Origin of the sequence: Campylobacter sp. S4:11, assembly GCF_024723695.1 — a bacterium.
GTDB classification, from domain to species: domain Bacteria; phylum Campylobacterota; class Campylobacteria; order Campylobacterales; family Campylobacteraceae; genus Campylobacter_D; species Campylobacter_D jejuni_C.
Map to the genome: position 1 here is coordinate 1 of NZ_JANQDC010000006.1, position 57,671 is coordinate 57,671.

Sequence of the window (57,671 nt, forward strand, 5' to 3'; positions counted from 1 at the left end):
ACAATAAACACAGCTAAAGCTGTAAGATAAAATTTTATGATAATAACAATGGATAGCAACGAACCTACAAAAATAGAAAGCGTAATACTATCTCCCATTTAAACTCCTGTATTATAAAGCACATTATAAGCTTTATCTTTAAAATCAAGTTTAGTGATAAAATCTTTACTATAAAGTTTAAAATCCAAACCATAAGGAGTAAATTTTTGATAATCTTGATAATCTTGATTGTAAAGATAGTATTGTTTAGTTTTTGGGGATTGTAGGATGTCTTTAAAGGTTATTTCAACAAAAGTATCTTGTACTACATCATTATACCTATAAGTTCCCATTTGATATAAAGAACCTTCTATACTAAAACTCTTTTCATTAAAATCCCAAGCCCCAACAGGTTGTCCTAGCTTGATAAAATTTCCATCATCATCAAATTCGTGTCCTTGATCTAAAAAATCAAAGCTATCATAAACATAAACAAGCATTTCATCAACGCGGTATGATATCTTTTCTCTATCTCCTTGAATTTCTTTTTTAATGCTTAATTTTGAAGGAACAAAATTAAAAGAAAATTTACCACTACAAGCATAAAGAGATAGATCTTGCATGAGTTCATCATAAGTTTGCTCTAAAGTCTCATATGTATTATAAGTAAGTCCAAATGGCGATGTCGCAAAAATAAATTTATCAAGTCTAGCATAAGAAAAATCTACCTTAAATTTCTCTGCAATATTTATACCTAAATTTTGCCAAATTTGTCTGAAAAACTCATCATCACCCATACCTATATATTGACAATTTAAAGTATCGAGCTCATAGGGCTTACAGTCTAAAATGCGTTTATAATCTTTTGAAATTTCATCATTTTCTTTAATGATGATATAAGATTCTTCATTTTTATCGCTTCGATTTTCTTTTATATCGATAGCAAAATCAAATTTATATTCTCCTTGAGGTAATTTTTTTAATGTCAAAATATTATGAGTTTTTTGTAAGATTATTTCTATTTGCTTTGTAAAATTTTGAGTGTATATGTCTTCTTTTGTATGAAATTTTTTACTTAGTCTTTTTATTATAGGAAAATGAGAATAAAACTTATCCCAATCTAGCGTAGTGTAAAATTTAATAGAACGCTTTTCTTCTCTTACTTCATTTGTTTTATTATCTACATGGCGTGAAAAACGCTCTGAATTTTGCCTTAGTTTTTTCATCTTTTGAGTTTGTGTGTTGTTTGGATAAGGAGTGTAGTGTAAAATAAGGGGTTCTATACCTTTACTTTGTAAGAAAATTTGTATTTCTTTTAGTCTTTGTTCTGCTTGGGGATTATTAGGTTTATTTTGTTTTACGGGGAGATAATAATTTTGTATTGTATCTATCTTAGGGCTATTTTGCCACAATACTTGAAGCTGATAACTAACAGCCCAACCTAGTGTTGCTATTTCATTATTGCTTTTTTGATAGTATTTAAATTCATTATAACAACACTCTAATTCTGTAGGTAAAACTGTTTCATCATATTGTAAAGTGCTAAAATTTATATCATCAACATAAGTTTGGTTTTTTAAAAATTTATTCATTAATACAACCTGTTAAAATAAGATTTTATCAAAAAAGTTTTTCATTTTTTATTTTATTTATTGCCTTATTATTTTAAAACTTTATTAATAATAATTTTTATTTAATCAGTAAATTAATTTAATACACTCTAGTATATTTATAAAGTTTCATATATTTGGTTTGTTTTTCATGCATTATCAACCTCTTTCTTTTATTTTTTCTTATATTCATCAATGCCATCACAACCTAATGTTCTTCCATATTTAGTAAATATACCTGTATCTAGCCAACCATATGTATAATAACTTTTATATAAAATATTTGTTGCAGTTTCATAATATTGATATTCTACTTTTTGTATCCTTAACCCTATATTGCTCTCAACAAATTTTACTCTTACAACATTGTTTTTACCTTTAACTCTATCATAAATCTCTTGATTATAAATCACTTCTCTATTTTTTAAGTTCCCACACAAACTCTCAAATTCTTTAAAACTACTTTGCCATTCAAGAGGCACAAAAGAGCATCCAAACCAAAGAAGCATAAATAATGGATAAGGTAAAAATAAATAAAACTTTTTAATTTTTTTATCAATATTAAAAAGTTTAAAAACAAGATAAAAAACAAGCTTTAAAAATAAATACACCCATATAGTAGAAAGTATAAATAAGCTAGTCCATCCAAAGAAAAGGAAAGGAAAAAAAGTTAAAAGAGTTAAATAAGTGATATTATAAAAAGTTAAGATAACAAGAAAAAGATAAAACAAAGCTTGTTTTATCTTTCTAAAGAATTGTTTTTTAAATTATTTGATTTTTTTATTGTTAAAATAAAGATGAAGTTTCATGTGTTATTAATCCTATTGTGATTTTACGTCTTTGTTTTATTCTAAGTTTAATATTACATCTATTTGATCTAACTTATTAAGGTTTTTATTTGACAAATTTTGAAAAGGTATAAAAAACATCCATATTTATAAATTATTACAAAATATTTCACAAAAATCATTATTTTACAAAACTATAATTAAATATATAATTTACAAAAAAACCAACAATAAAAACAAGTATTAAACTCATTTTATAACTTGTATACATCCAAAATTACTATTTTTTTATAAGACATAATACAATGGAGTTTTATAATTTAAAACTCTATTTTCTTATAGCTTTTATTTTACCAATATAATTATTCTTATAGGTACCATTCTCATTTTGCTTTAGAGACAATTCTTTATATAGTAATCTTTATCTAAATTTGGGTAAATATTTCTAAGTTTTTTAATTCTAAAGTAATTTTTAAATCATGATGTTTATAAAAAATATAATTTTTTTACTCTACTGATTTATGTTTCATTTCAAAATATAACCATATCCTCTTAATTTAGGAAATCCTTCTATATCTCTAAATAGAATTTATTTACACAAATACTCCTTAGTTAGTTTTATCAATCAATATTCCTTGGTTAAATAAGAGATAGTAGTTTTTATTAGTCAAGAAAGCACAAAATACACTTGAACTTATACGCCATTAAAATTATCACTTTTGTATTTTTTTACTTAATTAACTTGCATTTTTTGCAAATTCAAAATAATACTAAAAAGTATAATAAAAAATTTAAAATTCTTCATTTTACATCTTATGGTTATTCTACAAATTCGCCCTTAGTATTGATAAATTTTATTTCTTGATTTATCAACACTTTAGCTATATTGTTTTCAAAATTCCAAATTTTGTCAAATTGTGGTTCGATAATTTCACCTTTTTCGCTAATAAATCCATATTTATCATTAAATCTAATTTTTACAAAACCATTATTAAATTTTTCATCAATATAATCAAATTTTGGCTCTAAAATAGTACGCAAATTATTATCTAAAAGTCCTATTTTATTATCGAGAACTATTTTATAATAGTTTTTACCAAACTCTTTAAATTCTTCAAATTTAGGTAAAATAAGCCAATTTAAATCCTTATCATAATACCTATTTTGTTGTTTATAGAGGCAATAATAAAATTCTTATATTCTTGTATAAAATCAAAAGATAAATTGGAAGCAACTTTGTTATCTTTCATATTAAAATTTGATATTTACCCTCTTTTTCAACGAGCCAGTATTTATCTGCTAATGTCAAAATATTATTAAAATAATTTTCATAAGCAAAATTGATTTCAAATAAAACATTAGCTTTTTCATCCAAAAAAACCATATCGAGTGCCTTGTTTAAATTTAAAAGGATAATCATCGGTATTTATATAATCAAATTTTGGTTCTAAAATAGTTTTACCTTTTTCATTAATAATACCTATTTTATCTTTTATGCTAATTTTATAAAGCTTATTAGAAAATTTATAAATTGCATCATATTGTGGCTTGATAATAAGTTTACCTTGCATATCCATAATACCATAATATAAGCCATTAGAGATGATAAATCCTATATCTTTATCAAAATATTTTATTAAATAGTTTTGAGGCTTAACAATCCATTTTCTATAATTATCCATAATTCCAAATTTACATTTTTTTCCACTACAAAAAACTTTTGTCCTTTATCTGTGGATACATCTTTATTCACCTCTTTTATTTTTCCAAGTTTGGAATCAGAAGTCGCAAGTGGTTCGATATAAAAAATACTATCAAAATCAAAAGGTAAAACTAAATCACCCTTTGTATTAATAAGTCCAAATTTTTTATTTTTATCAAGTTTGACTTGCGCAAAACCATACTTAAAAGGAGTGACTGTCTCAAATTTAGCCGGGATAACAAACTCTCCTTTTTTATTAATATAACCTACTTTATTTTTATCACTAGCAAAACCAAGATTATTTGAAAAACAAGGTGATATATAATCAAATTTTATAGGTACGATAAGTTGTGCATTTTCATTGATAACTCCATATTTTCCATTTAAGCTGATTCTTTGAGTATTATTATCACAACCATCGATTTTGTCAAATTTTGGATCTAAAATAAAACGATGATTTTTTATATCAAATATGCCTTGTTTGCCTTGTAAAAATACTTGCAAAAGATTGTCGTTAAAAGTATATATATATCATCAAATTTCGGTTCTAATATAAACTGTTTGCTTTTTATATCAAACAATCCTTGTTTTTCTCCAATTGTTACCTGTAAAATATCATTTTGTTATAAGATGATACCTTGTCAAATTTAGGTTCTATAATTATTTGCGTTTCTTTATCAACTAAGCCTATTTTTGAATCTTTTTCCACCATAAATATCTTTTGATTATAACTTTTTTGTATACTATCAAATTGTGGCTCTAAAATCTTACCACTAAAACTTACAATGCCATATTTTTCATTTTTACTAATAAGAATGATATTTTCAAGTTGTTCTATTTTATCAAATTCGGGTTCTATAAAAAAATCCCCTTTTTGTATTAATAAGTCCAAATTTGCCATTTAATCTCACCTCGGCAAATCCATTTGTAAAATCGGATACAAAATTAAATTTAGGCTCTACAAATATTTTGCCTTTTTCATCAACAAAACCCCATTTATCTTTTAGATTAACAGCAGCATGACCATCAAAAAAAACGAACTACAAAATCAAATTTAGGTTCAACTACCATTTTGCCATTTTCATCAATAAAACAACTTTTACCATCAATAACAATCCATTTAAGTTTTTCTTTGTTTGTTGAAATTACATAATCTGCTTTTACACTATGCCACTTATCGCAAAGTGTAAATTTGGGCTCTAAAATCGTTTTTCCATCTAAAGCAATCAAACCGAATTTTTCATCTTTTTTAACCAAGAAAACACTATCACTAAAATAGCTTATATCATCAAATTGTGGTTTTATAATAAAATTTCCATCTTTATTAATAAGACCATATTTTCCATCTTGTACAACCCTTGCAACTCCATTTTTAAAATCTAGAGCTAAATCAAATTGTGGCTCAATTTTAATTACGCCATTTTGATCTTTAAAGCCAAAATGACTGTTATCAATAAATACTTTCCATCCATCCTCTTCATAAAAAATAGGAGTTTTAGCACTATAATTTTTATTTAAAACATAGATTCCACACGCATTTAAAATAATGATAAAAAAAGAGCAGCTAGAATTTGATTTTTTTCATTTTATTCCTTCATAGGCAACACTAATTAAGAAAAGCAAAATTCCAATGATTAAATTAATACTAAAGTATAGGATAAAATTTCTAGTTTCTGGTGTGCGCTCTCCATATTTATTAGTAAATTCATTTGATTTGAAACAATATAAAATCACAAACACGATTATAGGAATAATCAAAATGTATAAAAGCTGCCACCATCCACTAAATCCTATATCATGCAATCTTCTTGCACCTATGGCAAACATAGGCAACAAACTTGCGAGCGAAAAAATATGATCAATGATTGGCAACCACCAAAAAAACGCCAAAGCCACACAAAGACTAACGAGGGTTTGCATGAGCATCGCAGCCCAATAATCACCCCTATTAGTTCGCGTCTTAAAGTCAGTAGCTTGTTTCCAAAAATTCAAATAAAGTTCAAACATTTTAAAATCCTTTTATAAATTTAATAAATAATTCAAAACAAACTGAACAAATTCATCACTATCATTAGGACATACAATTAAATCATAATTTTACCAAAAATATTTAATTCTATGTTTAACTTAAAAATCATTCTATACAAAAAATATAGGATAAATCAAAGCTTTATTATTTAAATTTGCTAAAATATCATTTGTATTTGACTCAAGTCAACCTTTACATTTTTGAGCTATCACATCCATAGCTTCTTGTGAGAGAACAAAATTTGTGTGATAAAGCAAGCAACTACCCATATCAAGTACTTTTAGCACAAGTTTTTTGTTATTAGCATCTTTTGGATTATGTCTTGTATTAGCTAGATCATAAATTTCATACACCATATCTTTACTAAGCTTGTTAATATCAAGTTCTATGATATTTTCTTCAAATTTCATAGGATCTTGGGTAAATTCTTCTTTGTTTTCTTTTTTTACAAAGCTTTTTTTCTTACTAAAAGATTTTAGCTCATTTTCCCTTGCTTCTTCTAGGGTATAAATTTCATTTAAACTAAAACTTAAGTCATTGTCGTTGTTTTTATATCTTAGCAAAAAGGCAAAGGCTTCATCCTTGCTTTCTTTAAAAAGCGCTTCAACTTTCTCTACTTGAGCTTCAAAGATAATCATATCAAAAGTAGAATAAAAGTCTAAAACCACAGCCTTAGCATATCTTTTACCACTTTTACTCATCATTGATTTAAAATCTTCAATCTTTCCTACAACCAAAAGCTCACCCTCTCCTTTGAGTGTTTCAAAGTCCATGCTTTTAAAATACTCTATACCTTCTATTTGACTTGCAAATTTATCTAAAGGATGACCTGATACATAAATTCCTAAGATTTCTTTTTCATAGCCTAGTTTTTCCATTAGTTCAAATTCTATTTTACTATCATGAAGTCCTACTTTGATATCTGCAGCTATTTCTTCTTCTCCAAAAAGCGAAGCAGTAGAGTTTCTTTTAACTTCAGCGATTTTTCTACTTGTTTCTGAAATAAGCTCAAGATTATCCACCAAGCATTTTCTAGTATAGCCAAACTCATCAAAAGCACCTGATTTAGCTAAATTTTCTATAGTTTTTTTATTAATCTTAGTAGGATCAATCGAACTTATAAAATCATCAAAATCACTAAAACCTTCTTCCTTACGAATTGCCATGATATTTTCTATTGCAGGAATTCCCACACTCTTAATCGCTCCAAGTCCATAAATAATAGCCTCAGAACCATCTTCAAGCTTAGTTGCACTAAATTCTCTTTGAGCTTTATTGATATTTGGCGGCAAAAGCTTAATATTCATTCTTTTCATCTCTTCAATGTATTTTGCAACCTTGTCTACATTACTTTCTTCACTTGTTAAAAGTGCAGCCATAAACTCACTAGGATAATAAGTCTTTAAATACGCTGTTTGAAAGGTTATAAGCGCATAGGCAGCCGAGTGAGATTTATTAAAACCATACTCGGCAAATTTCAAAATAAGTTCAAACAAATCATCAGCTTTTTTCTCATCATAACCTTGCTTTTTAGCTCCTTCTAAATACTCTGCTTTAAGATTATCCAAAATTTCTCTTTTTTTCTTACCCATAGCACGGCGCACATTATCAGCCCCGCCCAAAGAAAAACCACCGATTTTTTGCACTATTTGCATAACTTGTTCTTGATAAACTATAACCCCATAAGTGTTTTCAAGTATAGGTTTTAAGTCTTCAAAGGCATAAGTTGCAGCCTTTCTACCATGTTTGATATCGATAAAATCATCCACCATTCCACTATCAAGTGGTCCTGGTCTATATAAAGCTAAAACCGCAATTAAATCTTCAAATCTTTCAGGCTTCAACCTAGCATTCAAACTTTGCATACCACCTGATTCTATTTGGAAAATACCCAAGGTATTACCACTTTGTATGGTTTTATAAACCTTAGGATCGTTCATATCAATCTTTTCCCAAATTACATCTTTACCATAGCGTTTTTTCACTAGCTTAATCGCATTATCAATTACTGTAAGAGTTTTTAAACCCAAAAAGTCAAATTTGATTAAATCCACATCTTCAAGATATTCTTTAGAATACTGCGTTACCAAATGACGCTCATCATTTTTGCTTTGTCTAAAAAGTGGAGCTTTATTCCACAAAGCTTCATTAGATATCACAACTCCGGCTGCGTGCATACCTGCATTTCTATTTAAACCCTCTAATGCCTTGGCAAAGTCCCAAACTTGACGTCCTTTTGGATGAGAATTTACAAATTCAGCGATTTTTGGTTCTTGCTCATAAGCTTTTTCTAAAGTGATTTTTAGCTCTTCAGGAACTAATTTTGCCAAAGCATCTGCATCAGGTATGCTCATATCACAAACCCTAGCTACATCACGGATTACTCCCTTTGCTAAAAGCTTACCAAAGGTAATAACTTGCGCAACCTTTTCAGCTCCGTATTTATCAATAACATAATCAATCACTTCCCCTCTTCTATCTTGACAAAAATCCACGTCAATATCGGGCATTGATACACGCTCAGGATTTAAAAATCTCTCAAAAAGAAGATTATAAGGTATAGGATCTAAATCTGTAATTTTCAAACAATACGAAACCAAACTCCCCGCAGCACTCCCACGCCCTGGTCCAACTGGTATATCTTTTTCCTTGGCTGCGGCGATAAAATCATGAACGATTAGCATATAACCTGAAAATTTCATATTTTTAATAATACTAATTTCCAAATCAAGCCTATCTTTATACTCTTGATGTTTGCTCTCATCGATAAATTGAAGTCTTTCTTCTAAGCCCTTTTTACAAAGATATTCAAAAACTATATCATCATTATCAAAGCTAAATTCTTGATCTTCTTGACTTAAACTTAAGCCATATTTTTTTGCATATTCACGGGTAAATTTAAAATTTGGTGGGGTAGGATCGCCTAGTTTTAATTCTAAATTACATTTATTAGCTATTTCTTGAGTATTTTCAATAGCTTCAGGAATATCAGCAAAAAGTTCACTCATTTGCTCTGGTGTTTTTACATAAAACTCATGCACTTCATGTCTTAAACGCCCTGGATCATCAAGCTTAACCCCCATAGCTATACACATAAACACTTCATGTGCAGCCGCTCTTTCTTTAAAAGTATAGTGCGTATCATTCGTTGCGATGATTTTTATATCAAGCTCTTTAGCAAGTTTGATGATAGAATCATCGATAAATTTTTGATCATCAATACCATGACGCATAATCTCAAGGTAAAAATCATCTCCAAAAACCTTTTTATACCAAAGCGCAGCTTCTTTTGCACCTTCATAACCTTTTGCACCAAATTTTAAATTTCTTTCATTTTTGGTATTTAAATGCCAATTAACCTCACCTTGCAAACACGCAGACGAGCAAATCAAACCCTCGCTATGTGCTTCTAATAGCTTTTTATTAATCCTTGGGTAATAATACAAACCATGTATATAGCTTTGCGAGCTTAAATACATCAAATTTTTATAGCCAATTTCGTTTTTAGCAAATAAACAAATATGAAAGCGTTGTCTTGAGCTTTTATCACTTAAATCATCGTGATTATGCAAATACGCTTCAAGCCCTATGATAGGTTTAATCCCCTCAGCTCTCATTGTTTTATAAAAATCAATAGCCCCAAACATATTTCCATGATCAGTCATAGCAACACTTGTTGCACCTTGAGCTTTTAGCGTTTTAGCAAGCTCTTTGAGTTTATTTGCTCCATCAAGTAAAGAATATTCTGTGTGTAAATGTAAATGTGTAAATTGGCTCATATTTTCCCTTGTATTTTTTTATTATTATAAAAAAAAACCTTAAATTTAAAACTTACAAGCATAAAAAATGTATAATAGCTTACTTTCAAAAAAGGAGTAAAAAATGGAAGTAAAAATTTATTATTGTAATCTTTGAAATTACAAACCACAAGCTGCAAGGGTTGCAGAAGAAATACAAAATGAATTCAAAGATGTGCAAATTTCTACCATAGAAAAAGGTGGTGGTCATTTTATAGTAGAAGTAGATGGTAAAATCATTTACTCTAAAAAAGACTTGTTTAACTGCGAAGTAGATAGATTTCCTCACGAGGGTGAAATCACCAAGCTTATGAAACAAATGTAAGCTAAACCCTCACTAGCGAGGGTTTATTTTGTTAAAGGAACAAGCATACCTTCATAAAGTTTTTGATAAATTTCTTCTGAGCATAAATGCTTAGCAAGTTCCAAACCAAACAAAATAGCCGTAGCAGGCCCAGCTGCTGTGATGACATTTTCATTTACCACAACTGCTTTATTTACTCTTACACCTTCAATACCCACTTCACAACCAGGATAGCAAGAAAACTCTCCATTAATCACCCCTGCTTTAGCTAACACCATAGGTGAAGCACAAATTGCAGCTACGATTTTTTTCTTAGCATGTAAATCTTGTATAATTTTTATGATAATTGAATTGTTTTTTAGATTCATCATACCTTCAAATCCACCTGCCAAAGCGATTGCGTCTAAATTTTCTTGATCAACACTAGCCAAACTCACATCAGCCCTTATGCAAATTCCATTAGCTCCTTGTACTAAAAGCTCATCATCTAGTGAAGCAATAATTACTTCTAAATTTCCACTAGCTTCTCCTGCTCTTTTTAAAACATCAGCTATACCTATAAATTCAGCTTCTTCAAAACCTTTTGCCAAAGGCACTAAAACTTTTTTCATTTTTTCTCCTTTTAATCGATAAATCTTTTATTTAATTCATGAAAATACTCTATGCGTCTATCACGTAAAAACGGCCACCATCTACGCACATTTTCACATCTTTGCATGTCAATTTCAACGATTTTACAAAGCTCTTGTTTATCATCGGCTCTAAAAAGCTCTTCGCCTTGAGCCCCAAAAACAAAAGAATTCCCCCAAAATCTTATGCCTTCTTCCACACCGCTTTCATCTTTTTCAAAACCCACTCTATTAATAGCTACTACAGGCAAGCCATTAGCTATAGCATGGCCTCTTTGTACACCTATCCAAGCTTCAAGCTGTCTTTGTTTTTCTTCTTTTTCATCCTTATTAAACCAACCTATAGCAGTAGGATAAATCAAAATTTGAGCCCCTTTTAAAGCCATTAACCTAGCAGCTTCAGGATACCATTGATCCCAACATATTAAAACCCCAAGTTTTCCAACGCTTGTTTGTATAGGTTCAAAACCCAAATCACCTGGAGTAAAATAAAATTTTTCATAAAAACAAGGATCATCAGGAATGTGCATTTTACGGTATTTACCTGCTATGGAACCATCTTTTTCAAATACCACACTAGTATTATGATAAAGCCCTGCGCTTCTTTTTTCAAATAAAGAAGTTACCAAAACAACTTTATTTTCCCTAGCTACATTAGACCAAAACTTAACATCTTCCTCATAGTCATTGGCTAAATCAAAAAAGTTTGTATTTTCACTTTGGCAAAAATACTGCGTTTGATGAAGTTCTTGCAAGCATACAAGCTCAGCCTTTTCTTTTGCTGCTTGTTTGATAAGTTCGCATGTTTTTTCTATAGTTTTTTCTTTATTTTGTTTAAATTCTTGCTGTATGAGTGCTAATTTCATTTTTACTCCTTTCTTCTTCTGAATCATCATAAGGGTCTAAGTGTATATGAATATTCCAAAAATCATCTTTAAAATGCTCCCTTATACTATCTTCAATCTCATCACCGATTTTATGAGCTTTTAAAAGTGATATTGTAGGTTCAAAAACTAAATGCACACTAACATAAAGTATATCAGGGCTTTTTCTAGTTTTTAAATGATGAAAGCTTTTGACTTCTTTATTTGCATTTATAATTTGCTTAATCACTTCAACTTGTTCTTTATCAATAGCTACATCTAACAAAATTTTAGAACTTTCTTTGATGATTTTAAAAGCTGAAAAAATCGTATATAAACTTATAGCTATACCAAATAAACCATCAATAAAATGATAATTTGTAAAAGCTATAATCACAAGTGCTAAAAGCGTTAGAGCATTAGTTAAAAAGTCTATTTTATAGTGCAAACTATCAGCTTTTATAATCAAGCTTTTTGTTTTTTTAGCAACATAATTTAAAAAAATTACCAAACACAAAGTCACAGCCATAGCAAAAGCCATGACAAAAATTCCAAGATCAAGTTTTTCTACACTTTCTTGATTGTGAATTTTCAAAACACTCTCATAAAAAATATAAACCCCAATCCCACTAATCACAAGACCTTCAAAAAGCCCCATTAAGGCTTCAATTTTACTAAGGCCAAAATTATATTCTTTACTAGATCCTTGAGAGCTTTTTTTCAAAGCTAAAAAATTTAAACCCGAAATCACACAATCAAGTAAAGAATCAATCGCACTAGAAAGCACCGCAACAGAACCTGAAGCTAAACCTACTATAAATTTAACAATAGCTAAAAAAATAGCACATACACTTGCGATGATGGTTGCGCTTTTTTGCAAATTCATCTTTGACCTTCATAGCGGTTTTGACAAGAACAATGCAAAGAACCATTTTGTCTTAAAAACACTCTTGCATCAACCCCTACTACTTTTCTATCTTTACATGCTTTTTGTAAATTTTCTAATACCAAAGCATCATTTTCATCATTATAAGTTGGCACTATCAAGCCACCATTAACAAAAACAAAATTTGCATAAGTAGCACCAAGTCTTTTACCTTCAAAATACAAAGGCTTAGGTAAAGGAAGTTCTAATAAATCAAATCCTGTTTTTTTAAGCTCCTCTTCCATAGCTTTTAAGGGTTTATAATGCTCATCATTTTCATCTTTACACACACAATAAGCAATGGTGTTTTCGTTGATAAATCTTGCTAGAGTATCTATGTGATGATCAGTATCATCGCCTTTAATATAACCATGATTTAACCATATAATTTGATTTAAGCCAAAAATTTCTTTTAACTTAGCTTCAATTTGCTCTTTATTTAAATGTGAATTTCTATTTTCATTTAACAAACAAGCACTCGTTGTAAGCACTACTCCTTGCCCATTAAAATCAATACTCCCACCTTCTAAAATAAAATCAACTTTTTCTAATTTTCCAGATAATTTTTGCGCAAAAAGTTTTGAATTTACCGCATTATCTAAAGTGCTTTGGAATTTATCTCCCCAAGCATTAAAAGTAAAATCAAGCCCTATGAGTTTATCATCTTCACACACATCAATTGCACCAAAATCTCTAATCCAAGTATCATTAGTATCACACTTAAAAAAATCAACGTTTTTTATATGCTTAAATCTTTGAAAATCTTTTTCACTTGGTGCTATAAGTAAAACTTTTTGAAAATCTGCCACAGCTTTAACAAATTCTTCATAGCTTTGCAAAATCTCTTCTAAATAAGGCTTCCAATCGCTATTTTCATGAGGCAAGGAAAATAAAAGTAGCTCTTGTTTTTGCCATTCTGCTATGCTTTTTCTCATTTTGATACCCTTTTTGATAATTAAAAAAGTATTTTAACATTTTTAATGATAGTTTTTTACTCTTTTTTTAAAACCCAAGCAAAATACCATATCGCAAAAGATAAAAGCAAAATCATAAAAAGCTTTTTATCATACACTCCAAATCCTATATAAAGCACAGAATACATAAAACCAAAACTTCCTGCATAAATGCAAATTCTACTCATTAAACCATTTTCCACCGCTCTAAAACATGGACATTTGTGAAAAAATTTCTTTTTTGTTTCTTTGGGTTTAAATAAACTCAAAATCGCACTTAAAATCAGTAAAAAACTTAAAAAATATAAAACCTTATCCATTAGTGAAAATACCTTAACCAAGCAGGAATTACTTCTTGCTCTTCTTTTAAAGTGCTTTCTTCTCCATGTCCTGGAAAAAGCTTAAAATCTTTTTCATAAGCTAAAACTTTAAACAAACTCTCTTTCATCTTAGTTGCATCTGAGTAAGGAAAATCCCATCTACCAATACTACGGTAAAATAAAAAATCTCCACTAAAAAGCACATCTTCACCCACAAGTTCTATCATACAACACCCTGGAGTATGCCCTGGGAAATGATGAAATTTAAACTTAAACTCATCTATACTAAATTCATTTTCATTTTCTATTAACACATCAGCATTTGAATGCTCAAAACCATAATTAAAAGGATCTTTTAACATAAAAGCATCATCTTTATGGATAAAAAGTGGAATTTCATAGGCCATTTTAACTTTAGCATTATCATAAACATGATCATAATGACCATGAGTATTTAAAATAGCTAAAGGTTTGCTTGCGTTTTCTTTGATAAACTCATAAGCATTTTCACCTGGATCGATAATAATTTGCTTATTATTATGATCTATAATATAACAATTTGTTTCATACATTCCACATGGTTGTTTCAAAATACGCATATAAACTTCCTTTTAACTAAATCAAATATAATTTTAAAAAATTAATATTTAAAGATTTTTTATGAATTATACAAAATTACAAGAATTATTGATCAATTTTATAAAAGAACAAGCAAGAGATAAAAATCTCATCTTAGGTTTAAGCGGTGGGATAGATTCAGCTTTAGTAGCTCATCTTTGCAAAAAAGCAGTGGGTGAAAAACTTTTTGTGCTTTTAATGCCTACAAAACATTCTAAAAAAGAAAATTTAGATGATGCGTTAATGCTATGTGATCATTTGCAAATTCATCATAAGATCATTTATATTGATGAAGTACTTTGTGCTTATGAAAAAATTTGTCAAGACTTAAACCATTTACGCTTTGGAAATTTAGCTGCAAGAGTGCGTATGAGCTTGCTTTATGATTATTCAGCTTTACATAATGCTTTAGTGGTAGGCACTTCTAATAAAAGCGAACTTATGCTTGGTTATGGAACTATTTATGGGGATTTAGCTTGTGCTTTTAATCCTTTGGCTACACTTTATAAAAGTGAAGTTTTTGAGCTTGCTAAATTTATGGGTGTGCATGAAAATTTCATACAAAAAGCTCCAAGTGCTGATCTTTGGCCAAATCAAAGCGATGAAAAAGATCTTGGCTATAAATATGAAGTTTTAGATGAAGTTTTAAAAGCTTTAGAAAATAATCAAAGCTTGGAAAAATTTGATGAAAATTTAAAAAATTTAGTCTTAGAGCGTGTGCAAAATAATGCCTTTAAAAGAAAACTTCCAACAACATTAAAGAATACATATGACTTGGCTTGATCGCTATTTTTTTAAACCTAATTTTTTGCAAAAAACTCTAGCCTTTTTGCTTTTGCCTTTTAGCTTTTTATATATGATTATAGCTATTTTAAATACTAAATTTAAAAAAGAACTTGATTTTAATTTACCCATTATAAGCATAGGTAATCTAACCCTAGGAGGCAATGGAAAAACTCCCATTTGTAAAGCCATAGCAGCTGAGTTTGAAAATTGTTTTATTATCTTAAGAGGCTATAAAAGACAAAGTAAAGGCTTAATCATCGTTAAGCATAAAGATGAAATTTTATGCGATATTAAAGAAAGTGGCGATGAAGCTATGGAATATGCACTTACAAAGCACATTAATGGAGTGATAGTAAGCGAAGATAGGGTTAAAGGCATACAAAAAGCTATCGAACTTGGAGCAAAAATCATACTTTTAGATGATGCTTTTTCTAAATTTCATATTAAAAAACTTAATATTTTATTGCAAAGTAAAGATGAGCCATTTTTTGATTTTACTCTACCTAGCGGGGCTTATCGTTTGCCAAAATCTTTTGCTAAAAGGGCTGATTTTATAGCTAAAGAAAATGAAGACTTTGTGCGTTATTCTCATGTAAAAGAAAATCAAAAAGCAGTTTTAATAAGCTCTATTGCAAAACCTTTTAGGTTATATGAGCATTTTATCAAAGCTAGGGCTTGTTATTTTTTTGCCGATCATTATACTTTCAAAAAAGAAGAATTAGAAAAACTTTTAAAAAAACACAATTGTGATACCTTAATGCTAACCTTTAAAGACTATGTGAAAGTAAAAGATTTTGGCTTTAAAACAGAATTAATTCATCTTGATATTATTTTAAAAGATAGCTTTAAGCAAGTTTTGCAAGATTATATTCATCAATTTAACAAAAAGGAAGAAAATGTTACTACACTCAACCCAAGATAAAAACCATCAAGTAAGCTTTTCAAAAGCCTTACTTAGCCCTAGTGCACCTAATAATGCTTTATACGCTCCACTTAATCTACCAAAGCTTGATAATAAAGCATTAAAAAATTTAAACTACAAAGAATTAGCTTTAAAAATTATCGCTGCATTTGAATTTGATTTAGAGCCTGAAGTTTTTGAAAAAGCTTTGAAAACTTACGAGAGTTTTGACGATAAAACCTGCCCTATTAATTTAAGAAAAATTAATGATAAGCTTTATATTAATGAATTATTCCATGGGCCAACAAGAGCTTTTAAAGATATGGCTTTGCAACCTTTTGGCGTGCTTTTAGAATACTTAAAAAAAGATGATGATTTTTTAATCATGTGCGCTACAAGTGGTGATACAGGGCCTGCTACACTAAAAAGCTTTGAAAATAAAAAAGGTATAAAAGTAGTTTGTATTTACCCAAATGAAGGCACAAGTAAAACTCAAGCTTTACAAATGACACACTCAAATGCAAGCAATTTAAAATCCATAGCCATTGAAGGTAATTTTGATGATGCACAAAATGCTCTAAAAACACTTTTAAATGATGAGGATTTTAAAAATACTTTAAAAGAAGAAAAGTTAAGTCTAAGTGCTGCAAATTCAGTTAATTTTGGAAGAATACTTTTTCAAATCATATATCATTACTATGCTAGTTTAAAAATTGACAAAACAATAGATATTATCATTCCAAGTGGAAATTTTGGCGATGCTTTGGGAGCTTATTATGCTAAAAAAATGGGAGCAAATATAGGTAAAATTAAAATTGCTTCCAATTCAAACAATATCTTAAGTGAGTTTTTTAATACAGGCAAATATGATTTAAGAAATAAAAGCTTGCAAAAGACTATTTCCCCTGCTATGGATATACTTATATCATCAAATATAGAACGCTTACTTTTTGATAAATTTAAAGATGAACGCACCAAAGAACTTATGCAGGCTTTAAAGAATGAAAAATATTATGAGCTTAGCCAAAAAGAACTAGAGCTTTTACAAGAAGACTTTGAAGCTGATTTTTGCAATGATGATGAGTGTATGCAATATATCAAACAATACAGCCACTTAGGACTTTTAGATCCTCACACTTGCACTTGCTTTAAAATGCTTGATTCTAACACTACTACGCTTATCACTTCCACAGCACAATGGAGTAAATTTACTCCAAGCATGTATCAAGCAATTTATAGCAAAGAATGCCAAGATGAACAAGCTTGTATGCAAGAACTTGCAAAAGAATTTAAACAAGAAATTCATCCAAATATTGCAAGTTTATTTACAAGCACACAAAAGCAAAATCAAGTTTGCAAACTCAAAAATCTAAAACAAACTATTATAGAATGGATAAAACAATGATAATCATACCAGCAAGATTAAAATCAAGTCGTTTTGAAAATAAAATTTTATGCAAGATTGATAATTTACCTATGTTTATTTATACGGCTAAAAAAATGCAAGAAGTTGATGAAGTGTGTGTGGCGCTTGATGATGAAGAGGTTTTAAAAATAGCACAAAAACACAATATAAAAGCAGTTTTAACAAGTAAAAATCACGAAAGTGGCACTGATAGGATCAATGAAGCTTGTCAAATTTTAAAACTAAATGAAAATGAGTTAATCATTAATGTCCAAGCTGATGAGCCTTTTATAGAAACACAAAATATTAAAGATTTTAAGGAATTTAGCCAAAAAGCTTTTAAAGATGAGCTTTGTTTTATGAGTAGTTGTTATAAAGAAATAGATGCAAAAGCTTGTGATGATCCAAATTTGGTTAAAGTAGTTACTGATAGTAATGATTATGCTTTGTATTTTTCAAGATCTAAAATTCCTTATGAAAGGGCAAACTATAAACAAAATTTTAAAGCCCACCTTGGAATTTATGCATATAGGGTTAAAAATTTACAAGAATTTTGCACTTTGAAAAACTCAGCTTTAGAAGAATGCGAAAAATTAGAACAATTAAGAGCCTTAGAAAATGGCAAAAAAATCAAAATGTTAAAAATACAAAGCCAAAGCATAGGTATAGATACAAAAGAAGATTATGAAAGGGCTTTAGCTAAATTTGGATCATTTTAAAATTTACCAAGCAAACATTAATGATTTAGAAGATGTATTAATATTAGCAAGTTTATTGTTTAACAAACCCATTGTAAAATTAAAGCATGAATTTGAAAATATATTAAAAGATCAAAAATATGCTGTATTTTTACTTAAAATACAGCAATTGTGTATAGGCTTAGCATATGTTAGTATAAGGTATGATTATGTAGAAGGTAGTTCTAGTATTCCAGTAGGATATCTAGAAGGAATTTACATTAGAGAAAATTTCAGAAAAAAATATTATGCGAAAAAACTACTAACATATTGCGAACAATGGATTTTAAATCAAAAAATTAGTGAATTTGCTAGTGATTGCGAATTACAAAATATTGATAGTTTTAATTTCCATATGCAATGTGGCTTCAAAGAAGTTAATAAAATTATTTGTTTTATAAAAAAACTAAATTAAGGAAAAAAATGAAAAAAATTATTTTACTACTTGCATTGTTTTTTACACTCAATGCAAAAGAATTAATTGTAGGTATGGAATTAGCTTATCCTCCTTTTGAAATGAGCGATACTAAAGGTAATCCAAGTGGTATTAGTGTAGAGTTTCTACAAGCCTTTGCCAAAGAAAAAAACTATGATTTAAAAATCCAAAACATAGCTTGGGATGGACTTATACCTGCTTTAAGAACTCAAAAAATAGATCTCATCATGTCTTCTATGAGTATAAGTGAACAAAGAAAAAAAATAATAGATTTTACCTTGCCTTATGCTAAGGCAAATTTAGCGATATTAAGCGCTAAAAAATCAAATATTAATTCCATAGAAGATTTAAATCAAAAAGAAAAAATCCTTGCTTTAAAAAGAGGTTCAAGTGCACATTTATATGCTCAAAAAAATCTTAAAAACGCAAAAATCTTAGTATTTGATAAAGAAAATGCAGCTATTTTAGAAGTCATTCAAGCTAAAGCTGATGCTTTTATTTATGATCAAATGAGCATTTATAAAGCATGGAAAAAACATCCTGAGCAAACAAAAGCTATTTTTACCCCTTTTGAAAAAACACCTGAGCAATGGGCCATAGCTATAAATAAAAACAATACTAAATTAAAAGAAGAACTCAATGAGTTTATTTTAAAATCTAAAGAAAATGGTTTTTTTGATAAACTAAGTCAAAAATATCTCAAAGATATGCAAGAAGTTTTCAAAGAACAAAAGCTTGAGTTTTTCTTTTAAGAAAAACTCTTTTCAAGCTTTCTTGAAAACATAGAAATAGGTAAAGTTAAAATCAAATAACAAAGTGCCAAAGGAATATAAATTTCTAAAGTTGAAAAAGTGAAAGCATTGATTTCTTGAGCATTTTGCGTTAATTCTGAAATAGCTATAACGCTTAAAAGAGAGCTATCTTTGATCAAATTACTAAGTTGTCCACTTAGTGGCGCTAAGATATTTTTTAAAGCTTGAGGAAAAATTACGCTTTTATAAATTTCAAACTCATTCAAACCCAAAGCCTTAGCACTTTCGTATTGCATTTTATCAACACTTAAAATCCCTGCTCTAAATATTTCACAAATATAAGCACTAGTAAATAAAGCTAAAATCAAAACTCCACAAACATAGCGATTATCAAGCCCCAAATTATCTGCAAAAATATAATAAATCAATAAAATTTGCACTAGCAAAGGTGTGCCTCTAATAAGCTCTATAAAAACTCTTGCAAACATATTAAAAAGCACGATTTTACAAAGACTCATATAGCATAAAATCAAAGCAAAAATCATACCTACAATCAAAGATAAAACACTAATAAAAAAACTCGTAAAAAAGCCTTGTATCATTTTATCTTTATATTCATAAATTGCTTTAAAATCAAAATTATAACTAGCGCTTAAAAAAGACAAATAAAAAAATAAAAACAATAAAAAAACCAACAAAAAAGCATTGAATAAAAATACTTTTAGATTAATTTTTTTATGTTCATTAAATTTACTACGTACTATAAAAAGATGACTCAATTCTATCCCTTATTTTTTATCAAATTTTTTAAGTTTTTCATCATTTAAGCTAAGCTCCATTTTGCGAATTTCTTCTTCACCACTACGCACTAATTTTTTATCGTATTTAAAATACTTATTTTTAATTTTATTTGGATATTCCAAAACACTAAGTAAATACTTAAATAAATTAATCCTTGCTTTCTTTTTACTATCTGAATTAATAATCACCCAAGGACATTTTGGTGTATTAGAAGCTAAAAGCATAGAATATTTTGCTAGAGTGTATTTATCCCACAATTCTTGGGATTTTTCATCGACTGGAGATAGTTTATATTGTTTTAGCGGATCTGTTCTTCTTTGTTCAAAACGTCTTTTTTGTTCTTGTTTGGAAACTGAAAAATAAAATTTAAAAAATAAAATTCCACTATCAAGCAACATCTCTTCAAAAGAAGCCACCTCGCGCAAGAATTTTTTATGCTCATTTGGAGTACAAAAGCCCATCACAGGTTCAACACCTGCTCTATTATACCATGATCGATCAAAAATCACTATCTCTCCTGCTGCAGGTAAATGTGTTACATAACGTTGAAAATACCACTGAGTTTTCTCTACATCACTTGGTTTTTCAAGCGCTACCACACGACAACCTCTAGGGTTTAAATGCTCAATTAATCTTTTAATAGCACCACCCTTTCCCGCCGCATCGCGTCCTTCGATTAAAATCAAAACCTTTAAACCCTTATCTTTAACATGATTTTGAAATTTCAAAAGCTCAATTTGTAGCCTTTTAAGCTCGCTTTCATATTCAAGTGTTGATTTTTTTACCTTAATGAGAGTAAATTTGTCCTTGTCCATAACAGGCTCCTTAATTTAGGATAATTATTAACTTAAATTTACCACAAATAAGTAAAATAAAATAAATTTAATTTTTAGTTTCAAGGAGAAAAATGCGTTTTTTAGCGGTATTTTTTATTTTTTTGAATTTAGCTTTTGCTAATAATGGAGTATTATCACTCAATGAAGCTTTTAAACTCAATACTCACAGCAACAATCAAGGAATTTTTTTAAAAATCAATCTCGCAGATAGAATTTATCTTTACAAAGATCAAATCAAAGTAGAATTAGACTCTAACGACATTACTTCTTTATTAAATTTCCCACAAACTCAAACTAGAGAAAACAAAGAAGTAATTTTTAGCCAACTTGAACTTTTCATACCTCAATTATTATTAGATGATTTTATTAAAAACAACAAAGCAAAACTTTCCCTAGCTTATCAGGGTTGCTCAGAAGATGGTTTATGCTATCGTCCTGTATATGTAAATTATGAACTTAATAAACAAAATGAAATTTATACTATAAAATCCGCTAAAGATCAATTTAAAAAGCAAAATGAAGATGAGCAAATTGCTAATGATTTAAGCACGCAAAATATATTTATCACACTTTTAACTTTTTTTGGTTATGGCTTATTATTAGCACTTACTCCTTGTATTTTACCAATGATACCTATTCTTTCTTCATTAATCGCAATGAAACTCAAAAACAAACCATCTAAAAAACATAGCTTTTATTTATCTTTTATCTATGTCTTTTTTATGTCTTTAGCTTATGCTATAGCAGGTGCTTTAGTAGGACTTGCGGGAGCTAATGTACAAGGTTTATTACAACAACCTTGGATTATCATTACTTTTGCGGGTATTTTTGTATTGCTCTCACTTTCCATGTTTGGCCTTTATGAATTACAACTACCACTTAAATTTCAAAATTTTATTAATAAAAAAATAGAAGGCAAAAATGGAGTTTTTGGTATAGCTATCATGGGCTTTTTATCAGCTCTTATTGTAGGACCTTGTGTGGCTGCACCTTTAGCAGGGGCTTTGCTTTATATTACTAATAGTGGTGATGTATTTTTAGGAGGGCTTTCTTTATTTGTGATGAGTTTTGGTATGGGCATACCTTTACTTTTAATAGGACTTGGAGGAAGTTTTTTAAAAAGTGGAGCTTGGATGCTTAAGATAAAGATTTTCTTTGGTTTTATCATGCTCATCATGGCAGTTTGGATGCTAGAAAGAATACTTAGTGCAAATATCATTTTAATGCTTTATGGGGTTATAGGGGTGTTTTTTGCTAGCTTTATGGGTTTATTTGATGAAGCAAAAACTAATTTTGATAAATTTAAAAAAGCAAGTATGATTTTGGTTTTAGCTTATAGTTTAAGTCTGATTTTAGGTGGTTCAATGGGTTCAAAAAGCTTACTAAAACCTCTTGAGTTTAATCTTGCTTCAAAAGAAAATAACTCTAGTTTAAGTTTTAAAACCATTAAAAACTTAAAAGAGCTTAAGCAAGAATTACAAAATTCTACCAAACCAGTCATGCTTGAATTTACAGCCGCTTGGTGTGAAAACTGCAAACTTTTAGAAGAATATACTTTTACAGATACGAAAGTACAAAATTTGCTTGCTAATTACACACTTTTAAAAGCAGATGTAACACATAATAGCCAAGAAGATTTAGCTCTTATGAAAGAATTTGGAGTTTTTGGGCCTCCTGTGATGATATTTTTTAACAAAGGCGAAGAAAAAGGACGCATTATAGGCTATGTAGATGCAAATGAGTTTTTAAGTAAAGTTCCTTAATGAGCTCTATTAAATCTTTACAAATTGGTAAAATCAAAAACTATAATGAATTTCATTCAGCATTTATCAAGGATATTTATTTAAATTCTTTGCAGATTTATATAGATTGTATTCGTGATAATGAAATAGCTGATAAAATCCATCATGGACATTTAGAAAAAGTTGTTTTTGCAAATAGTGTGCAAAACTATACTTTATGGAGTAATTATTTAAATCAATACTTAAATTTTGGAGAAATGGGAGAGAATTTAAGTATTGATGGTTTAAATGAAAATAATGTTTGTTGCGGAGATATACATGAAATAGGAACTTGTATTTTACAAGTAAGTCAACCGCGCAAACCTTGTTTTAAAATTTCTAGCATACACAATCACTTAAATTTCACTCAAGAAATTTTCAAAAGTGGAAGAACTGGATGGTATTATAGAGTCTTAAAAGAAGGTATAATAAACAAAAATGACAAAATCAAAATCTTACAAAAAGATGAAACTAATTTAAGTATTATGGAATTAAATCAATTATTTTTTAATCCTCTTAAAAATTCAAATTCTTTAGAAAAATTAGAAAAAATTTCCACCCTAGCAAAAGGATGGAAAGAAAGCATTCAGGCTAGATTAAATCATACTTATGATAATTCTTATATGTTTATTTAAAAAATCCTTTTATCCCTATAAGCTGATATTGCCATAGTTTTTCTATAAAAATTTTAAGTTTTATTGCCAAAAGACCACTAATTGGTTTATGTAAAACCGTTCCAACTGCATAATCCTTTCCGATTGAACAAACGGTATTTCCACTTATAAAAGAAAATTCTTGTTTAAAATCTTTCTCATCAATCATAGCCATTAAAGCTTTAGCTACATAAGCTCCTTCTCTTAATGCAAGCTGGGCTGTTGGAGGATAAGGGGTATTGGTTTTAGGATTTTTAAATAAACTATTATCACCTATAAAAAAGTATCTTGACGCATTTTCAACATTTAATGGATGCATGAAAGCATCTACTTCTACACGCGATCTTGTGCTTGAAAAATCTGAGCTATTTTCTATAACACTACTGCCTCTAACCCCTGCAGTCCAAATAATAGTATTAGCTTTAACAAATTCTCCTCCATCAAGTCTTATACCATTTTTTTCACATTCTGTTATTTTAGATTTTTCATATACTTTCACACCAAGTGCTTCTAGCCTTTGCCTTGCTTTTAAAGCCAAACTTTTATCAAACATAGGTAAAATTTGATCCATAGCTTCAATAATAGAAAGTTCTAATTTTTCATAAGCAATTTGCTCTTTTTGGCAAAAGAATTTAAGCTCTTTAGCTAAAGAAGCTACAAATTCAACACCGCTTAAGCCCCCACCACAAACTGTGATTTTTAAATCATCTTCATTTTGGGTGGTTTTGTAATTTTTTATTTTCTCATATATTATTTCATTAATTTTTAAAGCATTTTCATAATTGTCTATACTCAAAGCATATTCTTGCATACCTTTAATACCAAAAGTTTCTTTAGCAAAACCAAGTCCACATACTAAAATATCAAAGTCAAATTCATTATTTTTAGTAAAAACTTTGTCTTTAGAAATTTTTAAAACTTCATCTTGGATAAAGTTGATTTTTGGATTTAATAAAGGCAAAAGATCATATTTTGAACTATAAATATCTTCATTGGAAGCTACTTTGTGTAGTAAAATAGTATGATAATGATAAGAATTGTTATTAATCAAACTCACTTGTGCTTTTTCAAAAAACTCATCAGGTAAAGCTTTTATAGCCGATAAAGTAGCATATCCTGCACCTAAAAACAAAATTTTCTTTTTTTGCATGGATTTTCCTTTAATTTGATAAAAAAATAAATAAAAATTTGGCATAATGGTATTATTTTTTATCTTAAAATATTTTTTATTTAAATTTGACAAGGAAAAAGTATGCAAAGACAAACTTGGAGCAATACGCTAACTTATATCCTTACAGTAGCAGGAGCGACTATTGGTTTTGGAGCCACTTGGCGTTTTCCATATTTAGTAGGTGAAAATGGAGGCGGTGCTTATGTTTTGGCCTTTTGTATAGCTATGATTTTTATAGGAATTCCTGTGATTTTGGTCGAAAATGTCATAGGAAGACGCAGAATGCTAAATTCAGTCGATGCTTTTGGCGGAAAAACAAGCGATGGAGTTACAATATCTAATTCTTGGCAAGGTGTTGGCTATATGGGACTTTTGGGAAGTTTTGGAATCATGGCTTATTATATGGTAATAGGCGGATGGGTTTTAGCTTATATTTTTAAAATTATCATAGGTGATTTTAATCTTTCAAGTCCCATTAACGCTCAATATACAAGCGAATTTTATAACTCAACCATAGAAAATAATCCTTTATTAATAGGAATTTTTACTACTATATTTGTGATAATTAATTGGATTATCTTAAAAAAAGGTGTGATTGATGGCATAGAAAAATCAGTAAAATACCTTATGCCATTTTTGTTTATCTGCCTTTTGGTTGTTGTTGCACGCAATTTAACTCTTGAAGGAGCAAGTGAGGGCGTGAAATTTTACCTTACTCCTGATCTTTCCAAAATCACTCCTAAATTATTTATAGATGTTTTAGGACAAGTATTTTTTGCCCTATCTTTAGGCTTTGGGGTAATGATAACCTTATCATCTCACCTTAAAAAAAATGAGAATTTAATCAAAACTTCTGTTTATACAGGAATTTTAAATACCCTCATAGCAGTACTTGCTGGTTTTATGATTTTCCCTGCTTTATTTAGCGTAGGTTTAACCCCTGATAGTGGGCCATCTTTGGTTTTTAAAACCCTACCTGTTGCATTTTCACATATACCTTTTGGAAGTATAATTTGCGTGTTTTTCTTTTTGCTTTTAATCATCGCTGCACTTACCACAAGCTTACCAATTTATCAAGTAATCATCAGTGTTTTAGAAGAAAAATTTAAACTAGCTAAAAATACCGCTATCAATCTAACACTTGGAAGTATTTTTGTCTTGGGAAATTTACCATGTATACTTACTTATGGTCCTTTAAAAGATATTACTATCATCAAAGAAAAAAATATTTTTGATAGCTTTGATTTTATTAGTGGAAATATATTCTTTGTTTTAACCGCATTCTTTTGTTGTCTATATGTAGGTTGGGTGCTTAAAAAAGATGCTATTTATGAACTTTCTAATCAAAATACCCTAAAAGGAAGTATTTTTAAACTATGGTATTATTATGTTAAATTTATTATACCTTTGATTATCTTAGTGATTTTTTATTTTGGCATTTTTTAGTTTATATTCATAACGCTTTAACATGCTTATATTTCCTTCAAGGCCTCCTTGATGGATATATAAGATTTTTCCACCAAGTTGCTCTTTATGAGCTAATAAAGTTTTAAAACCCACCATATCATAAAGCAGATCAAACTCCACCCCACATTCTTTTTTTAAATCTTGATAAAGCTCATAAAATTCCAAATAAGGCTTAGCAAAATGATATTTTTTAGGTGGGTTTAATATGGCTAAATTATTAAAATCATAATTTGGTTCTAAGCTTAAAATTTGCCCTTTTAAATACGCACTATCTCCCACACAAGCACATGTAAAAACTTTAAATTTACTATGTTTAGCCAAAAAAGCTGCAGAAGTTCCTGTGCCTGAGGGTAAAAAAATACTTACATTTTCACCCAACTGCTTACTAAACTCTAAGGCTAGTTGTTGGTATCCAAATTCAGCTTCTTTTATAGCCACACCCTCTTCTATAAAAATATCATTATCTTTTTTTAAAGCTAAAGCTTGCAATCTTCTTGTAGGATAATTTGTATTTTCTATCAACTCCACATTATGTTTTAATGCAAAATCTAAATTTCCATGGGGATTTTCTTTTAAAAAAGAACTCATTTTTTCACAAACAAAAATAAGTGAAAAATCATTTTCGTAACAAAACTTAGCTAAAGCAACTAAAGCATTACTTTGAGAAGAACCAAAAGAAATAAATCTTTGTCCTTTTTTAAATAAATGTTTGTTTTTTTCAAATAAGGCTAGTTTTCTAGCCTTATTTCCATTGATATAACCTAATAAATCATCTCTTTTGAGTAAAAATTCAAAATCTTTGTATTTTAAAACATCGATTCTACTTGCTTTCAAGGTATTTTTCAACCTTTTCTAAAGCATTATTTGTATTGATATTAAACTTAATCTCTATTCTACGGCTTGCTTCTTTATCTTCTTTACCATCTTTCATAATCACATCAGAATAAGACCTACCACTTGCCATTAAAAGTTTTTGCAATCTTGGATCTTTGTAAAATGAATGTATAAAACTCATCACAGCATAAGCTCTTTTTTGTGATAAATCAAGATTATATATATAAGAACCTGCACTATCTGTATGGCCTTCTATAACTATATTTTCTATGCTATTTAAGATATTTTCATCTTTTAAAATATTGTCAAAATACTGCGTTAAAATCGCTTTCAAATTTTCTTTTGCATGTGCTTTTAGCGTAAAAGAATTTGTATCAAAAAGCACTTCAGAAGGTAAAACTATTGCCCCTGTATTAGAATCTAAAGTAATATTAGTGTCAAATTTAGCTTGAAGATTTTTAATGGTATTTTCTTTGATTAAACCTAGTTCTTTGATTTTACTTTTTGCCTCATCAAAATTACGCTCTAATTCTTTGATTTCTTCATCTTTTTTGTTTAATCTCTCAAGCAAAGCAAAAATTTGCTGATCTTTTTCATCCAAACTTGAATTTAAATCTTGATTAAGTTTAGTAATATTAGCCTCTAAAGCCTGTTTTTGCTTATTAACATCATCAAGCGTACTTGAAGTATTATTTAATTTTTGACTAAGATTTTTTAAAATATCTTCTTTTTGGTTTAATTCCTCTTTGTTTTCTCTTAAACGCTCTTCTTGCTTTTGTAGATTTTCTTTTATGATTTGCAAATCACTTTGAGTTAAAACATACTTAACAACTATAGCTCCAATAAGCAAAATAAATATAAAAAGCAAACCTGCCATTAAATCTGCATAAGCTATCCAAAAATTATTTTCTTCATTATTAGAATTATTTTTTATCATCTATTTTTTCATCTTCTTTTTGATTTTCAAGCTTTGCAATAACTTGTGTGGTTTGCTCATCTAATTCTTTGCTTTCTTCTTTAAATTCTTGCATTAGTGAAATTTTTTCATCAATATTTTTTTCATCTTCATAAGCTTCTTTAAAAGTATGCATACCCTCTATAATACTTGCCCTAAAGCCTTCAAAAAGCTTAGTTTGATTATCGAGCATAAGATTTTGATATTTTTCAATATTATTTGAAAAATTATTCACCTTTTCATCTAAAGCACTCACGCTTTTATCTAAATGCACAATCTTATCTGAGCTCACATCCAAAAGTCTATTGTATTGCTCTGAAATTCTTAAAGTTAAATCTTTTATATTTGAATTTAGCATATTTACCGCATTTGCAATCTCACTGTAAGTTTTAACTATATCTTTTTGCTCTCTTTGGGTTTTAGATAAATCGCTCATAGTTTGTTTTACATGCTCACTGCTTAATCTTACAGCTTTTTCCTCAGCATTTACAAGCTCATGAAAAACTTTGAATTTTCTATCTATTGTATTATCTAATTCTTTAAAAAATTCCTCATTACTCACATGCTCAAAAATCGTGCCTATTTTTTCAAAATGTTGCAAACTTTCTTGAAGGTATTTTCTATCAATTTCTTCTTTAGACCAGAAAAAATCGCTTGTTGCATTTTTTTGACGATTTAGAAGTTTTTGGAACTTACTACTGCCGTATTTTTCAAAAAATATCCACCAAAGTGCTAAAAAAATTCCATAAATTGATACATAAAAGGCTGTTCCTACTCCATTTAATAAAACTGAAATTTCTTGTTCTAAACCTGCTGTGTCGCTTGAATTAAAATTTGGCATAGACATGGCTATACTTATAAAAGTTCCTAAAATACCAAGCATAGGAAAAATAGCTGCACCCACAGAAGCAAAATTTTCATTTCTCAAATCTTTCACATAAGCATAAGCAAAATCATCAAAACTAGCATTTGACTTTGTTTCTTTACCTATAACTAAAAAATGCTTCATAATATAGCGTTTTAATATAAGCTTAAATTCATCTTTTTGTTGCTCAAAAATACTTGAAGCATAATCAGCACTGTGTCTAGCAAAAATCAAAGCCACCAAAAAGATAATCCCTATCATTACAACACTATGTAATTCTACTTTAAAATCAATTTTTCCAAAATATCCTAAAAGCACTAAAATATACAATATAGCAGGGATAAAAATAATCTTTAAATAAGCAACAATCCCTGTACTACCTTTTCCCTCAGGTAATACAAGATCAGAAAAATCATCAGTTGTTTTAACTTCCATTTTATAAACCTTTGTTAATTTTACTCTAAAAATTTAAAATCTTCACAGGAAAATCAACTAAGAGTTATAAAACTCTTAGTTTCTATCGATACAATTTAAATCGCTAAAAGCACACTCTAAGCGTTTAATCATACTCTCTTCGCCCGCTCTAAGCCATACTCTTGGATCATAATATTTTTTATTTGGCTTATCTTCTCCATCTGGATTACCAATTTGTCCTTGCAAATAAGCTTTATTTTTTAGTTCATACTCTCTAACACCATCCCAAAAAGCCCATTGTGTATCTGTATCAATATTCATTTTTATCACACCATAGCTAAGTGCTGCTTTGATATCTTCTATATCACTACCACTGCCACCATGGAAAACAAAATTGATTGGTTTTTCTTCGCCAAGATTGAATTTTTCTTTTACATAATTTTGAGAGTTTTTAAGAATTTCAGGTCTTAAAATCACATTTCCTGGTTTATATACTCCATGTACATTACCAAAGCTAGCTGCAATTGAAAATCTATCACTAATTTTAGAAAGTCTCTCATAAGCTAATGCTACATCTTCAGGCTGAGTGTATAATTTTGCATTATCGATATTAGTATTATCCACTCCATCTTCTTCACCGCCTGTACATCCTAACTCAAGCTCTAAAGAAATTCCAAGTTCAGACATTTGTTTTAAATAATTTTCACAAGTGCCTAGATTGCTTTCTAAATCCTCTTCACTTAAATCAATCATATGAGAGCTAAACAAAGGTTTGCCTGTTTCTTTTTTAAACTCAATATTTGCTTCAATCAAAGCATCAATCCAAGGAAGTAGTTTTCTAGCAGCATGATCTGTGTGTAAAATTACCGGAACTCCATAAGCTTTTGCCATTAAATGCACATGTCTTGCACCACTTATAGCGCCAAGTACATCAGCTTTTGGACAAGTTTTTCCTGCTACAAATTTAGCTCCACCATTTGAAAATTGAATAATCACAGGTGAATTAACTTTTTTAGCACTTTCTAAAACCGCATTGATAGAATTTGTCCCTACGACATTTACCGCAGGGATGGCAAATCCTTCTTTTTTTGCATGATTATATACGATATTTAGATCATCACCACTTAAAACACCTGGCTTAACAAGATCTAGTACACCCATTATTTGTATTCCACTTTTGCTTTTTGAAGAAGTTCTTGAGCTTTTTTATTCATAAGTTCTTTAAATTCTTCCATTTTGATATTGCTTTCAATACCTGCTTTTACTTCATTATAGCTCATAGTACTTTTTGCTCTAGCATCTTCTTTTAGGATAATATGATATCCAAAATCACTCTTTACAGGTGTTTTAGAAATAGTACCTTTTTTCATAGAAAAAGCTGCATCAGCAAATGGTTTTACCATAGTTGATTCAGCAAACCAACCAAGATCACCACCTTGAGCTGAAGAGCCTTTATCAATTGATTTTTCTTTTGCAAGTTGAGCAAATTTATCATTTAAAGCTTTTCCACTTAATTTACTAAGCTCAGCAATAATATCTTTAGCTTCTTTTTCACTAGTTACTAAAATATGTTTAGCTTTTACTTGAGCTGGTTTAGTAAATTTATCTTTATTTGCTTCATAGAATTTTTTAGCTTTAGCATCATTGTTTTTAATTGAATCAAAAATTTTCTTTTGATAGATATTTACCAAAATAGCTTCTTTAGCACGCTCTAATTCTTCTTTATATGAAGGATCATTTTCTATTTTTTGAGCTTTAGCATCTTTTAATACAAGTTGTTGAATGATATATTGATCAATAATTGCTTTTTTTTGTTCAGCCGGCAAATCAGTGATTTTAGCACCTCTTAACATAGGAGCAAAAAACTCATTTACCTCTGTATCACTAATATTGTTTCCATCAAGGGTTGCAACCACCGCAGCATTTAAACTTAAACCTGTTAATAAAGCCACAGCAACTAAAGAAATTTTTTTCATTGTTTTTCCTTTGAAATAGTTTTGTTGATTTTATTATATCTAAACTTTATTTAAAGCCGATTAACATACAATAAGTTTATGAAAAGAAATTTAGAAATTAAAAAATTGTTTTTAGAGCATTTTGGACAAGCAAAAACAGAATTAGTTTTTAGCAATGCTTACGAGCTTATAGTTTGTGTTATGCTTTCAGCACAATGTACTGACAAAAGGGTCAATCTCATCACGCCGGCTTTATTTAAAGCTTATCCTAGCGTGCAAGATTTAGCTAAAGCAAATTTATCATCTTTAAAGCTTTTGATTAATTCTTGCTCATTTTATAATAATAAAGCACAAAATTTAATCAAAATGGCTCAAGCAGTTTGCGAGCAATTTAATGGTGAAATTCCAATGGACGAGCAAGATTTAAAAACTCTAGCAGGAGTAGGACAAAAAACTGCACATGTGGTGATGATAGAATGGTGTGGGGCTAATTGTATGGCTGTAGATACCCATGTATTTAGAGTTTCTCACAGACTTAATCTTAGCAAAGCTAAAACTCCTGAAGAAACAGAAAAAGACTTAACTAAAATTTTTAAAGATAATCTAAACTATCTTCATCAAGCTATGGTGCTTTTTGGACGCTATACATGCAAGGCTAAAAATCCTTTATGTAAAGAGTGTTTTTTAAATCATTTATGTAAGAGTAAAGATAAAAAAATTTAATCTAGCACCAATTTAGTGCTAGATGATTTTAATGAAAGAATGGTAGATACAAGAAAGCATTAATCACTAAGGCATTTACTATATCTATGAAAAATGCGCCTACTAAAGGTACAATAATAAATGCCATATGGCTCATACCATAGTGATTTGTTACAGTTTGCATATTGACCATAGCTGTTGGAGTAGCACCTAAACCAAAACCACAATGACCTGCTGCTAAAACCGCTGCATCATAGTCTTTTCCACATACTCTAAAGGTTACAAATATAGCAAAAGCAGCCATCATAGCAACTTGCACTATTAAAATTACCAACATCGGCAGTGCAAGGGTTACTAGATCCCAAAGGTTAATAGTCATTAACGCTAAAGCTAGAAATAAAGATAAGCTTACATTACCTAAAACTGAAACTTCTCTATCAAACACATGGTGAATTTTTGTAGCTGATAAAACATTTCTTAAAACAACACCTACAAAAAGACAATACACGAAAGTTGGCAAAGTAAAACCTGTATTTGTTTTAATATAAGTAGATAAAGCATTACCTATTAATAAACATAAAGCAATTAATGCTAAAGACTCTATAAAAGAAGATGGAGTGATCAATCTTTCTTTTTCTGGAGATTGGAAATTTAAAATCGCATCTTTATCATCATTTTGTTTTGGAACCACTAGTTTATATTTATTGACTAAATATCTTGCAACAGGACCACCTATAATACCACCTGAAATAAGTCCAAAAGTTGCACAAGCAATAGCAACAGTAGTTGCACTAGAATATAAATAAGGTTCTTTGATAAATTCAGCTGCCCAAGCTGCACCTGTACCATGACCACCACTCATTGTAACAGAACCTGCTATAAGCCCCATAAGTGGATTTTGTCCCATAGCACTTGCCACACCTATACCAACTATATTTTGTGCAAAAAGTAAACCTACAACTACTACTAAAAAAATTGCTAACTTTTTACCACCTTTTTTAAGTGAAGCAAAATCAGCCAACAAACCAATACTTGAGAAAAATGCAAGCATTAGTGGATCTTTCATAGATTCATCAAATTTAATATTTAATGAAAAAGAACTATGTAAGATTAAAAGAATAATCGCAGCTATTCCACCACCAACAACTGGTTCAGGGATATTATAATCACGAAGAAATTTTACCCTTTTAATGACAAAAACGCCTAGAAGCAATACTATAACCATAGTAACTAGCGTTGCATAAAAATCAAATTTCATACCTCTCCTTTGTTTGATTTATTTCTCAATTGTATTCTAAATGACTTTAAAACAACGCAATTAAATACCACTCTTTACTTAAATATTACAAAATGAAACATTTTTAAGTCTATTTTACTCTGAAATCAAGACTATATTATGATACAAATTAATATTTTTAAGCAAAGATAGTTTTGCTCTATTAAGCTCTTGAAGTGAATTAATAAGCAAAGCATCTGCATCAAGATAATCTTTTAGCTCATTACGCCCTAATTCGTATTTTTCAAAATATAATTGTGTAATTTTTGCTTGATTAATATTAATGTCTTTTACTAAATTTAACAAATCATTATAGTATTTATCATTTTCATAACAAAGCTTAAACTCATGAATAGCTCTTTGCAATGTATCCTTATACTCATATAAGCGTGCTTGGTATGCAAATTCAGAAATTTTTACATTTTGTCTTACTCTATAAAAGTCCAAAAATGGTAAATCAATAACAACATTTCCACCTAAGATTAAAAATTTAAAACTCTCATCAAAATTTTTATCACTCCCATCTAAATTTCCCAATATTTTTATGCTAGGTAAAATGCTTTTTTGCACACTTGTATAATCTTTATAAGAAGCCATAAGTTGATTTAGTTTTGCTTGAACTTGTGGTCTATAAGCAAGTATTTTTAGCTCTATATCAAAATTAATTTTTTGCAATGAAAAATCTTCAAGAGTATAATTTAGCATTTTATTAATCAAAAACTCATCATCTTTACCTAACAAATCTTTTATATTTTTAAGTGTTAAGTCTTTATTTTGCAAATTTGTAATGATGTTTTGTTTAGTATTTAATAAAGACTTTTTGATATTTAAAAGATCAATATACTCAACCTTGCCATAATCAAATTTAGTAGTATAAATTTCTAGCATTTGCTCAAGATTTTTTAAATGATTATTTAGTAAGCGATCTACATCATTAAAATAAATCAATTCAAAAATACTATTAATTGCTAAATTAATCGTATCAAGCTCTAAAGAGCGTAACTCATATTCACTTGCTTTTGCTAAAAATTCAGAACTAGCAACTTGATCTGAAATTTTTCCATATATATCAAGCTCATAATTTAATATAATGCCATTTGAAAAACTATGCATTTCTGTGCCATTGTTTAAATTTTTTCTTATATTTGCACCTAAATTTCCACTCAAAGTAGGATAAAGATCTAAATTTAAAAGCTTATATCTAGCTAAAGTGCTTAAAAAATTAACTCTTGCTACATTTAAATCTTTGTTATTATCAATAATAGCTTTTAAGATATTATTTAAATCTTGATTATTATATTTTTCCCACCAAGCCTTACTTGCGTTAAAATCTTCAAAATATTCTTTTTTTATTTGCTCTTGAAATACTTGCTCTAATTTTACTCCTACGCAAGCATTTAAAAAAAAGGCTATAAAAAATAATAAAAATATTCTCATCTCACTCCTTTGATAAAGCACTAATAGGATTTAAATTTGCTGCATTTTTTGCTGGGAAAAATCCAAAAACCACTCCGATTAAAACTGAACTTAAAAGCCCTAAAAATACTGAATTTAACGAAAGTATCATTGTAAAACCAAAATTTAAAGAATTAAATACTTCAATAATGATAAAAGAAAGCATTACTCCAAAAATAGCCCCTAAAGAACAAATCAATACAGCTTCTATTAAAAACTGCATTAAAATATCTTCTTTTCTAGCCCCAATAGCCATTCTAACTCCAATTTCCCTTGTACGCTCACTTACTGAAACAAGCATGATATTCATCACACCAATACCGCCTACTATCAAAGATACCACTGCAATAGAGGAAATAAGTAAAGTTAAAGTAGCAGTATTTTCCTCAATAGCATTTTTAATCGCGTCAGAATTTATAGTGAAAAAATCTTTTTTTCCGCGTTTAATTTCTAAAATTTTTACCATAGCCTCTTCAGCTAAAGCAGGATTTACCTCATCTTTTACCTTAGTTACTATAGCTCTTATTTGCTTATCTCCTGTGATTTTATTCATCAAAGTAGAATAAGGAGTATAAATTTTAATAGTATTTTCATCAGCCCTAAAGCCTTTATTGTCTCTTTCTTTTTTTAAAACACCAACTATGGTTAAAGGTTGCTTGTTAAAAATCACACTTTTACCTAAAACATCTTTAGCACTGATATTATCAAATAAAATTCTCAAAGCATTTTCATCTATAATGCAAATATTAGTATTATCTTTTATATCTTCATTATTAATAAATCTACCATCTACCATCACAAAACCTCTAAGTCTTAGATGATTTGGCCCTACTCCATAAATTCTAGCCTGCAAAGAATTATTCTTATAAGTTACAACCCCCACTTTACCTACATCAGCTTCCACTGCTTCTAAATAAGGCAAAGAACTTAAGGTTTTTAAATCACTTAAATTTAGCCTTGTTCTACCTGATCGAATATCCCCCAAGCCACGCCCTGAAACAACTTCTATGGTATTAGTTCCAATGGAGCTAATAGAAGCAAGTATGTTTTGTTGGGCTCCAAGCCCTAAAGCAACCACGCAAACTACTGAAGCTATACCTATGATAATACCAAGCATGGTAAGCAAAGAACGCAGCTTGTGTGCTACAATGGAAGCTACGGACATTTTCAAACTTTCAAAAAGCTGATTTTTAAGCAAATTAAAGCTTTTTTTCTCTTTTGGCATTAACTTAGCTTTTATTTCGTCTGCTTTTTTTACACCATTATCGCTTATAATCTTACCATCTTTAATTTCAATAACTCTTTTTGCTCTAGCAGCTATTTCTCTATCATGAGTGACTAAAACTACAGTGTGTCCTTGCTCGTTTAGTTTATTTAAAATTTCTAAAACTATCTTACCGCTTTTAGAATCAAGTGCACCCGTTGGCTCATCTGCTAAAATAAGCTCACCACCATTCATCAAAGCTCTTGCTATAGAAACTCTTTGCTGTTGCCCGCCACTTAGTTCATTTGGCTTTGATAATTCTTTATGATCAAGCTCTAAAAAAGAAAGTAGTTCCTTAGCCTTTTGCGATCTTTCATGTTTGTTTTTACCTGCATAAACAGCAGGTAAGGCTACATTATCTTTAGCATTTAAAAGACTAAGTAAATTATATCTTTGAAAAATAAAACCTATTTTTTCGCGTCTAATTCTTGCTTTTTCATCTTTGCTTAAATTAGTTACTTCATATGCATCTAAAAAGTATTTTCCACTACTTGGTTCATCAAGTGTTCCTATAATATTTAAAAGAGAGGTTTTACCACTACCTGATTGTCCTATAATGGCTACAAATTCTCCTTTTTGAATATAAAGATTAATATTTTCTAAAATAGTTGTATTATTAATCTTTTTTTGTATATTTTCTAAGCATATCATTTTTTATTTTTACCTATGATAACTAAATCACCCTCATTAATACCATCTAAAATTTGAGTATTTAAACTATCTTTAATACCTAATTTAACAGGTGTTTTCACACTTATATTATTGGCTTTTAAAATTTCTACATAATAACCACTTGTATCGCTTTTTATAGCTAAAGTTGGTATAACTAAAGTATTATTTTCTGTTTTAATCGCAATTTCATTTTCTGTACTCATACCTATACGTAAAAAATTATTATCATTTTTTACAAAAACCCTTGCATAATAATACACAGCACTAGCGCTAGTACTTGAGTTTGAGTTTAAATTTGTATTACTTGTTGCATCACTTATAGTAGTATTTGCTGGATCTATGCTTGAAATAGTTGCTTCGTATTTTTTATCAGGTTCATTTAAAATGCTAAATTTAACCTTTTTTCCAATACTGATTTTATTAATATCAGCTTCAGCTATTTGCATACGAATTTCCATTTCACTTAAATCAGCCAAACGCACTATACTTGGTGTATTTTGGTTTGCATTTACAGTTTGTCCCTCTTCAACCGCTACATTAATAATCTCACCCTTACTAGGTGCAGTTATAGTAGTATAAGCTAAATCTTTTTGAGCATTTTTTAAAGAAATTTCAAGTTGAGTAGTTTGAGCTTTTAAATCAGCCACATTTGCCCTTAGGGCATAAAAAGTATTTTTAAGATTTTCTAGATTTTCTAAGGAAGTAGCCTTTTTGGCATAAAGCTTTTGCTCTCTTTGGTATTGTTTAGTAGCTATATCAAGAGCGATTTTTTTACTTTCTAAATTTGCCTTTGCGCTTTCAAGCTGAGCTTTGGTAATATCTAAATCATTTTGTTGCTTATCTTTATCAATTTGTGCGATTAAATCACCCTCATTAACATGATCACCTAATTTTACATAAAGTTTAGTAATTTGCCCACTAACTTGTGCACCAACATCAACTTGTGTTTTTGCATAAACTTCGCCTATTGCCTCTATACTTTGAGTAATATCTTGTTTTTTAACTTCATAAGTTAGATAATTATATTCTTCCTTATTTGCAAAAAAGAAAAAATACACCCCTATAATGAGTATAATCAAAAATATGCTTAAATAAATTATTTTTTTCATTTTAATCCTTTAAAAACCGTATAATAAAATATTTGTATGAAGTAAAAATAAAATTGTAACAATAAAACATAATTTTAACAATTTTAAAGCTTATAAGATATAAGATAAATCAAAAAAAGGAAAAATAATGCAAGATTATTTAAATTTAATGCAAAATCGCTCTTCTATTAGAGCATATACTCAAGAAAAAATTTCTAGAGAGAACTTAGAATATATCTTAGAATGTGCTAGATTATCTCCTAGTTCTTTAGGGCTTGAACCTTGGAAATTCTTAGTTTTTCAAAAAGATGAACATAAAAAAGAAATTGCCAAAATAGCTAACAATCAAAATCATGTAGCAAATTGTGCTGCTATTATTGTTGTGATCTCAAGAGCTGATTTTAAAGATTATTTTGAAGAAAAACTAAAAAAGCGTGGTTTAAGCCAAGAAGAGTTAAATAAACGCTTGCAAACTTATAAGCCATTTTTAGACGCAATGGATTTAGAACAAAGTTTTATTTATGCTAAAGAACAAAGCTATCTTACCATTGCAAATATTATCAATGCTGCTTATAGTTTAAATGTAGGCTCATGTATCATCGGTGGCTTTGATAAAGATAAAATCAATCAATATTTAAATTTAGACACTACCAAGCAAAGAGTATCCATGCTCATTACTCTAGGATATACCCAAGAAAATACTAGCGTAGAAAAAGCTCGTTTTGCATTTGATGAAGTGGTAGAATTTAAAGATTAATCAAATATCAAAACTCCATTTAAATTTTATATAATAAAATAATATTTTTAAAATAAAATGGAGTTTTAAATGCAAGAAAAATTTTTAAAGATTTTTGGCGTATTGCCATTTTTAGCAGTAGCTTTTATTAATGCTTTTGTAGATTTAGGACACAAAATCATTATACAAAACACTATCTATAAATTTTATGAAGATAGCACCCAACTTTTTCTAACTGCTATTGTTAATGCTTTGATGCTTTTACCTTTTATCCTTATGCTTTCACCTTCTGGATTTTTAGCAGATAAATTTCCTAAAAATAAAATCATGAAAATATCTGCATTATTTTCAGTAATATTAACTTGTATTATTTGTTTGTGTTATTATCTTGGAGCATTTTGGCTTGCTTTTGTAATGACTTTTATCATGGGAGTACAATCTGCCTTATACTCTCCTGCAAAATATGGTTTTATAAAAGAATTAGTAGGAAAAGAGCTTTTAGCTATGGGAAATGGAGCTGTAAACGCAGTAAGTATTGTGGCTATTTTAGCGGGTATGGCGGTATTTTCTCTAAGCTTTGAAATGCTTTTTGAGTCGAATTTTAACACTCCTTCAGATATTTTAATACAAATTGCACCTTTGGGTTTTGTATTAATAGCTTTTGCTTTATTAGAACTTTTTTTAGCTTATAAACTTCCTTGTTTAAAAGAAGAAGATAAAAGTTTAAGTTTTGATAAAAAACAATATTTCCAAGGAAAACTTTTAGCCTCTAATTTAAAAACAATATTTTCTCATAAAATCATTTGGCTTTGCATTGTAGGAATTTCACTTTTTTGGGCCATATCACAACTTTATTTAGTAAGTTTTCCTGTATATGCAAAAAATGATCTTTTCATAGAAAATACCTTTTACGTACAATGCTCTTTAGCTTTTTCTGGCATAGGAGTGATTATAGGATCTCTTATTAGTGGTAAGTTTTCTAAAAATTACATCGAATTAGGTCTTATACCACTAGGCGCTTTAGGAGTTTTTTTAATGAGCATTTTAATGCCATTTTTAGAAAACTTACTAAGTTATAGTGTGGTATTTTTTATTTTTGGTTTAAGCGGGGCATTTTTTATCATACCTTTAAATTCTCTCATACAATTTCATGCAAAAGAAAATGAACTAGGAAAAGTCTTAGCGGGTAATAATTTTATACAAAATATTTTTATGTTAGGCTTTTTAGCACTAGCTACTTTTGCTGCATATGCTGAATTTGAAGTGATAAATTTGTTTTATTTTATCATCGCTGTGGCATTTTTTGGAAGCATTTATGTGCTAAGTAAATTGCCTTTTTCTTTGGTGCGTTTATTAATGAGCATAGCGTTTTTTCAACGCTATCGTTTATTAGTAGAAGGTTTTGAAAATATTCCTGAAAAAGGTGGAGCATTATTGCTTGGTAATCATATATCTTTTATAGATTGGGCTATTGTACAAATGGCTATACCAAGAAAAATTTATTTTGTTATGGAAAAAAGCATTTATTCTAAGTGGTATATTAAAATTTTTCTTGATAAATTTGGAGTTATTCCTGTTTCAAGTGCTTCTAGTAAATCAAGCTTAGAGCTTATTGCTATGCATATTAAAAATGGAAATTTAGTTTGTCTTTTCCCAGAAGGAGTACTTTCACGCCATGGACAGCTTAATGAATTTAAAGGTGGATTTGAGTTAGTTTGCTCAAAATTAGAAAAACAAGATGGAGTGATTTTGCCTTTTTATATTAGAGGACTTTGGGGAAGTGCTTTTTCAAGAAGTGATGAAGAATTTTCAGCAAGAAATCGCAAAATAAGTAAAAGAAAAATCGCTATTGCTTTTGGAAAAAGCTTGCCAATACACACTAAAAAAGAAGTGGTTAAAGCAAAGGTTTTTGAACTTTCATTTATTGCTTGGAAATCTCAATGTGAAAGTATGCATACTATAGCCAGAGCTTGGATAGATAGCGCTAAAAGAAATTTAAGTCAAATAGCTATTGTTGATCCTTTAATAGGTGGTATTACTTATAGAAAAATGCTTGCTTTAAGTTTGGTTTTTAGTTCTTTTATAAAAAATAAATCGCATGAGCTAAATATACAACCTACCCAAGGAAGCTATGCTCCAAAAGAAGAATGTGTAGGAATTTTGCTCCCTGCTTCTATGGCTAGCTCTCTTTGTAATCTAGCTGTATTACTTGCAAATAAAATCGTGGTAAATTTAAATTTCACAGCAGGTGTAAAAGCGATTAATCAAGCCATTCAAAGTTCTCAAATTCAACAAATTTATACTTCTAGAAAATTTATGGAAAAATTAGAAAATAAAGGTATAAAACTAGAATTTGAAGAGCATGTTAGAATCATTTTTATGGAAGATATTATCACAAGCTTTAAAAAACAAAAACTCAAAATCTTTTCTATGCTTGCTTTAGTAAGTATTTTACCTACTTGTTTAATAAAAGCATTATTTGCATCTAACAAACAAAACCTTGCCATAGCTGCTATATTATTTAGTAGTGGTAGCGAGGGAACACCTAAAGGAGTAATGCTAAATAATCGCAATATTTTAAGCAATATAGCTCAAATTTCAGATGTATTATGTGCAAAAAATGAAGATGTTGTCTTATCTTCTTTACCGCCTTTTCATGCTTTTGGATTAACTGTAACTACTTTTATGCCTTTATTAGAAGGGATTAAAAGCATAACACATGCTGATCCAACAGATGCACTAGGTGTAGCAAAAGCTATAGTAAAAAATAATGTTAGCATTATGTGTGCTACTTCAACTTTTTTGGGTATTTATGCAAGAAATAAAAAACTTGATGCGATTATGTTTGAAAGCTTAAGAATTATCGTATCAGGTGCTGAAAAACTCAAAAGTGAAGTAAGAAGCGCCTTTGAAATGAAATTTAAAAAACCTATTTTTGAAGGTTATGGAGCTACTGAAACCACTCCGGTTGCAAGTGTGAATTTACCGAATAAATTTGATCCTGATTATTGGATTTTACATCGTGCAAATAAAGAAGGTAGCGTAGGTATGCCTTTACCAGGAAGTGCTATACGCATAGTAGATCCATCTACTTATGAAAGTTTAAATCATGGAGAAGATGGATTAATACTCATTGGTGGTCATCAGGTTATGGTAGGTTATTTAAACAATAAAGAAAAAACCGATGAAGTTATCAAAGAAATCGATGGTATACGCTGGTATAATACCGGCGATAAAGGTCATGTAGATGAGGATGGCTTTTTATATATAGTAGATCGTTATTCTCGTTTTGCAAAAATTGGTGGAGAAATGATATCTTTAGGAGCTTTAGAAGAAGAAATTGCTAAATTTATCAATACAGATATAGTAAAATTTTGCGCAGTTGCGCTAGATGATGATAAAAAAGGTGAAATGGTATGCTTATTAGTAGAATGTCAAGAGCAAGACTTTGATGGAATTTGCGAAGTGATTAAAAACTCTACTATGCCTGCTATTTTTAAACCAAGTAAATATTTTAAAGTAGAACAAATTCCACTTTTGGGCTCTGGTAAAGTAGATTTAAAAGGCGCTAAAGATTTAGCTAAAATCTTACAAGAAAATTAATTCCCAAAGTAATTTTACTTTGGGAAATTTTACAAACTATTTCTTTTAGTTTTATAATCATATTTTTTATCAAAAACAAGCTTATCGTTTTCTTTGACTGCTATTTTTCCCTTAATATAAAAATACTCCAAATCACTAGTTTGTGTTAAGATTATATCCGCCTCCATCATACAACCCTCACGTCCTATTTGCATTGTTTGAGTAATGGTATATTGCGCGCTTAATGGGTTTTCATTTTGAAGTTTTAATTCTCTTTTTAAATTATGCTTTACTAAAACATCAACCTCATCAAACCTATAAATACCTTCTCCAAAAACTCCACCAACACCATCTGTAATACAAGTCCAAGTATCGTTTAAAATATCATAAGAAATGCTTCTATCTACCCTACCTTCTTCTAAAAGTGTTATTGGGGTCAAAGGAGCACTTTGTGCTTGCATATTGATTTTATCACTATCTTGACCACTAAAACATGGCAAATTAAATTCACACTCATTTAAATCTAAAGTCAAGGTTGAAATTTTTGGCATAGGCCAAAACATAGGCCAAAAAGAATTCGCTAATGATAATCTTATCTTAGAACCCTTAGCAAATCTATATCCACAAGCATCAAGTTTGATTTGCTTTTGGATAAATTCATCTTTTTTTAAAGGTATAAATTGCTCTTTATCATCACTTAATGCAAGATTGATCACTCCATAACTTACTCTTTTTACAAAACCATCAGCTCTAACTTCACTAAGCTGAGCAAAGAGCATAGCTTTTTCTTGATCACTTGCAATTTTTACATTTAAAACCGGAAAACCCAAAATATCTAAATCTTGTTCTAAAAAATCACTTTCAAAAACAACTGCCATCCCATCATCTAGCCTTTGATCACTAGGACTTTCTCCTAAAACACCAGCCCCCATCCACTCTCCGGATAAAAGCCCATGATTTAATGGAGTGTTGATTTTGATAAATTCACTTGATTTTTTGCATATTAGTTTATACGGATTTAAATAGTATTTTTTATAGCTAATATCATTTTTAAAATCATTTAAACCAACAAAACGACCTTCTACTTTCTCTGTTTTTGAATTTGGCTTAGAGCTATTTTCAATATATGCTTGTATCATAGGAGCTTCAAGCGCATCATTTTCTTCATTTTTAAGCCATTTGTCCCACCATTTAAGTGCTTCTTGTAAAAAGCCCATTGCAGGTAAAGGAGAGCCATCATGAGGATAAACATGAGCCCAAGGACCAACGATAGCTTTTTTTGGAACTTTTAAACCATTCATTAGAGTAAAAACAGGATTAGTATAAGAATCAGCCCACCCATCTAATGCAAAAACAGGAACTTGTATATCATCATAATTTTCTCTAACAGATCCATGCTTCCAATAGTCATCTTTTAAAGTATGCTCAAGCCACAATGTGGGCCATAAAGGCATATTCTCAAGCCTATTGAGCCATTTATTTCTACCATTTGGATCAATTTTTGGATCAACAAAGCGTGATTGATATGCAAGCATGATATTACCCCACCAAAAATTATCATTAAGCAAACATCCACCTTTATAATGAATATCTTCATTAAATCTATCATCAGTAAAACCTACCACTATAATAGCTTTTAAATTTTTAGGTTTTCTTGCTGCAACTTGTAAAGAATTAAATCCACCCCAAGATTTACCCATCATACCAATATTTCCATTGCACCATTCTTGCTTTGCTATCCACTCAATAACTTCTAATGCATCATCTTGTTCTTGTTTTAAATATTCATCTTCTAATAAACCATCAGATTCCCCACTTCCTCTAATATCAACTCTAACAACCGCATAGCCATTACCGCTAAAATATCCATGCATAGGCTCATCTCTACCTCTTGTTCCATCATTTTTTCTATAAGGAATGTATTCTAATATAGCAGGAACTTTTTCTTTTACCTGAGGAAGCCAAATTCGTGATGAAAGTTTGGTGCCATCTTTTAAAACTATCCATTCATTTTCTATCACTCTAACCTTATTTTTAAAATCAAAAATAATTTCTTTCATTTCATCTCCTTTTTATTGTATTTTTTAATCCAAATCAAACAAAACATTACACCCAAAATAGCCATAGCTATCATAATAGTAAAATATATATGAAAACCTTTTACACCTGGATATCTATCTAATAAATCTCCAGCAAGCAAAGGTGCAAAAACCTCAGGTAAATATCCAAAAGTAGATACAATACCTATGGCCATACCTGCTAAATGAATAGGAATTTTTCCCTCACTAAGTAAAGAATAATAAATTCCAAAATTAGAATACATAGCTACATAAATTACCACACAAGCAGAAGTTAAAACGCTCATTTGCAAAAATCCATTTAATTTTGAACTAAGCATTAAAAAAATAACACCAATTCCCATTAAAATAAAGCCTATCATCATTATTTTAGCCTTTCCATATCCATCTGCTATAAACCCACCTACCACAGAAGAAATAGGACGAATATATTGAGCTAATACTGTTAAAATAGCTGCAAAAACAGCAGAAGCCCCTATCACATTACTTGCATAAGGAGTAAAATAATAAAAGCTCATATTAAAAAAATAGGTACAAAAAGTAATAGCAACCACAAGCCAAAGAGCAGAATTTTTCAAAAGAAAAACTAAATCTTTGATTTTAATCTTCTCGCTTTGTTCATTAACTTCATCTTTTAAAAGAAAAAATAATAAAACAGCACTTGCAATAGGAGCTATAGAATAAAAAATAATAACCATTTCTATACCTTGTGCGGCTAAAGCTTTTGTTTGAAAATATCCAAAAATACTTGTAGCTATAGCCAAATGTGCAGCACCAACAACACCTCTACCACCTTCAAAAATTCCATAAGCTTTTGCTTGCTCTTTAGAATTTGCCAAACTTCTTACTATCTTCATCAAAGAAGGCCAAAAAGTTAATAATGAAGTAATTCCCCAGATTCCATAAATAATCAAAAGCGCATTTAAAGAAGTAAAATATAAATGCAACAAACCACCAAACCCTGTAGCAATTAAAGAAAAAATCAATAATTTTTTTGGTGCAAAACGATCTGCTAAATAACCTCCTAAAGCATAAGAAAACAAACCAAGCAATCCATAAGCACTACCCAAAAGCCCCATTTCAAAATTATTTAAATGATAAAGACTCATATAATCATCATAATAATACTTTCTAAAATAAGGCAAACCATAAATAATAGATCCACAAAAAGATAACAGTAAAAGTGTAAAAAAATTATTTTTTAAACTATGTTTTTCATTTTGATACATCAACCAACCTCCTTTTTTATACTATATATGATTTTTTTATTTTTTTATTCAAAAATAAATATTTTTAGATAAAAATTAAAAATTGATATATTTTTTTACACATTTAAGATATTTTTTAAAAAAAATTATTAATTAAATAAAATATAATTACGATAAAAATTCTATGAAATATAAAAATTACAGATAATTTTTATATTTCATTATCATTTTTTTGATACATTTACATATTAAAAATACTAAAAAAGGGAAATAATGAAAATTTTTGATATGGTAGTTATCGGCGCTGGTCCTGCAGGTATTGCAGCAGGAGTAGAAGCTAAAATAAAAAATAAAGAAGTTGTTGTTTTAGAAAAAACTGATGCGATTTGTCAAACCTTAGTAAAATTTTACAAAGAAGGTAAAAGAGTAGACAAAGCTTATAAAGGTTGCGATAGTACAAATCACGGACATATAAATTTTGAAGATGGGACTAGAGAAAGCACAATAGAAACTTTCCAAAATGCCATTAAAGAACATAACCTTGAAGTAAAACTTTCTAGTGAAGTTGAAAGCATTAAAAAAGATGGAGAAAATTTCATCGTTAGTACTGCAAATGAAAATTATATTTGCAAAAATGCAGTTATTGCCATAGGTAGAATGGGTAAACCAAATAAACCAAGCTATACTCTACCTATAACTTTAACTAAAATCATCAATTTTAATGCAAACTCAACAAGCCAAGGTGAAAAAATCTTAGTTGTAGGTGGTGGAAATTCAGCAGCAGAATATGCTATAGATTTAGCTAAAAATAATGATGTGACACTTTGCTATAGAAGAGAAACCTTCTCGAGATTAAACGATATCAATCTTGAAGATATTCAAAAAGCTTTTGAGCAAGGCAGCATAAAAGCAAAACTTGGCATAGATATAACTAGTATTGAAGATGAAAGCGGTAAAGCTAAAGTAAATTTTACTAATGACACAAATGAAATTTATGATCGTATTATTTATGCTATTGGGGGTTCAACTCCACTTGATTTCTTACAAAAATGCTCTATAGAAGTTGATGAAAAAGGCGTGCCAAGCTTTGATGAAAATAAAGAAAGCAATGTAAAAGGATTATTCGTAGCAGGCGATATAGCGAGTAAAAACGGAGCTTCTATTGTAGTGGGTTTAAATGATTCATTTAAAATCTGCGATCATCTTTATAAATGCTAAAACTCTTTCAATATTCAAAAGGCTATCGCTATAATAACGATAGTCTTTTGCTTTTTGACTTTTTATCTAAATATAATTTAAAAGGAAATATCCTTGATATAGGATGTGGTTGTGGAATTTTAGGACTTTTGATAAAGCAAAAATTTCCAAATTCAAATGTTTATCTACTAGATATCCAAGAGCAAAATATCAAACTAAGTTATAAAAATGCCAAAGAAAATAAACTTGAAATTCAAGGCATTTGTGAAGACTTTTTAAACTATAAAAGTAATACAAAATTTGATTTTTTAATCTCTAACCCTCCATTTTATAAAAAAAATACGCAAAAAAGCCAAGATTTACATTTATGTATATCAAGATATCAAGAATTTATGCCACTTGAGAAGATATTTGCTAAAATAAATACTTTAATCAAGCCAAATGGTAGTTTTTTTATGTGTTATGAGGCAAGTTTTTTAGATGAAATTTGCGCTTATTTAAGACAATTTAAACTAAAACTAGTTTCACTTCAATGCATTCATACCAATACACAAACTAACGCAAGACTTGTTTTAATGCATATTAAAAAAAATAGCAAAAGTCCTTGCGCGATAATGCCTACGCTTTTTATGTATGAAAATGATGTTTTAAATCCAAAAATTAGTGAAATTTATGAAAACACAGGAACTATAAGCTATGATGTGTGAAAAAGGTTTTGATTATTCTTTTGATGAAAGTGCTTGTGAAAAATGCGGCGGGAAGTGTTGCACTGGAGAAAGTGGGTATATCTATGCTAGCAAAGAAGAACTAGAAGCTATTGCTAGTTTTTTAAATTTAAGCTTTGAAGCCTTTAAAGAGCAATACCTCATCAAAGTTGGGTTTAAATATAGCTTTAAAGAAGCAAAGTATGAAAATGGCTATCGTTGTATTTTTTTTGATACAATGTATAAAAAATGTTTAATTTACAAGCATAGACCAAAACAATGTAGAACTTTTCCATTTTGGGAATATTTTAAAACACACAAAGAGGAGTTAAAAAAAGAATGTATAGGGGTTTGCTTTCACTAATTATAGTTTTTATCTTAACAAGCCTTGCTTTAGCTAAAGGTGAAGATAAAATCCTACAAGCACTTATTTATGAAGAGTATGGACAATTTCAAAAAGCATGTGATATTTATACAAATTTATTTCATGAAAATAATGAAAGTATTTATTTGCAAAAGGCTTTACTTTTAGCTTTAAGTGCTAATTTAAAACAAAAAAATGAGCTTTTAAAAGCTTCTAAAGACTTTTTAGAACACACAGCCATTGCAAGATTAAATGCTTTATATTTTTTTGAAATAGGAGATTATAAACAAGCTGAAGCTATACTCTATAAACTCATTAAAGAAGAACAAGATTATAGAAATTATGAAATATTAGGTGATATTTTTGCTAAAAAAGCTTTATATACTAAAGCTTTAGAACAATACAACCTTGCTTATAAGCTTTTTGAACATGAAAATTTATTGCTTAAAATAGTTGAAGTTAATATCAAAAATAAAAATATCAACCAAGCTAAAAAGACCTTAGAAGAATTTGTAAAAAACTCACACTGTACCCTTAAAACATGCACCCTACTTTTAAAAATTTATCAAGAACAAAAAGATTATAAAGCAAGTATTCAAACCCTTGAAAAACTATATAAACTCAACAATGATATTAAATATATATATGCTATGATAGAATTACTAGTACAAGAAAAAAATTATACTCAGGCTCTAAATTTAACCCAAAAATATAACATAGATCCTGATACTAAAATTTTCTTATACACACAAACAAAAGATTATAAAAAAGCCTATGAAATAGCTTTAAAACATTATGAACTTAGTAAAGATAAAAAATATCTTTCTATGGCAGGTGTTTTAGAATTTGAAATTCATATGGATCCTAAAAGTAAAAAAGTCACGGATCCAAAAATTCTAGCTTCTATCATGAAAAAATTTGAACAAAGCGTAGATGTGCGCAGTGATGCTTTATATCAAAACTACTATGGCTATGCTTTAATTGAATATGATATTGATATAGCCAAAGGTATAGAGCTAGTAGGCTGGGCACTTGAACAAGAACCACAAAATCTTTATTATCTTGATTCTTTAGCTTGGGGCTATTATAAACTTAAAGATTGCAAAAAGGCTTATGAAATTTTGCAAAAAACACTGCATGATAAAGAATTTTCAAGCTCAGATGAAAGTAAAGAGCATTTAAAGGCCATTGAAAAATGTTTAAAACAATAGATTTAAAAAATCATTTTTCAAAAACACAAAAAATTCTTGAAAATAAAAAAGAAATTTTTCCTTATGATATGCTAGGTAGAAGTCTAGCTTCTAATGCCTTTTATCCTAAAGATATTTATACACTTTTACTTGAAGGAAAACTTTCACATTTTTTATATTCTAAAGATTTAAATTTTAATCATGAAAATTTTGATGCCATCATCTTACCAACAAGCCCTTTGCTTCATCAAGACATACAAAATTTAAGTCTTTTTAGGCGCTATCATGAAAAACCTATTGTGCAATTTGATTTTATTTTTGATGAATATCAAATTTTAGAAAGCTTGGTGTATGGAGCTGATGCGTTTATTGTATTTCCTAAAATGCTAAAAACTATGCAACTAAAAAAACTCTATAATTTTACAATACATCTTGGTTTAGAGGCTATTTTTTACCTTGAAAGCAAAAGCGATCTTAATAATGCTATTTTAGCAGGAGCTAGAATTTTTTTATTAGAAGATGAAAAGCTATTGCCTTTGATACCAAAAAATAAAGCTCTTATAAGTAAAAATATTAAAAATCTACATGCTTGCATAAAGGAGAGTTGATGGAGTATTTATACGCACCTTGGAGGGATGTTTATTTTAACAATAAAGATAAAAATTTTTGCCCTTTTTGTCATTGCAAGCATGAACTTAATGAAGATGAAAAACTTGGGGTGATTTTTAGAGCTAAAGAATGTTTTGGTATTATGAATAAATACCCTTATAGTCCGGGTCATTTTATGATTATCCCTTATGAGCATTTAGAAAATATAGAAGATTTAAGTAATGATACATGGCTAGAAATTAGCCATTTTGTGCGTATTGGAGTTAAAATTTTAAAAGAAAACTTTCACGCTAAGGGTGTTAATATAGGTATGAATTTAGGCAGTGCAGCAGGAGCTGGTATAGCACCACATTGTCATTATCATTTAATCCCAAGATGGCAAGGGGATACAAATTTTATCACTACCATAGGGCAAACTAGAGTTTGCGGGAGTGATTTAGAAAAAGTTTATACCACCTTATGTAAAGCTTTTAAAGACTATGTATAAAGAAGTTGATTTTGAAAATTTTTTAAAATTTAATTTTGATCTTTTAATTGATGCAAGAAGTCCCAAAGAATACAAACTTGCTCATATAAAATCTGCGCAAAATTACTACGCACTCAATGATAATGAATTTGAAGAAATAGGCACACTTTATAAGAAAAACAAAGGCTTAGCTAAAGCAAAAGGTGCAAGTTATATTTGCAAAAATATGAGCGAGCATATTAATAAACTTTATCAAGATTACAAAATAGGCTCTTTGGTGGGAATTTATTGCGCAAGGGGTGGTAAAAGATCAAAAGCTATTGCTTTAATCTTAGCTGAACTTGGTTATAGGGTTGTAAGATTAGAAGGTGGATATAAAGCTTATAGAAGCTATGTGAGTGAGTTTTTTACTAAAGATTTAAATATTGAGTTTTTATGTCTTTGTGGTAATACAGCAAGTGGTAAAAGTGATTTAATCCAAACTTTAGACAATGCTTTAAATTTAGAAAAACTAGCTAACCACCAAGGATCAAGTTTTGGTAAAATTTATGGAGAACAACCAAGTCAAAAAGCTTTTGAAGATGAGTTGTTTTATTTTTTAAAAGATTATACTCATAAAACTTGTTTTATAGAAGCTGAAAGCAGACAAATTGGAAATTTAACTATTCCTTTAAATTTATACAATAGCATGCAAAAAGCTAAGAAAATTTGGTGTGAATGCGACACGAATTTACGCATTCAAAGAGTTTTAAAAAACTACACTCCTATGGATAAAAAAGTATTTTATCAATGTGTTGAAAAAATATCACCTTATATCAGTAAAGATTTCAAAATGAAACTTTGTCAAAATTATGAAGAAAACAATTTAGAACTTTGTGTAAAAATGCTTTTTGAATATTATGATAAAGTATATAAAAAACCTGTAAAAATTGATTATTTTATCAATAGTTCTAATTTAGATGAAGCTAAAAAACATCTTATGAGTTTAAACTCATAAGATTGTATTTACAAAGATAATAAAAATAATGCTTGAAAGAATTCCAGCAACTGGTAAAGTAATCACCCATGCTAAACCAATAGGCTTCATCATAGCCCATTTAGCATCTTTATTAAACACTCCTATACCTAAAATTGCACCGATTAAAATATGGGTTGAGCTAACTGGAATTCCAAGTTGAGTGGCTAAAAGTATAACAATACTTGCACCAAGTTCAGCACTAAAGCCTGTTGTTGGTTTAATTTCAGCAAGTTTTGAACCCACAGTTTGAATAACTTCTTTACCTAAAAACCAAAGTCCAATAACTAAAGCTATGCCAAACATAAGCATTACAGCAAAAGGCACTGGTGAGCTAGGATTAATGGTATTATTTTTAAGTACATCTAAAATAGCAGCAAATGGCCCAAGAGCATTAGCTATATCATTAGCTCCATGTGAAAAAGCAAAACTTGAAGCAGTAAAAATTTGAAACCACGAAAAAATCTTTTCTATGGTCTTATTAACCTGCGTTTTTTTCATCAATCTCACAACCGCTAAAGTAACAATATAAGCAAAAATAGAAATGATCGAAACTATCCATAAATTTTGCATTACATCTAAAGTAGAAACATTATTTAAACCCTTAAATAAAAACATAGAAGCAATAGTCAATGCGCCTACACCTGCTATTAAAGGAACATGAAATTTCATTCTTGAGAAAACATCTATGTTTTTTTCTTTTTCTTTTAATTCTTTGATTTTTAACTTATATTCACTTCTTTTTTCATCATCATCTAAAACAATAGCACTAAGTTCTTTGATTTGCTCTTCTTGACTTTTGTTTTTTAAATTTTTAAAATATTCTTCTTTAAATGCTTTTTTTTCTTTTTTGATTTCTTTTACCACAAAAGTTATTTCTTCTGATGGCTTTAGAATTTTTTTATAAATATAAGCATAAATTAAATACGCCACAAGCCCACCAAGCAAAGGCGAAATAACCCAACTCATAGCTATTTTATAAATACCATTCCAATTTACCATAGATAATGCTTGATCTTGATCAAAAAATACAAAGCCCATAGCAATACTTGAGCCTACAATACCTCCTATAATACTATGAGTAGTAGAAACTGGAAGTCCTTTTTTAGTCGCTACAAAAAGCCAAATTCCTGAACTTAGCAAAGCTGAGAGCATTACGCATACAAATACCATAGGATTAATTCCATCAGGTAAAACTACTATACCACTTCTTATAGTATTTGTTACTTCTCCTCCTGCAAATACAGCCCCGCTTAATTCAAATACCGCTGCAATAATCAAAGCTTGTTTTATAGTAACTGTTTTAGCACCCACGCTAGTACCAAATGAATTTGCTACATCATTACCACCGACATTAAAGGCCATGAAAATACCAAATACACTAGCAAGGATAAATAATATCATGGAATTATTAGGAATATAATTATACCCCCAAACAAAAAAGCATAAAACACTCACAATAAAAATAAAAAATGCAATAGCATTATCTTTACTCAAGCATTCTCCTTAAGAATTTATTTCAATGAATTAATTTTAGTAACTTTTACTTAGTTTTTTCTTTGATTTTTAAAAATTGCAAAGCAGATTTCACTGCTTGCATATAACTTTGTAAATTAATTTTTTCATTTTTATAGGCCCTATCATAAGCTGTTCCGTGATCAACACTAGTACGAATTATAGGTAAATTTAAACTTACATTAATACTTTTATCAAAATACAAAGCCTTTAAAGGCGCTAAGCCTACATCATGGTACATACTCACTAAATACTTGCATTTACTTAACGCAAAAGGGGTAAAAGCACTATCAGCCACTAAAGGCTCACTTAAATAAATATTTTCCTTATAAGAAAACTCTTTTTCTTTTTGACTTAAAAAATCTTCATTTTCTAAATTTTGTAAATTTAACGCGTGATCTTTTAAAAATACATTTGCCATTCTTATAGCTTTTTTTATTTCCCTCTCTTCTTCTCCGCCTATTACGCCATTATCACTTGCATGAGGATTGAAACTCAAAACACCAATTTTTTCAAATAAAGTGCATTGATAAAAATTAATTAAAAATTGTGCAAGTTTAAAAGCCTTAATCTTTTTATAAACATCTCTTAAAGCCATATGCTCAGTATATAAAGCCACAAAAAGCTCATCACACCCTAACATCATAATAGCATCTTGTTTGAAAAAATCTCTTAGTGCCTCAGTATGACCTTTATAGCTCACTCCCCCTATTTGCCAAGTCTTTTTATTAATCGGTAAAGTTACTAAAGCATCTAAAAATAAATGCGTGCAATAACTAGCTCCTTCAAAACTTAAAAAAGAATAAGTTCCACTTTTAGCGTCTAAATTTGCAGGATTTAACTCAAAATCAAAATCAATAATTTTACTAGCTTGATATGAAAACTCATAAATTAAAAAATTTTCTTTTTCTTCCTTAAAGGTAAACTGTGGTTTTGAAGCATTAGAAATTTCAACTAAATTGATTTTGGATTTAGGATTTATATTCAAAAGCTTACTTGCTTTTTGAAATAATTCATAATGCACAAAATAATAAGGCTCGCAAATTTTTACTAGCTCATCATGACAAGCTAATAAAATTTGCATACCTATGCCATTTAAATCCCCTATACTAATAGCAATTTTTTTCATCTTTTAATCAAAGCTTTCATTTGCAATATAGCTTTTTCTAAGCCTACAAAAACCGATCTTGCTACTATGCTTTGACCTATATTTAACTCTTCTATTTCTAAAATATCTACAATATTTTTTACATTTTTATAATTAAGCCCATGTCCAGCAGCTACTCTTAATTTTAAACTCTTAGCCAAACTTGCACTTTGTTTTAATCTTTGGAGTTCATTTTCTAAAAGCTTTTTGAGTTCATTTTTGCTTAAAATTAATTCAGGCAATGCATAAGAAGTTTGATTGATATTAGTATATAATGCATTATAAATATTAGCATACAAACCTGTATGAAGCTCTATAAAATCAGCATTTAAAGAAGATGATTTTTTGATATCTTCTAAATTTGGATCAATAAATAAAGAAACTTCGATTTGCTCTTGCTTTAAAACATTAATAGCTTCTTGTAGTTTTTCATTGTCTAAATTTAAACCACCTTCTGTTGTAAGCTCTTGTCTTTTTTCAGGTACTAAAGTAACGCGTGAGGGTTTGTATTTTAAAGCATATTCTATCATATCAATAGAGCATTCTAAATTCACTACACATTTGCAATATTTTAAAATATTTTCTAAATCAAACTCATTAGCATGGCGACGATCTTCTCTTACATGGATAGTGATTTGATCAGCTAAATTTGCACTCAAAAACGCAGCTTCAAGTAAATCAGGATCATTTACTTTTCTAGCTTCTCTTAAAACTGCTATATGATCGATATTAACCCCTAAAAGCATAAGTTTTCCTTATAAGTTTTTTGCTATTATACTTTAAATTTTTTAAGGAGAGCTAGTGCTAGGTATTGATATGGGTTCAAATACATTAAGAGCTGTTTTAATGGATGAGAATTTTAATAAATTAAAAAGCGAAGAATTTATCATAGGGACAGCTAAAAATATGCAAAATGACATCATTAGCGATGAAGCCATAGAAAGAATTTTTAGCGCTTTAAAAATCTTAAAAGAAAAAAACTATGATTTAAGTCAAGCCAAAGCAGTCGCCACAGCTGCTTTTAGAAAAGCAAAAAATACTGAGTTTATTTTTGAAAAAATTCAAAAAGAATTTAAACTTGATGTAAAATTAATCGATGCAAAAACCGAAGCAAAACTAAGCATTTTGGGTATGCAAGAGCGTCTTAAAGCTCTTAAACTTTTTAGAAAAGACTTAAGTTATTGTGATTTAGGCGGTGCTTCTTGTGAAATTTCAAATGATAAGTTTAGCAAAAGTTATGATTTTGGAATTATTGGTTTTTATGAGAGAATGCATTTTAAAGCCATAAAACCAAGTGCTTATGTAAGATTTTTTAAAAAATACCCGCAAAATCTTGCGCGTATTGAAGATGAAAAATTAAAAATTCATCTAAGCCCCTACCCTGCACATTTAAAGCAACTTGCCTTAAAAGCTTTTAATCTTAGTAAAGATATAAAATTAAAAGGAAATTTTTTCATACTAAATTCAGGGGTACCTACCACACTTTGTGCTTATAAACAAAACATAAAATACAAAGATTACCTAGAAGAAAATGTAAATGGCAAAATACTCAAACGCAAAGATTTTTTTGATTTTGCATTAAAAATTTGGAATTTAGAACAAGAAAAAGCTAAAATTTATCTTGGAGAAAATAGAAAAAAATACCTCATAGCAGGCTCAATGATACTTTTTGCTTTATTTAATAAGCAAAAGCTCATTGTGATTGATGATGGTGTTAGAGAAGGTGTGTGTATAGCGCATTTTAAAAATATCAAATTTTAAAGGAGAAAAAATGAGTTTAAAAGATCAAATTTTAGAAGATATTAAAGAAGCTATGCGTAGCAAAGATGACTTCAAAAGAAATACTTTAAGAACGCTTAATGCTAGCTTTAAACAAATAGAAGTTGATGAGAGAATTACGCTTAGTGATGAAAGAATATATAAAATCATTGCAAGTGAGATTAAAAAACGAAATGAAGCAGCTTTGGCTTTTTCTAAAGGCTCTAGAGAAGATTTAGCACAAAAGGAACTCCAAGAAGTAGCTATTTTAAGTGCTTATTTACCAAAACAACTTAGCGATGAGGAATTAGAAAGTGAGCTAAAAAAACTTATAGAAAAATTACAAATTAGCTCTTTAAAAGAACAAGGTATTTTGATGAAAGAAGCTAAAGCAGCTTTTGGTGCAAGCGTTGATGGTAAAAGACTTAATGAAATGGTAAGAAAGCTTTTAGCATGAAAAAAGTTTTAACACTTTGTGCTTTAGCTTTAAGCTCTTTTGCTTATACTCAATATGAGTTACATCCTAGCTTTAAAGCTTATTTTAAAGACTGCTCTTTATTAATGGATAAATATTATTATATTAATTGTTATGATTATAATTATAAAGGCACTAAGGCTATTGCTTATAAATTAGAAGCTAAAATTTTAAATCAAGAACACATCAAAAAACGCCCAAGATTTCAAGAAGATACCAATATACCTAAAAAGTATAGAACTTATTGGGAGGATTATCTAAGAAGTGGTTATACAAGAGGGCATGTCGTACCAAATCAATCTATGAATGCAACCCCACAAGCCCAACTTAGCACTTTCTTAATGAGCAATATCACTCCGCAAAAAAAAGATATCAATGCAGAAATTTGGAATGAAATCGAACAAAGAGAAAGATATTTAGCAAAGAAAAATAAAGAATTAGAAGTCTTAAATTTAGTGCTTTATGATGATAAGCCTAAACGCATTAAAAATAACATAGCTATTCCTAGTTTTTACGTCAAAATTCTTAAGGCTAAAAATTTCAGCGAATGTTATAAAGTTCCAAATAATGATAATTTTGCAAGATTTGATAGAAATTATTTTAAGGAAGATTGTAAAAAATATATTGATTAAACTAGAAGCACAAGGCTTCTAGTTTAGTTTTTACTCAACTTCAGCATCGATTACATCATCATCTTTTTTCTTTTGAGCGTTTGGTTCTTCTTTTTTGTACATATTTTCTGCTAATTTATGAGAAACTTCGCTTAAAGCTTTCATTTTGCTTTCAATTTCTTCTTTAGAAGCATTAGCATTTTTTAATGTCTCTTTTAACTCACCTAAAGCTTTTTGAATATTTGCTTTATCATCATCGCCTACTTTATCTCCAAGCTCACTTAAAGATTTTTCTACTTGATGTACCAAGCTATCAGCGGCATTTCTAGCTTCTACTGCTTCTTTGCGTTTTCTATCTTCTTCTTTGTGAAGCTCTGCATCTTTTACCATGTTGTTGATTTCTTCTTCACTTAGTCCACTTGAGCCTGTGATTTTAATCTCTTGAGCCTTACCTGTAGCTTTATCTTTTGCACTAACTGTTAAAATACCATTTGCATCAATATCAAAAGTTACTTCAATTTGTGGCATACCGCGAGGTGCTGGTGGAATTCCTTCAAGATTGAAATTTCCTAAAGATTTATTATCACGGCTAAATTCTCTCTCACCTTGTAAAACATTGATAGTAACCGCACTTTGATTATCTTCAGCAGTTGAGAAAACTTGCTCTTTTTTAGTTGGTATAGTTGTGCCTTTTTCGATGATTTTAGTCATCACGCCACCTAAAGTTTCAATACCTAAAGAAAGCGGAGTAACATCGAGCAATAATACATCTTTAACATCACCTTTAATAACCGCACCTTGAATTGCTGCACCTATTGCAACAACTTCATCAGGATTTACTGATTTATTAAGCTCTTTTCCAAAAGCTTTTTTAACTTCTTCTTGTACCAGCGGAACACGCGTAGAACCACCCACCATAACAATTTCTTTTACTTCACTTTTATCAAGTCCTGCATCTTTTACTACTTCGTTAATCTTACTAATAGTTTCAGCAACCAAACCATCAATCATACTTTCAAATTTAGCTCTTGTTAGAGTTTTAGTTAAGTGTTTTGGACCACTTGCATCAGCTGTGATAAATGGTAAATTAATATTAGTTTCATTAGCTGAACTTAATTCTTTTTTAGCATTTTCAGCTGCTTCTTTTAATCTTTGTAAAGCCATTACATCATTTTTAAGATCAATACCTGTTTCATCTTTAAACTCATTTGCTAAAAAGTCGATTAATTTATTATCAAAATCATCACCGCCTAAAAATGCATTACCACCAGTTGCTAAAACTTCTACAACATT

General features: G+C 29.2%; 58 protein-coding genes and 2 pseudogenes (1 of these 60 running past the window's edge). 23 read left to right on the forward strand and 37 right to left on the reverse strand.

Annotated features, from left to right (window positions below; genetic code table 11):
* Nucleotides 1-98: 98 nt before the first annotated feature.
* The 13 genes and pseudogenes from CAMP5053_RS02995 to dnaE form a co-directional block, all read right to left on the reverse strand.
* Nucleotides 99-1,571, reverse strand: coding sequence for a DUF6402 family protein (locus tag CAMP5053_RS02995; protein WP_337217224.1), 1,473 nt, complete (start codon nt 1,569-1,571; stop codon nt 99-101).
* Nucleotides 1,572-1,762: 191 nt separating this feature from the next.
* The gene (locus tag CAMP5053_RS03000) at nt 1,763-2,098 is read right to left on the reverse strand and encodes a hypothetical protein (protein WP_263667149.1); all 336 of its coding nucleotides are present in this window, start codon (nt 2,096-2,098) and stop codon (nt 1,763-1,765) included.
* Nucleotides 2,099-3,196: 1,098 nt separating this feature from the next.
* Nucleotides 3,197-3,457 carry a WG repeat-containing protein gene (locus tag CAMP5053_RS03005; RefSeq protein ID WP_412175580.1) on the reverse strand — a complete coding sequence of 87 codons (261 nt, stop codon included), beginning with the start codon at nt 3,455-3,457 and terminating at the stop codon, nt 3,197-3,199.
* Nucleotides 3,452-3,523 (reverse strand): annotated as a pseudogene (locus tag CAMP5053_RS08615) (hypothetical protein); the annotation flags it as partial. The gene CAMP5053_RS03005 and the pseudogene CAMP5053_RS08615, both read right to left, overlap by 6 nt.
* Nucleotides 3,524-3,623: 100 nt before the next feature.
* Nucleotides 3,624-3,761 (reverse strand): hypothetical protein, encoded by a 138-nt coding sequence (locus CAMP5053_RS03010; protein WP_158211396.1) that lies wholly within the window; start codon nt 3,759-3,761, stop codon nt 3,624-3,626.
* Entirely contained in the window at nt 3,745-4,059 is a 315-nt protein-coding gene (locus CAMP5053_RS03015; RefSeq protein WP_337217225.1) for a WG repeat-containing protein, read from the reverse strand. Before CAMP5053_RS03015 ends, CAMP5053_RS03010 begins: the two co-directional genes overlap by 17 nt.
* Nucleotides 4,014-4,583, reverse strand: coding sequence for a WG repeat-containing protein (locus tag CAMP5053_RS03020; protein WP_337217226.1), 570 nt, complete (start codon nt 4,581-4,583; stop codon nt 4,014-4,016). Before CAMP5053_RS03020 ends, CAMP5053_RS03015 begins: the two co-directional genes overlap by 46 nt.
* A gap of 97 nt (nt 4,584-4,680) precedes the next feature.
* On the reverse strand, nt 4,681-4,980 hold the full coding sequence (locus CAMP5053_RS03025) for a WG repeat-containing protein (RefSeq protein ID WP_214136163.1): 300 nt from the start codon (nt 4,978-4,980) through the stop codon (nt 4,681-4,683).
* Nucleotides 4,922-5,047 (reverse strand): WG repeat-containing protein, encoded by a 126-nt coding sequence (locus tag CAMP5053_RS08620; protein WP_087699967.1) that lies wholly within the window; start codon nt 5,045-5,047, stop codon nt 4,922-4,924. Before CAMP5053_RS08620 ends, CAMP5053_RS03025 begins: the two co-directional genes overlap by 59 nt.
* Before the next feature lie 58 nt (nt 5,048-5,105).
* The gene (locus CAMP5053_RS03030; RefSeq protein WP_337217271.1) at nt 5,106-5,630 is read right to left on the reverse strand and encodes a WG repeat-containing protein; all 525 of its coding nucleotides are present in this window, start codon (nt 5,628-5,630) and stop codon (nt 5,106-5,108) included.
* 30 nt (nt 5,631-5,660) lie between these two features.
* Nucleotides 5,661-6,086 (reverse strand): DUF805 domain-containing protein, encoded by a 426-nt coding sequence (locus tag CAMP5053_RS03035; protein WP_087699953.1) that lies wholly within the window; start codon nt 6,084-6,086, stop codon nt 5,661-5,663.
* Nucleotides 6,087-6,098: 12 nt separating this feature from the next.
* Nucleotides 6,099-6,293, reverse strand: a pseudogene (locus CAMP5053_RS03040) (ferrochelatase); the annotation flags it as partial.
* On the reverse strand, nt 6,294-9,887 hold the full coding sequence (gene dnaE, locus CAMP5053_RS03045; protein ID WP_214125532.1) for a DNA polymerase III subunit alpha: 3,594 nt from the start codon (nt 9,885-9,887) through the stop codon (nt 6,294-6,296).
* 103 nt (nt 9,888-9,990) lie between these two features.
* Here dnaE and CAMP5053_RS03050 point away from each other — a divergent pair, with 103 nt between their 5' ends.
* A complete protein-coding gene (locus CAMP5053_RS03050; protein ID WP_255349556.1) occupies nt 9,991-10,230 on the forward strand; it encodes a SelT/SelW/SelH family (seleno)protein in 240 nt (79 codons plus the stop codon).
* 23 nt (nt 10,231-10,253) lie between these two features.
* Here CAMP5053_RS03050 and CAMP5053_RS03055 read toward each other — a convergent pair whose 3' ends face one another.
* Genes CAMP5053_RS03055 through CAMP5053_RS03080 form a run of 6 tightly spaced genes read right to left on the reverse strand, consistent with a single transcriptional unit; the run spans nt 10,254 to nt 14,498 of the window.
* Nucleotides 10,254-10,820, reverse strand: coding sequence for a DJ-1 family glyoxalase III (locus tag CAMP5053_RS03055; protein WP_337217227.1), 567 nt, complete (start codon nt 10,818-10,820; stop codon nt 10,254-10,256).
* 11 nt (nt 10,821-10,831) lie between these two features.
* Nucleotides 10,832-11,704 (reverse strand): N-carbamoylputrescine amidohydrolase, encoded by an 873-nt coding sequence (locus CAMP5053_RS03060; RefSeq protein ID WP_337217228.1) that lies wholly within the window; start codon nt 11,702-11,704, stop codon nt 10,832-10,834.
* Entirely contained in the window at nt 11,673-12,587 is a 915-nt protein-coding gene (locus CAMP5053_RS03065; protein WP_087699944.1) for a cation diffusion facilitator family transporter, read from the reverse strand. The genes CAMP5053_RS03060 and CAMP5053_RS03065 overlap by 32 nt, the downstream gene beginning before the upstream one ends.
* Nucleotides 12,584-13,561 (reverse strand): agmatine deiminase family protein, encoded by a 978-nt coding sequence (locus tag CAMP5053_RS03070; RefSeq protein WP_337217229.1) that lies wholly within the window; start codon nt 13,559-13,561, stop codon nt 12,584-12,586. Before CAMP5053_RS03070 ends, CAMP5053_RS03065 begins: the two co-directional genes overlap by 4 nt.
* 56 nt (nt 13,562-13,617) lie before the next feature.
* Entirely contained in the window at nt 13,618-13,899 is a 282-nt protein-coding gene (locus CAMP5053_RS03075; RefSeq protein WP_337217230.1) for a hypothetical protein, read from the reverse strand.
* On the reverse strand, nt 13,899-14,498 hold the full coding sequence (locus tag CAMP5053_RS03080; RefSeq protein ID WP_337217231.1) for an MBL fold metallo-hydrolase: 600 nt from the start codon (nt 14,496-14,498) through the stop codon (nt 13,899-13,901). The genes CAMP5053_RS03075 and CAMP5053_RS03080 overlap by 1 nt, the downstream gene beginning before the upstream one ends.
* A 61-nt stretch (nt 14,499-14,559) precedes the next feature.
* Here CAMP5053_RS03080 and CAMP5053_RS03085 point away from each other — a divergent pair, with 61 nt between their 5' ends.
* The 6 genes from CAMP5053_RS03085 to CAMP5053_RS03110 are packed head-to-tail and all read left to right on the forward strand — an operon-like array spanning nt 14,560 to nt 19,534.
* Entirely contained in the window at nt 14,560-15,300 is a 741-nt protein-coding gene (locus CAMP5053_RS03085; protein WP_214100407.1) for an NAD+ synthase, read from the forward strand.
* The gene (locus tag CAMP5053_RS03090) at nt 15,287-16,225 is read left to right on the forward strand and encodes a tetraacyldisaccharide 4'-kinase (RefSeq protein WP_337217232.1); all 939 of its coding nucleotides are present in this window, start codon (nt 15,287-15,289) and stop codon (nt 16,223-16,225) included. Before CAMP5053_RS03085 ends, CAMP5053_RS03090 begins: the two co-directional genes overlap by 14 nt.
* The gene (gene thrC / locus CAMP5053_RS03095; protein WP_337217233.1) at nt 16,200-17,609 is read left to right on the forward strand and encodes a threonine synthase; all 1,410 of its coding nucleotides are present in this window, start codon (nt 16,200-16,202) and stop codon (nt 17,607-17,609) included. Before CAMP5053_RS03090 ends, thrC begins: the two co-directional genes overlap by 26 nt.
* On the forward strand, nt 17,606-18,328 hold the full coding sequence (kdsB, locus tag CAMP5053_RS03100) for a 3-deoxy-manno-octulosonate cytidylyltransferase (RefSeq protein WP_337217234.1): 723 nt from the start codon (nt 17,606-17,608) through the stop codon (nt 18,326-18,328). Before thrC ends, kdsB begins: the two co-directional genes overlap by 4 nt.
* Nucleotides 18,315-18,761 (forward strand): aminoglycoside 6'-N-acetyltransferase, encoded by a 447-nt coding sequence (aac(6'), locus tag CAMP5053_RS03105; RefSeq protein WP_087699930.1) that lies wholly within the window; start codon nt 18,315-18,317, stop codon nt 18,759-18,761. The genes kdsB and aac(6') overlap by 14 nt, the downstream gene beginning before the upstream one ends.
* Nucleotides 18,762-18,769: 8 nt before the next feature.
* The gene (locus tag CAMP5053_RS03110) at nt 18,770-19,534 is read left to right on the forward strand and encodes a transporter substrate-binding domain-containing protein (RefSeq protein WP_214136154.1); all 765 of its coding nucleotides are present in this window, start codon (nt 18,770-18,772) and stop codon (nt 19,532-19,534) included.
* Here the strand turns inward: CAMP5053_RS03110 and CAMP5053_RS03115 are convergent.
* Nucleotides 19,531-20,313 (reverse strand): amino acid ABC transporter permease, encoded by a 783-nt coding sequence (locus CAMP5053_RS03115; RefSeq protein ID WP_442863254.1) that lies wholly within the window; start codon nt 20,311-20,313, stop codon nt 19,531-19,533. The two genes, CAMP5053_RS03110 and CAMP5053_RS03115, sit on opposite strands and share 4 nt — an antisense overlap.
* A 9-nt stretch (nt 20,314-20,322) precedes the next feature.
* Nucleotides 20,323-21,150 (reverse strand): polyphosphate kinase 2, encoded by an 828-nt coding sequence (gene ppk2 / locus CAMP5053_RS03120; protein ID WP_087699924.1) that lies wholly within the window; start codon nt 21,148-21,150, stop codon nt 20,323-20,325.
* Nucleotides 21,151-21,242: 92 nt separating this feature from the next.
* Between ppk2 and dsbD the strand changes: the two genes are divergently transcribed.
* A complete protein-coding gene (gene dsbD / locus CAMP5053_RS03125; RefSeq protein WP_337217235.1) occupies nt 21,243-22,934 on the forward strand; it encodes a protein-disulfide reductase DsbD in 1,692 nt (563 codons plus the stop codon).
* Nucleotides 22,934-23,587: an MOSC domain-containing protein gene (locus CAMP5053_RS03130; protein WP_337217236.1), complete on the forward strand. Its 654-nt coding sequence runs from the start codon at nt 22,934-22,936 to the stop codon at nt 23,585-23,587. The genes dsbD and CAMP5053_RS03130 overlap by 1 nt, the downstream gene beginning before the upstream one ends.
* On the opposite strand, the gene CAMP5053_RS03135 is transcribed toward CAMP5053_RS03130, so the two are convergent.
* A complete protein-coding gene (locus CAMP5053_RS03135; protein WP_261544826.1) occupies nt 23,580-24,755 on the reverse strand; it encodes an NAD(P)/FAD-dependent oxidoreductase in 1,176 nt (391 codons plus the stop codon). The genes CAMP5053_RS03130 and CAMP5053_RS03135 overlap by 8 nt on opposite strands.
* 102 nt (nt 24,756-24,857) lie before the next feature.
* On the opposite strand from CAMP5053_RS03135, the gene CAMP5053_RS03140 reads away from it, so the two are divergent.
* Nucleotides 24,858-26,222, forward strand: a complete 1,365-nt coding sequence (locus tag CAMP5053_RS03140; protein ID WP_337217237.1) for a sodium-dependent transporter — start codon at nt 24,858-24,860, stop codon at nt 26,220-26,222.
* Here CAMP5053_RS03140 and CAMP5053_RS03145 read toward each other — a convergent pair.
* From CAMP5053_RS03145 to CAMP5053_RS03165, 5 genes are all read right to left on the reverse strand, one after another.
* On the reverse strand, nt 26,193-27,077 hold the full coding sequence (locus CAMP5053_RS03145) for a 1-aminocyclopropane-1-carboxylate deaminase/D-cysteine desulfhydrase (RefSeq protein ID WP_337217238.1): 885 nt from the start codon (nt 27,075-27,077) through the stop codon (nt 26,193-26,195). The two genes, CAMP5053_RS03140 and CAMP5053_RS03145, sit on opposite strands and share 30 nt — an antisense overlap.
* Nucleotides 27,064-28,014, reverse strand: a complete 951-nt coding sequence (locus tag CAMP5053_RS03150) for an OmpA family protein (protein WP_214100397.1) — start codon at nt 28,012-28,014, stop codon at nt 27,064-27,066. The genes CAMP5053_RS03145 and CAMP5053_RS03150 overlap by 14 nt, the downstream gene beginning before the upstream one ends.
* Nucleotides 28,001-29,332, reverse strand: coding sequence for a MotA/TolQ/ExbB proton channel family protein (locus CAMP5053_RS03155; RefSeq protein WP_337217239.1), 1,332 nt, complete (start codon nt 29,330-29,332; stop codon nt 28,001-28,003). The genes CAMP5053_RS03150 and CAMP5053_RS03155 overlap by 14 nt, the downstream gene beginning before the upstream one ends.
* A 75-nt stretch (nt 29,333-29,407) precedes the next feature.
* Nucleotides 29,408-30,472, reverse strand: a complete 1,065-nt coding sequence (fbaA, locus tag CAMP5053_RS03160; RefSeq protein ID WP_214100396.1) for a class II fructose-bisphosphate aldolase — start codon at nt 30,470-30,472, stop codon at nt 29,408-29,410.
* Nucleotides 30,472-31,287: a peptidylprolyl isomerase gene (locus CAMP5053_RS03165; protein ID WP_337217240.1), complete on the reverse strand. Its 816-nt coding sequence runs from the start codon at nt 31,285-31,287 to the stop codon at nt 30,472-30,474. Before CAMP5053_RS03165 ends, fbaA begins: the two co-directional genes overlap by 1 nt.
* A 78-nt stretch (nt 31,288-31,365) precedes the next feature.
* On the opposite strand from CAMP5053_RS03165, the gene nth reads away from it, so the two are divergent.
* A complete protein-coding gene (gene nth, locus CAMP5053_RS03170) occupies nt 31,366-31,989 on the forward strand; it encodes an endonuclease III (RefSeq protein ID WP_214136143.1) in 624 nt (207 codons plus the stop codon).
* Between the two features lie 28 nt (nt 31,990-32,017).
* On the opposite strand, the gene gltS is transcribed toward nth, so the two are convergent.
* From gltS to CAMP5053_RS03190, 4 genes are all read right to left on the reverse strand, one after another.
* Nucleotides 32,018-33,226: a sodium/glutamate symporter gene (gltS, locus tag CAMP5053_RS03175; RefSeq protein ID WP_087699901.1), complete on the reverse strand. Its 1,209-nt coding sequence runs from the start codon at nt 33,224-33,226 to the stop codon at nt 32,018-32,020.
* 114 nt (nt 33,227-33,340) lie between these two features.
* A complete protein-coding gene (locus CAMP5053_RS03180) occupies nt 33,341-34,681 on the reverse strand; it encodes a TolC family protein (RefSeq protein ID WP_261529706.1) in 1,341 nt (446 codons plus the stop codon).
* A 1-nt stretch (nt 34,682) separates the two neighbouring features.
* Complete coding sequence (locus CAMP5053_RS03185; protein WP_214125512.1) at nt 34,683-36,614, reverse strand: ABC transporter permease; 1,932 nt, start codon at nt 36,612-36,614, stop codon at nt 34,683-34,685.
* Nucleotides 36,611-37,744, reverse strand: a complete 1,134-nt coding sequence (locus tag CAMP5053_RS03190) for an efflux RND transporter periplasmic adaptor subunit (RefSeq protein WP_337217241.1) — start codon at nt 37,742-37,744, stop codon at nt 36,611-36,613. The genes CAMP5053_RS03185 and CAMP5053_RS03190 overlap by 4 nt, the downstream gene beginning before the upstream one ends.
* A gap of 127 nt (nt 37,745-37,871) precedes the next feature.
* Here CAMP5053_RS03190 and CAMP5053_RS03195 point away from each other — a divergent pair, with 127 nt between their 5' ends.
* On the forward strand, nt 37,872-38,480 hold the full coding sequence (locus CAMP5053_RS03195; RefSeq protein ID WP_337217242.1) for an NAD(P)H-dependent oxidoreductase: 609 nt from the start codon (nt 37,872-37,874) through the stop codon (nt 38,478-38,480).
* A gap of 69 nt (nt 38,481-38,549) precedes the next feature.
* Nucleotides 38,550-42,062 (forward strand): acyl-[ACP]--phospholipid O-acyltransferase, encoded by a 3,513-nt coding sequence (locus tag CAMP5053_RS03200; RefSeq protein ID WP_337217243.1) that lies wholly within the window; start codon nt 38,550-38,552, stop codon nt 42,060-42,062.
* Nucleotides 42,063-42,091: 29 nt separating this feature from the next.
* Here the strand turns inward: CAMP5053_RS03200 and CAMP5053_RS03205 are convergent, their stop codons facing one another.
* Nucleotides 42,092-44,101 carry a CocE/NonD family hydrolase gene (locus tag CAMP5053_RS03205; protein ID WP_337217244.1) on the reverse strand — a complete coding sequence of 670 codons (2,010 nt, stop codon included), beginning with the start codon at nt 44,099-44,101 and terminating at the stop codon, nt 42,092-42,094.
* The gene (locus tag CAMP5053_RS03210; RefSeq protein WP_337217245.1) at nt 44,098-45,348 is read right to left on the reverse strand and encodes an MFS transporter; all 1,251 of its coding nucleotides are present in this window, start codon (nt 45,346-45,348) and stop codon (nt 44,098-44,100) included. Before CAMP5053_RS03210 ends, CAMP5053_RS03205 begins: the two co-directional genes overlap by 4 nt.
* Nucleotides 45,349-45,600: 252 nt before the next feature.
* Here CAMP5053_RS03210 and CAMP5053_RS03215 point away from each other — a divergent pair, with 252 nt between their 5' ends.
* The 7 genes from CAMP5053_RS03215 to mnmH are packed head-to-tail and all read left to right on the forward strand — an operon-like array spanning nt 45,601 to nt 50,854.
* On the forward strand, nt 45,601-46,545 hold the full coding sequence (locus CAMP5053_RS03215) for an NAD(P)-binding domain-containing protein (RefSeq protein ID WP_087700656.1): 945 nt from the start codon (nt 45,601-45,603) through the stop codon (nt 46,543-46,545).
* A complete protein-coding gene (locus tag CAMP5053_RS03220) occupies nt 46,539-47,231 on the forward strand; it encodes a tRNA1(Val) (adenine(37)-N6)-methyltransferase (protein ID WP_337217246.1) in 693 nt (230 codons plus the stop codon). Before CAMP5053_RS03215 ends, CAMP5053_RS03220 begins: the two co-directional genes overlap by 7 nt.
* On the forward strand, nt 47,221-47,592 hold the full coding sequence (locus CAMP5053_RS03225; protein ID WP_039626360.1) for a YkgJ family cysteine cluster protein: 372 nt from the start codon (nt 47,221-47,223) through the stop codon (nt 47,590-47,592). Before CAMP5053_RS03220 ends, CAMP5053_RS03225 begins: the two co-directional genes overlap by 11 nt.
* Entirely contained in the window at nt 47,568-48,803 is a 1,236-nt protein-coding gene (locus tag CAMP5053_RS03230) for a tetratricopeptide repeat protein (RefSeq protein WP_337217247.1), read from the forward strand. The genes CAMP5053_RS03225 and CAMP5053_RS03230 overlap by 25 nt, the downstream gene beginning before the upstream one ends.
* Nucleotides 48,788-49,390 carry an indole-3-glycerol phosphate synthase gene (locus CAMP5053_RS03235; RefSeq protein ID WP_087700652.1) on the forward strand — a complete coding sequence of 201 codons (603 nt, stop codon included), beginning with the start codon at nt 48,788-48,790 and terminating at the stop codon, nt 49,388-49,390. Before CAMP5053_RS03230 ends, CAMP5053_RS03235 begins: the two co-directional genes overlap by 16 nt.
* Nucleotides 49,390-49,878: an HIT family protein gene (locus CAMP5053_RS03240; protein ID WP_087700651.1), complete on the forward strand. Its 489-nt coding sequence runs from the start codon at nt 49,390-49,392 to the stop codon at nt 49,876-49,878. Before CAMP5053_RS03235 ends, CAMP5053_RS03240 begins: the two co-directional genes overlap by 1 nt.
* Nucleotides 49,871-50,854 carry a tRNA 2-selenouridine(34) synthase MnmH gene (gene mnmH / locus CAMP5053_RS03245; protein WP_337217248.1) on the forward strand — a complete coding sequence of 328 codons (984 nt, stop codon included), beginning with the start codon at nt 49,871-49,873 and terminating at the stop codon, nt 50,852-50,854. The genes CAMP5053_RS03240 and mnmH overlap by 8 nt, the downstream gene beginning before the upstream one ends.
* Here mnmH and CAMP5053_RS03250 read toward each other — a convergent pair.
* From CAMP5053_RS03250 to CAMP5053_RS03260, 3 genes are read right to left on the reverse strand one after another with little or no spacing between them, the layout of a single operon-like run.
* Complete coding sequence (locus CAMP5053_RS03250) at nt 50,849-52,369, reverse strand: inorganic phosphate transporter (RefSeq protein WP_337217249.1); 1,521 nt, start codon at nt 52,367-52,369, stop codon at nt 50,849-50,851. The two genes, mnmH and CAMP5053_RS03250, sit on opposite strands and share 6 nt — an antisense overlap.
* A 46-nt stretch (nt 52,370-52,415) precedes the next feature.
* On the reverse strand, nt 52,416-53,516 hold the full coding sequence (gene pdxA / locus CAMP5053_RS03255) for a 4-hydroxythreonine-4-phosphate dehydrogenase (protein WP_337217250.1): 1,101 nt from the start codon (nt 53,514-53,516) through the stop codon (nt 52,416-52,418).
* A complete protein-coding gene (locus tag CAMP5053_RS03260) occupies nt 53,513-54,280 on the reverse strand; it encodes a pyridoxine 5'-phosphate synthase (protein ID WP_214100381.1) in 768 nt (255 codons plus the stop codon). Before CAMP5053_RS03260 ends, pdxA begins: the two co-directional genes overlap by 4 nt.
* Before the next feature lie 55 nt (nt 54,281-54,335).
* On the opposite strand from CAMP5053_RS03260, the gene CAMP5053_RS03265 reads away from it, so the two are divergent.
* The 3 genes from CAMP5053_RS03265 to CAMP5053_RS03275 are packed head-to-tail and all read left to right on the forward strand — an operon-like array spanning nt 54,336 to nt 56,399.
* Complete coding sequence (locus CAMP5053_RS03265; protein WP_337217251.1) at nt 54,336-55,295, forward strand: Ppx/GppA phosphatase family protein; 960 nt, start codon at nt 54,336-54,338, stop codon at nt 55,293-55,295.
* A gap of 10 nt (nt 55,296-55,305) precedes the next feature.
* Nucleotides 55,306-55,749 (forward strand): GatB/YqeY domain-containing protein, encoded by a 444-nt coding sequence (locus CAMP5053_RS03270; RefSeq protein WP_337217252.1) that lies wholly within the window; start codon nt 55,306-55,308, stop codon nt 55,747-55,749.
* Nucleotides 55,746-56,399 carry a DNA/RNA non-specific endonuclease gene (locus tag CAMP5053_RS03275; RefSeq protein WP_214136023.1) on the forward strand — a complete coding sequence of 218 codons (654 nt, stop codon included), beginning with the start codon at nt 55,746-55,748 and terminating at the stop codon, nt 56,397-56,399. The genes CAMP5053_RS03270 and CAMP5053_RS03275 overlap by 4 nt, the downstream gene beginning before the upstream one ends.
* 30 nt (nt 56,400-56,429) lie before the next feature.
* Here CAMP5053_RS03275 and dnaK read toward each other — a convergent pair whose 3' ends face one another.
* Nucleotides 56,430-57,671, reverse strand: partial view of a molecular chaperone DnaK gene (gene dnaK / locus CAMP5053_RS03280; protein WP_337217253.1) — the 3' portion only. 621 nt of this gene lie beyond the right edge of the window; only the last 1,242 of its 1,863 coding nucleotides appear in the window; its start codon lies beyond the right edge, outside the window; its stop codon occupies nt 56,430-56,432.

Bases quoted from the DNA above. Each gene is read 5' to 3' on its own strand.
- CAMP5053_RS02995 (WP_337217224.1), bottom strand. From the start codon at position 1,571: ATGAATAAATTTTTAAAAAACCAAACTTATGTTGATGATATAAATTTT.
- CAMP5053_RS03000 (WP_263667149.1), bottom strand. From the start codon at position 2,098: ATGCTTCTTTGGTTTGGATGCTCTTTTGTGCCTCTTGAATGGCAAAGT.
- CAMP5053_RS03010 (WP_158211396.1), bottom strand. From the start codon at position 3,761: ATGGTTTTTTTGGATGAAAAAGCTAATGTTTTATTTGAAATCAATTTT.
- CAMP5053_RS03015 (WP_337217225.1), bottom strand. From the start codon at position 4,059: ATGGATAATTATAGAAAATGGATTGTTAAGCCTCAAAACTATTTAATA.
- CAMP5053_RS03025 (WP_214136163.1), bottom strand. From the start codon at position 4,980: ATGGCAAATTTGGACTTATTAATACAAAAAGGGGATTTTTTTATAGAA.
- CAMP5053_RS03035 (WP_087699953.1), bottom strand. From the start codon at position 6,086: ATGTTTGAACTTTATTTGAATTTTTGGAAACAAGCTACTGACTTTAAG.
- dnaE (WP_214125532.1), bottom strand. From the start codon at position 9,887: ATGAGCCAATTTACACATTTACATTTACACACAGAATATTCTTTACTT.
- CAMP5053_RS03055 (WP_337217227.1), bottom strand. From the start codon at position 10,820: ATGAAAAAAGTTTTAGTGCCTTTGGCAAAAGGTTTTGAAGAAGCTGAA.
- CAMP5053_RS03060 (WP_337217228.1), bottom strand. From the start codon at position 11,704: ATGAAATTAGCACTCATACAGCAAGAATTTAAACAAAATAAAGAAAAA.
- CAMP5053_RS03065 (WP_087699944.1), bottom strand. From the start codon at position 12,587: ATGAATTTGCAAAAAAGCGCAACCATCATCGCAAGTGTATGTGCTATT.
- CAMP5053_RS03070 (WP_337217229.1), bottom strand. From the start codon at position 13,561: ATGAGAAAAAGCATAGCAGAATGGCAAAAACAAGAGCTACTTTTATTT.
- CAMP5053_RS03075 (WP_337217230.1), bottom strand. From the start codon at position 13,899: ATGGATAAGGTTTTATATTTTTTAAGTTTTTTACTGATTTTAAGTGCG.
- CAMP5053_RS03080 (WP_337217231.1), bottom strand. From the start codon at position 14,498: ATGCGTATTTTGAAACAACCATGTGGAATGTATGAAACAAATTGTTAT.
- CAMP5053_RS03085 (WP_214100407.1), top strand. From the start codon at position 14,560: ATGAATTATACAAAATTACAAGAATTATTGATCAATTTTATAAAAGAA.
- CAMP5053_RS03090 (WP_337217232.1), top strand. From the start codon at position 15,287: ATGACTTGGCTTGATCGCTATTTTTTTAAACCTAATTTTTTGCAAAAA.
- thrC (WP_337217233.1), top strand. From the start codon at position 16,200: ATGTTACTACACTCAACCCAAGATAAAAACCATCAAGTAAGCTTTTCA.
- kdsB (WP_337217234.1), top strand. From the start codon at position 17,606: ATGATAATCATACCAGCAAGATTAAAATCAAGTCGTTTTGAAAATAAA.
- CAMP5053_RS03110 (WP_214136154.1), top strand. From the start codon at position 18,770: ATGAAAAAAATTATTTTACTACTTGCATTGTTTTTTACACTCAATGCA.
- ppk2 (WP_087699924.1), bottom strand. From the start codon at position 21,150: ATGGACAAGGACAAATTTACTCTCATTAAGGTAAAAAAATCAACACTT.
- dsbD (WP_337217235.1), top strand. From the start codon at position 21,243: ATGCGTTTTTTAGCGGTATTTTTTATTTTTTTGAATTTAGCTTTTGCT.
- CAMP5053_RS03130 (WP_337217236.1), top strand. From the start codon at position 22,934: ATGAGCTCTATTAAATCTTTACAAATTGGTAAAATCAAAAACTATAAT.
- CAMP5053_RS03135 (WP_261544826.1), bottom strand. From the start codon at position 24,755: ATGCAAAAAAAGAAAATTTTGTTTTTAGGTGCAGGATATGCTACTTTA.
- CAMP5053_RS03140 (WP_337217237.1), top strand. From the start codon at position 24,858: ATGCAAAGACAAACTTGGAGCAATACGCTAACTTATATCCTTACAGTA.
- CAMP5053_RS03150 (WP_214100397.1), bottom strand. From the start codon at position 28,014: ATGATAAAAAATAATTCTAATAATGAAGAAAATAATTTTTGGATAGCT.
- CAMP5053_RS03155 (WP_337217239.1), bottom strand. From the start codon at position 29,332: ATGGAAGTTAAAACAACTGATGATTTTTCTGATCTTGTATTACCTGAG.
- fbaA (WP_214100396.1), bottom strand. From the start codon at position 30,472: ATGGGTGTACTAGATCTTGTTAAGCCAGGTGTTTTAAGTGGTGATGAT.
- CAMP5053_RS03165 (WP_337217240.1), bottom strand. From the start codon at position 31,287: ATGAAAAAAATTTCTTTAGTTGCTGTGGCTTTATTAACAGGTTTAAGT.
- nth (WP_214136143.1), top strand. From the start codon at position 31,366: ATGAAAAGAAATTTAGAAATTAAAAAATTGTTTTTAGAGCATTTTGGA.
- gltS (WP_087699901.1), bottom strand. From the start codon at position 33,226: ATGAAATTTGATTTTTATGCAACGCTAGTTACTATGGTTATAGTATTG.
- CAMP5053_RS03180 (WP_261529706.1), bottom strand. From the start codon at position 34,681: ATGAGAATATTTTTATTATTTTTTATAGCCTTTTTTTTAAATGCTTGC.
- CAMP5053_RS03185 (WP_214125512.1), bottom strand. From the start codon at position 36,614: ATGATATGCTTAGAAAATATACAAAAAAAGATTAATAATACAACTATT.
- CAMP5053_RS03190 (WP_337217241.1), bottom strand. From the start codon at position 37,744: ATGAAAAAAATAATTTATTTAAGCATATTTTTGATTATACTCATTATA.
- CAMP5053_RS03195 (WP_337217242.1), top strand. From the start codon at position 37,872: ATGCAAGATTATTTAAATTTAATGCAAAATCGCTCTTCTATTAGAGCA.
- CAMP5053_RS03200 (WP_337217243.1), top strand. From the start codon at position 38,550: ATGCAAGAAAAATTTTTAAAGATTTTTGGCGTATTGCCATTTTTAGCA.
- CAMP5053_RS03205 (WP_337217244.1), bottom strand. From the start codon at position 44,101: ATGAAAGAAATTATTTTTGATTTTAAAAATAAGGTTAGAGTGATAGAA.
- CAMP5053_RS03210 (WP_337217245.1), bottom strand. From the start codon at position 45,348: ATGTATCAAAATGAAAAACATAGTTTAAAAAATAATTTTTTTACACTT.
- CAMP5053_RS03215 (WP_087700656.1), top strand. From the start codon at position 45,601: ATGAAAATTTTTGATATGGTAGTTATCGGCGCTGGTCCTGCAGGTATT.
- CAMP5053_RS03220 (WP_337217246.1), top strand. From the start codon at position 46,539: ATGCTAAAACTCTTTCAATATTCAAAAGGCTATCGCTATAATAACGAT.
- CAMP5053_RS03225 (WP_039626360.1), top strand. From the start codon at position 47,221: ATGATGTGTGAAAAAGGTTTTGATTATTCTTTTGATGAAAGTGCTTGT.
- CAMP5053_RS03230 (WP_337217247.1), top strand. From the start codon at position 47,568: ATGTATAGGGGTTTGCTTTCACTAATTATAGTTTTTATCTTAACAAGC.
- CAMP5053_RS03235 (WP_087700652.1), top strand. From the start codon at position 48,788: ATGTTTAAAACAATAGATTTAAAAAATCATTTTTCAAAAACACAAAAA.
- CAMP5053_RS03240 (WP_087700651.1), top strand. From the start codon at position 49,390: ATGGAGTATTTATACGCACCTTGGAGGGATGTTTATTTTAACAATAAA.
- mnmH (WP_337217248.1), top strand. From the start codon at position 49,871: ATGTATAAAGAAGTTGATTTTGAAAATTTTTTAAAATTTAATTTTGAT.
- pdxA (WP_337217250.1), bottom strand. From the start codon at position 53,516: ATGAAAAAAATTGCTATTAGTATAGGGGATTTAAATGGCATAGGTATG.
- CAMP5053_RS03260 (WP_214100381.1), bottom strand. From the start codon at position 54,280: ATGCTTTTAGGGGTTAATATCGATCATATAGCAGTTTTAAGAGAAGCT.
- CAMP5053_RS03270 (WP_337217252.1), top strand. From the start codon at position 55,306: ATGAGTTTAAAAGATCAAATTTTAGAAGATATTAAAGAAGCTATGCGT.
- CAMP5053_RS03275 (WP_214136023.1), top strand. From the start codon at position 55,746: ATGAAAAAAGTTTTAACACTTTGTGCTTTAGCTTTAAGCTCTTTTGCT.